Genomic DNA, 57,671 nt, shown 5'->3' on the forward strand with positions numbered 1-57,671 from the left:
ACCGCGGCCTCACGCTGGACCTCAGACAAAGAACTATTAGCACGCATGAAACTGCTCCCCGGAAGTCGAAAACTGAATTTCTCAGTCCAACTTCAGGGGAGCAGTTCACTTGATGTGGGTTTTTCTGAAACCCTCTCGCAGTTGATGGTGGTTTATCTCGAACGCTCTCGCAGTTGATGCTGAGACTAGCCTTTAGGGGGAAGGTGAGCGTACGACGGCGGCCGTGGGCCGCCGTCGTACGCTCACCTACCTCACGGCGTAGGCAGCAGAAAAGCCCCTACCTACCTCACGGCGTCGGCAGCAGAAAAGCCCCGTATCTGGTTTCTATTCTTTCGGGACTAAACATCGTAAGTTTGACCGTGGCTCACGCGGGCTGGTTTGGCCACGTCACGGCCCACGCCCTAGCCAAAAGCCTCCAAGCATCAAAGGCTAATAGGTAGGCTCGAAGTGCATTTCATTGAAGGTGAAAGTTATCGCTAAACTCTCCCTTTGGGGGTCAGCTTGTGGTTCCCACAGTTGCGCCCTCGCCCTACTGCGTGGCGCCATCCTAGGAATGGCAGAGCATGTCTTCATACACTCTTGGCCGGTTGCTTGCACCGGTTGGGATCGCTGCAGTTTCAGCTTTAGTAATTGGGGGAGTAACCGCTCTTCCCGCCCGCGCAGATAGCGACAAGATCAGGCCCGTTGCTCCGAATTCTTTGGCTGCTGCCGTGGAAGTGGCCACCGACCAGTTCATCGTGGGAATCAAGGATATGGCGGGCCCGGCGGCGGCCGCAGCCAGTGGCGCCGCATCGAAGGCTGCAGCGAGAACAGGCGTACCTGCTGAGCGTCTTCGCCAAACTGCAACCGGAGCACAGGTGGTCAAAACAGACCGTGCTCTCGCCGGTTCTGACGCGGAGGGATTCCTCGCGGCACTCCGAGCGGACGCAGACGTGGCATACGCAGAACCTGATGCCGTAATGCAACCAGCAGCCGTTGAGCCGAACGACGGCTTGTACTCCCTGCAGTGGGACCTGTGGGAGGAACAGGCCGGACTTCGTGCACCCGGAGCCTGGACAGTGAGCCGCGGGGAGGGCGTAGTAGTTGCGGTCGTGGATACCGGCATTCTTTCCCACAGCGAGCTTGACGCTAACGTGCTCCCTGGCTATGACATGTTGTCCAATGCTCGTGCAGCTCGCGACGGTGACGGCCGTGACCCGGACCCGACGGACGAAGGTGACTGGGTAGCTGCAGGCCAATGCGACGCCACCAACGGGGAAGGTATCTCGTCGTGGCACGGCACGCACGTCGCCGGGACCATTGCTGCGATAGGCAACAACGGAACCGGGGTGACGGGCGTTGCTCCGGAAGCAAAGATCTTACCGATGAGGGCTCTTGGGCCCTGCGGCGGCTATACGTCTGACATTGCCGACTCGATCGTTTGGGCAGCTGGAGGCGTGGTGGCGGGAGTCCCGGCCAACGCGAATCCTGCCCGGGTCATCAATCTGAGCCTCGGAGGTATCAGCGCCTGCTCGGCCACCTCCCAGAACGCAATCAATTTTGCCTATAACTCCGGTGCAGCCGTTGTCGTCGCCGCCGGCAACTCGAACCGCCCGGCAGCCGATTCCAGTCCCGCGAACTGCCAGAATGTCATCACCGTTGGCGCCAGCAGCAGGACAGGTTCCCGGGCCCCGTACTCTAACTACGGTTCTGTGGTCGATGTAACAGCACCTGGCGGTGACATGTCCGTCGATACGTGGGATGGAATCCTTTCCACGTCAAACTTTGGAACCACTTCTGCTGCGGAAGAGGCTTACGAGTTTCAGCAGGGTACTTCCATGGCCGCTCCCCATGTCGCAGGCGTTGCAGCACTCATAATGTCCGAACTAGGGGGCATGACGACGCCAAGAAATGTTGAAGACCGGCTGAAGGAGACCGCAAGGCCGTTGGCTTCTACCTGTTGGTATGGCTGTGGTTCAGGCCTTGTTGATGCTGCAGCTGCACTTGATTTTGTTGTAGGCGAGCTACCTGTCGCCAAAATGACCCCGGCGGCAGTGACGTTCAAAGATGTGGACGGAGCGGCTAACGATACTTATACGGTGCCCTTGTCCGAGGGCTTTCAGTACCGGCTGAACGACAATGTCGTGCCGGTAGGTACCTACTCCGGCACTGGAACAGTAACCGTTAAAGCCGAGATGCTCCCTGGTTATACATTGGCTGATGGGGCCGTGACCGAGTGGACCCATGCTTTTGACGCAACCGTAGCCCCCGCGGATGTTTCCGGTCCGGTGTTGGTGAGTTCGTCCGTCACTCCGACAACTTTCAATCTTGATAATGGGCCCGCGGTGATGAAGGTCAGCGTGCGAGTTCAGGACCAGGCGGGGGTAGATGCTCCGTTTATTACCGTGGGCCATGACGGCACGGGGCAGTCTCACGGCTTCGGTTCCATGGCTCTTGCTTCCGGTGATGCCCGGGATGGTGTCTGGGAACGTACGGTGACAATCCCTCAGGGAGCCGCAACGGGGCGGTGGGGAGTGACGCTTTATCCACTCCGGGATTCCCTTGGCAACTCATCGGGTGGTTTCCAAGGAATTGGGACTGTGGAGCTTTCCGGATCTCCATCCGATGTCTCAGGCCCAGTCTTAGTGAGTTCGTCGGTCACTCCGGCGAGTTTCAATCTCAACGATGGTCCTGCCGTAATCAAGGTCAGTGTGGGGCTTCAGGACCAGACGGGCGTGAATGCACCGTATATCACGGTGGGCCATGGCCACACAGGGCAGTCCTATGGCTTCGGTTCCATGACACTGGTTTCAGGTGACACCCGGAATGGCGTCTGGGAGCGTATTGTGACAATCCCGCAAGAAGCTGCAACCGGGCAATGGGGGGTCACGCTCTATCCACTGAGGGACTCCCTTGGAAATTCGTCGGGTGGTTTCCAGGGCATCGGCACAGTGAGTCTAAGCAAGGGCGTGCGGGTAACGCCTGAGCCAGTGGTGTTTACGGATAGGGATGGGGGGAGCCAGGACACCTTCCAAATCCCAGCCGTTACGGGTGTTGACTACCTTGTTGATGGTTCCGTTTTGTCGCCGGGTACGCATGCCGGTTCCGCTGTGGTCACTGTATTTGCTCACGCCCAATCCGGTTTTGTTTTGAGTGACGGCGCAACCGCTGAGTGGTCTCATGTGTTCAAGACGACGCCGTATCCCGTGACGCCGGCCGCCGTCGTCTTCACTGATGAGGACGGTACTGCCGAGGACACTTACACCGTGCCGGCCTCGGAAGGTGTCGAGTACTTGGTCGGGGACGTCCTCAAGGCGGCGGGGACGTACCCGGGTTCGGGAACAGTGTCGGTGAAAGCCCGGGCCATGACGGACCATGTTGTGGCACCGGGCGCTACCGCTGAGTGGACCCACGCGTTCAAGGCGACGCCGTACCAGGTGACGCCGGCCGCCGTCATCTTCACTGATGAGGACGGTACTGCCGAGGACTCTTACACCGTGCCGGCCATGGAAGGCATCGAGTACTTGGTCGGGGACGCCGTCAAGGCGGCGGGGACGTATCCGGGTTCCGGAACGGTGACGGTGAAAGCCCGCGCCATGACGGACCATGTTGTGGCACCGGGCGCTACCGCTGAGTGGTCCCACGAATTCAAGGCAACGCCGTACCAAGTGGCCCCTGCCGCCGTCGTCTTCACTGATAAGGACGGCACTGCCGAGGACACCTACACTGTGCCCGCGATAAACGGCATTGCGTACCTGGTAGGCGACGTCGTCAAGGCGGCGGGGACGTATCGGGGTTCCCGAACGGTAACGGTGAAAGCACGCGCCACGACGGACCATGTCTTGGCCCCAGGCGCTACGGCTGAGTGGACCCACGCGTTCAAGGCAACGCCGTACACGGCCGTGCCTGCCGCCGTCGTCTTCACGGATAAGGACGGCACCGCCGAGGACACCTACACAGTCCCCGCGACTGAAGGCGTTGAATACCTGGCTGGCGATAAATTCATTGCCGCAGGAAGTCATCCCGGCTCCGGAACGGTGACAGTCAAGGCGCGTGCCACGGCTGACTATGTCCTGGCAGCGGGAGCAGCAACAGAGTGGTCGCACTCGTTCTCCGCCAAGCACCCCGCGGTGCCTGGTTCCATGATGCCGGTGACGCCGTTCCGTGCCCTCGATACGCGCAACGGTGCTATGGTCGCCCCCGATTCCACCGTCTCTTTCCAGGTGGCCGGCGTGGGCGGAGTGCCGAAGGGCGTTTCCGCCGTGGTGTTCAACATGACGGTTGCGGAGGCGAAGTCGTACGGCTTTGTGACTGCCTACGCGTCCGGCTCGCAGCGTCCTGACGCATCCAACCTGAACTTTGACGCCGGCCAGATTGTCGCCAACTCGGTGACTGTACCTGTGGGCCCGGACGGCAAGGTGACACTGTTCAACCGGTCTGCGGGGGCCACACACCTGCTCGCTGACGTCTCGGGCTACTACCTTCAGGGGACGCCGGCGGCGGCAGGTGCCTTCGCCTCCATGGCACCGACGCGTTTCCTCGACACGAGGAACAGCGCGGCTGTCAACCCGGACGGGGAAGTTTCGTTCCAGGTGGCCGGAGTCAACGGCATACCGTCCAAGGTCTCGGCCGTGGTCCTGAACCTGACCGTGGCGGAGGCCAGGTCCTTCGGCTTCATCACCGCCTACCCGTCACGAACTGCCCGCCCCAACGCCTCGAACGTAAACTTCGACAAGGGACAGATCATTCCCAACGCGGTCACTGTTCCGGTGGGGGAGGACGGAAAGGTGACGCTGTTCAACCGTTCAGCGGGTGCCACGCACCTGCTGGCGGACGTAGCGGGCTACTACCTGGCGGGGACGCCGACGGCGGCCGGAACCTTCAAGGCTGTGGCACCCACACGCTTCCTTGACACGCGCGGTTCTGCGCCGGCCCGGGCTGATAATTCGGTGTCGTTCCAGGTAGGCGGCGCATATGGTGTTGCGGCGGATGCTTCCGCTGTCGTTTTCAACCTCACAGTGGCCGACGCCGGATCCTTCGGCTTCATCACCGCCCACGCGTCGGGCACGGACCGGCCGAACGCTTCGAACGTCAACTTCGATGCCCGGCAGATCGTGCCGAACCTGGTGACTGTGCCCGTGGGCAGCGACGGCAGGGTCAGCCTGTTCAACAGGTCATCAGGCGCAACCCACCTGCTGGCGGACGTTTCCGGCTACTTCCTCGCCGGCTAGGTGCTGCCTCGCAGTCAATTAGGACGACGGCGGCGAGGGGTTTGTAGGGGTCGTTGCAACACCGTTGGTGGCTAGGTGTTACTACTAGTAAGTCACGCAGGCGCTCGGCTGGGTTCCCAACCGAGCGTTTTGCGTGGACGGCGACGTGCTTGAGGTCTACTGGTCCGTAAACGGAGAGGTCGGTGCCCTGGGGAAGTATTGGCGCAGGAGCCCGTTGGTGATTTCGTTTCCCCGACGATCCTTGGTTAAGGACGGCACGGTTGTTGCAACTCTCCAGCGGCGGGTGCTGCAACGGTCGCTAGAACCCAAGCCGCGCGCCGTCGTACGCCCCCTCAGGAGTCAATGCCGAAAGGCGGCAATTCCAGCTTCGCGGACGACCGCCCGATAGTATCCCTTGGCGTACCCGGTTTCATTCGGGTGAAAGCTGACGTTGCTGCCGTCGAAGATGATCCAGGGTGCGGGCGAGCCGATTCCGTGCCCGTAGAACTCGTCGGTGACATCCACATACACAGTTCCGGGGACGTGCTTGGCCGCGTTCCTGATGATCTTGTTCAATTTGTCCGTGCCCCTGTTCAAGACCTTGGCCGCTTCGTCCGTGATGTAGGGCTGGTCGCCGAATTCAGGGGAGAACAGGTACGGGTATCCCAGCGCGACGATGGTGGCGTTGGGTGCCTTGGCGCGGATGGCCGCGTACGCATTGGCCAGGTCGGGGAGGACCTTAGCCTTGGCCGTGGCTTCGCCGATCTTGACGGCGGTTTTGCAGTCGTTCAATGTACTGGGGAGCAGGCACGCCCGGAGTACGTCGGCGTATCCGACGTCGTTACCGCCGGCGGTAATGGTCACCAGGTCTGTTTCTGCATTCAGCAGCCCTGCGGCCGATGCCACTTTCACCTGGAGGGGCACCATGGCGGCAGTCCAGCCCGAGCAGGCGGCGTTGGCCATCAGTTGAACGTCATCCCGCGCGTCCAACACATCCACGTAGCCCGGCGATGCCTGGTAGCACGCCTTGTCAGCAGACTCGGCGGGGTAGAGCGGAGACACTCTGACATTGGGCGCGCCGATGCCGGCAGTGTAGGAATCCCCAAAGGCTACGTAATCCAGTGGTTCCCAATTGTGCGCGGTTGCCGCCGTCGTCGTCGGGCCCGCAAGCAGCCCGACGACGACGGCGGCCAGTGCACTAAGGCGCCTGGCAGGAAAGCCCCCACAGTTGCGCGAAACGCTTGGTGTACTTCCTGTCCCTTCACGAGACGGCTTCCTCATCTTTCCTACCCTTTCCCTTCCGCTGCGCCGCGGCAGGGGGCCCGACGCTGACACTCCTAGCCCACCCCGACGGCGTTACTCTGGCGTTACAGGTTTCATACGAGTACCCGCGCGCCGAACTACGGCAAGGAACAACCGCGGCTGCGTACCGTCGTCGTACGCTTGACTTGGCGGCTGATTCCGGTACACCCGTTGGGAGAAGGTGTCCAAGTGGCTACTCCGGAACAGTTCTACGACGGACTCGCGCCTGAGTACCACCTGTTGTTCGGGGACTGGTGGTCGGCAGCGCAATGGCACGGGCGGGTGATCGCGGATGTCCTGGCCGAGCGGGGAACCACGGAGGGGCGCCTCCTTGACTGCACTTGTGGCATAGGAACCCAAGCCCTGCCGCTGGCGAAGTTGGGATACCGCGTCACAGCCACCGACGTGAGTAAGGCAGCGGTTGGCCGGGCCCGGACTGAAGCGGCTGCGAGGGGAATCGACGTCGATTTTGCCTGCTGCGATGTGCGAGCCGTGCGAGACCACGTCGGCGGGTCCTTTGATGTGGTCATCTCCTGCGACAACGCCCTGCCGCACCTGCTCACCGACGAGGACTTGCTGCGTGCCCTGCACAATGTCCATGCATGCCTGCGGCCCGGCGGGCTGCTGCTCGTTTCCCTCCGCGACTACGACGCGTTGCGCCTCACGTCGCCCGGGGGTGTGCCAATCTCCGTTCACGGAACTGCCGGGTCCCGGCACGGGTCCGGTCAGGTGTGGACGTGGTCCGAGGACACGGAGTACGTGGACATCGAGGCGTTCACCTTCATGGAAGAGGGTGCCGGATCATGGACGGCGCACTCCGGTACCACCCGCTACCGCGCGCTGCGCCGTGCAAAACTCGGAAGCCTGCTGGCCTCGGCCGCGTTTACCGCAATCGAGTGGCTGATGCCGGACGCGAGCGGCTACTACCAGCCAATGGTGCTCGCTAAGGCGTGATTTATTTTTGGGCCGCGGCACAAAGAGTGGCAGCCTGCAGGTTTGGCAACGCGTGAGGTGATGGTGCTGGGGACATCAGGGCCCAGCATGCCGGGAAGGGCCCTGTGGCACATGTGGCCCGCCGTCCGCGCTACGGATACAGTCCGCGCTACGGATACAACAAGCAGTGCTCCTATATTGGGGCCGCCCACGTCGGTAGGTTCACGAGTGCGGCGACCCCAAACGTCATGTTCGAGGGCGCCGAGTAACCTCCCGCTGAGCTTCATCATCCCGCCGGCTACTTGTGAATAAGGACGTGGCAGCAGCCTCGCCACAAGACTGCTGGACTGCCCTCATTGCCCTACTGGCTCGGAGGAAGTCGTCTGCGATATAACACTTCAGGTTTGACATGTGACCCACAGCACCTTACCTTGGACGCAAGGGAAAGCGCATTCCAAGGTTTGCGGGCGCGTTTTCCGACGTACCTTTTCCAGCAATGATGCGGAGCCAGAATGACAGTCGCAGCAAGCGAGACGAAGGCGAGCAGGGGGCCATCCGGCAGCCCCACCCGGCATAGACGCCCCGGCCGCAGTTCAAGGGCCACCGTGGGAAAATGGTTGTCCGAGTTGTGGCGTCCCGTGGTTTTTGTGATCGTATTGATCGCCGCCTGGTGGTTCGTGACAGCCCAGGAACTCGTGCCGCCTTTTATTTTGCCCAGCCCGCAGGACACGGTTAATACCGCCGTGGAAAACTCCTCCTACCTTCTCCAGCACACCGGAGTAACAACGCTTGAGACAGTGCTCGGCTTTATTATTGCCTTCGTTGTTGGTGAGCTGGTGGCCGTCCTGATGATTTACTCCAAGTCCCTGGAAAAGACCATGTACCCGCTGATTCTCTTCGCGCAGGTCATTCCGAAGATCGCAATCGCTCCGCTCTTCGTTGTGTGGCTGGGCTTCGGGCTGGAGCCGAAGATTTTCGTCGCCGTTCTGATGGCGTTCTTTCCCATTGTGATTTCCGGCATGGCGGGGCTGAGATCCGTTGATCCCGAGATCCTCGAGCTGACCTCAACCATGGGTGCCAACCCGTTGAAAACCTTCTGGAAGATCCGGCTTCCTGCTTCCCTCCCCCAACTCCTATCCGGATTGAAGGTGGCCGCAACCCTCGCCGTCACCGGTGCAGTGGTGGGCGAGTTCGTGGGAGCAAACGAAGGCTTGGGCTACGTCATCCTGCAGGCCAACGGCAACATCGACACAGCCATGCTCTTTGCCGCGTTGATCATCATGTCGCTTCTCGGCGTCCTCCTCTTCGCGATCATCCAGGTGGCGGAGTGGTTTCTCATCCCGTGGCACGCCTCACGCCGTTCGCTTGGCTCCGCGACCGTCACCTCTTAGTAATCCCATCGTCCTCTTGCTTCGAGTAACTAAGGAACTGAAATGAACATCGCACGCCGATCAATTCTGACTGCCGGCATCGCCGCAGCAGCAGTAGCATTGTCCGCTTGCGGGGGTGGGGCGGGTTCCAGTGCCGGAGGCGCAGAATCCTCCTCAGCTGCCGGGGAAATCAAACCCGTTACCCTCATGCTGAACTGGTATCCCTACGGCGAACATGCACCCTTCTACTACGGCGTGGAGCAGGGCATCTTCAAGAAGCACGGCATCGACCTGACCATCAAGGCCGGCCAAGGCTCCACCAAGACGGTCCAGGCCGCTGGGCAGGGGCAGGTGGACTTCGGATGGGCAGACACCCCCGCCGTATTGGCCAACATTGACAAGGGAGTCAAGGTCAAGAGCTTGGGCGTCTACCTGCAGACCACCCCCTCAGCAGTGCAGGTCTTCACCGAATCCGGCATCAAGACGCCCGCGGATCTTAAAGGCAAGACGATCGCTGTCTCAGCCGGCGACGCCCCGACTGTCACCTTTCCAATCTTCCTCAAGGCGGCTGGGCTGACTCCGGATGACGTGAAACAGCAGAACCTTGATGCTGCTGGCAAAGTCGCCGCGGTTCTTTCAAACAAGGTGGACGGGCTGATTGGCTTTGCCCACGACCAGGGCCCCACTATCGCCGACAAGAGCGGCAAGGAGATGACCTACCTGAAATACGCCGACGCGGGCGTGAACTTCTACTCCAACGGTTTAATTTCTTCAGAATCTTACCTCTCGAAAAACACCGACCTGGCAACTCGGATGATGGCTGCAGTTTCAGAGTCATTTGAAGCTGCGGTAGAGAATCCGGAGGCAGCAGCGAAGTCCATGGAGGGCAAGGATCCCCAGATTCCGCCGGCCGCCGTAGTGCAGTCACAGTGGACGGAGACCATCAAGCTGCTCCACACACCAGCAACCGCAGACAGGAAGCCGGGCGTCAATGATCCGGCGGACTGGACAGCGACCATCGAAACACTCAGCGGGGCTGGACTGCTTGAATCTGCCGGTGACGCCTCTAAGTATTTCGACGCGCAGTACCAGCCGAAGTAGGAGCGGGTAATATGGCTGCCACCCTTCCGGAGACTCCCATTACGAGAACTTCGCCTGTCGTCGAAATTGAAAATCTGGACGTCACCTTTTCCTCAAAACGGGGAACACTCACTGCACTTGAGGGAATTAACCTGTCGGTTGCGCCGGGGGAGTTCCTGTCGATCGCCGGCCCCTCCGGCTGCGGTAAATCCACCCTTCTGAAGGTGGTCGCCGGCCTGACCCGGGCCAGTAGCGGCTCGGTCGAATTGCGGGGCCAGCAGGTTAAGGGACCTCGGAGGGACATCGGCTACGTCTTCCAGCGTGCTGCGCTGTTGGAATGGCGTAACGTTCGCGGAAACATTTTGCTTCAGTCCGAGATGCGGGGGATGGACAGGGCCAAGGCTAACCGGCGCGTTGAGGAACTGATCGAAATGACAGGCCTGACCGGTTTTGAGAATGCCATGCCGCATGAACTCTCCGGCGGCATGCAGCAGCGCGTCTCACTTTGCCGAGCCCTTCTTCACGAGCCGGATGTGCTGCTCATGGACGAACCGTTCGGCGCCCTGGACGCATTGACGCGTGAGCGGATGAACATCGAGCTGCACCGGATCTGGCGTGAAACCGGCACCACTGTCATCCTGGTGACCCACTCGGTGGCCGAAGCCGTGTTCCTGGCCAACCGCGTGGTGGTGATGAGCCCTCGCCCAGGCCGCATCCTCGAAACCCTGGATGTGCCATTGGGCAACAACCGCGACTACGGCGAAACGATGGAGGACCCGGAATTCGTCAGTACTTCTGCACGGATCCGGGACCTCCTCGGAGCAACCCACGCTGCGGACTGAGCAGCGAGGACGACGGCATTGACCGTACACGTCCCCTCCAGCCGCAGGAAGGGCTGATAAGGGTGAGTGATAGAGGCGGAGGGGATCACGCTGTGCCCTCCGCCTCCATTGCTGCGCCAGGCCCCCATCGGTACGTAAGCTGCGACCTCCCTCTCAGTTTCCCAAGGGTGCGCACATCCGCCGGCGTCCCCTGGGCCGCCGTCGTTCTCGTTCTCCCTCCCGGGGTTTCGTCAGGCCCAACCACCGGGCCGGTGGGTACAATCGACGACTAAACGAACGAACACTGCTTTGCCGGAGGTACGGAGAAACAATGTCGGAATGGCTCGAAGTCGGGACGAACAACTACGTGCTGGTTACCGAAGGGTCCCTGCTGAACACCGGACTGATCGTGGGCTCCGAACGTGCCATGGTGATCGATACCGGCTGCGGCCCCCGGCAGGGGCGGGAGATCCTGGATGCGGTGCGGGTGAAGACCCAGCTGCCCCTCGTCGTCGTCAACACCCACGCCCACTACGACCATTTCTTTGGCAATGCCGTGTTTGCGGAAGCGGGTGTCACCGAGTTCTGGGCGCACCAGAACTGCGCCACGGAGATTGACGAACACGGGGACCTGCAGCGCCGCTTCGTGGGGACGATTGAACCGGAGATGTCAACGGGTGAGGGCCGGAACGTGGAGATCGTGGTTCCCAACGCCATCGTGAAGGACCAACCAGTGATGGTTGACCTCGGCGGGCTGACCGCCACCCTCTTCTACCTGGGCCGCGGACATACCGACGGCGACCTGCTGGTGGGTACCCCGACCACGCTCTATGTCGGCGACCTGGTGGAGCAGGGCGCGCATCCGTCCTTCGAAGACTCGTACCCGGAGGAGTGGGCGGACGCGCTTCGGCACATCTCGGCTCTCCGCCACCGCTACGAGTTCCTGATCCCGGGACACGGGGAGCCGTGCAGCGACCAGTTCGTCAAGACCATGGCGAGAACCATGATCACTGCGGTCCGCCAGGCACAGCGTTCCATCCGCGAAGCTCCCTCTGATGCCACCAAGGCCATCCCCGTCCTGCCTTACGGGCCGGAGCAGTCGCGCTGGTTCATCAAGCGGCTGCAGGAGACCCGCCGGGAGCACTAGCTCTGCGGAGGTTGATGAGGGCGGCGCCGCAGGCCAGCGAACGCCGTCAGCTGCCCAGGCAGAAATACGCGCGGGTAAAGTAAGGCGGGAGACGATAACCGGGGGCCCAGCATGACCAAAAACGAGTGGATCAAGTACGGTGCACTCTTTGTGCTGGCAGTAGCCGCCTTCGGAGTGGCAGCCATCGCCCTAATGGGTCCGCGGGATACGGGCGAATCCGCCGCTGTCCGGGTCAGCCCGACCACCATCACTGCGACAACTGCCGCGCCGCCGGCCCCCACACCCACACCTACAGCTACCGCAACGGCTGAACAGCCCGGTATCCGGCTGCCCGCCGAGCCGGTCCTCCTAATCATCGGGGACTCGTACACCGCCGGTGTTGGTGCAGATCAGCCGGACCAGGGGTGGGCGTCCCTTGTCGCCCAAGAACTCGGATACCCCACCAACATCGACGGAGTGTCCGGAACCGGCTTTGCCTGGGGCGGGGGACGCCAGGACGAGCGGGGCGGCGAGTACGAAGTCCGGTTGCGGAATACCGCTGCGAACCCCGCCTTCGTGCCCAACCTGCTCATACTTCAAGGCGGCCAGAACGACTCGCTGGTTGCAGACGCTGATGAAGTTGAAGCCGCCACGGCGCAGACCGTTGAGGCAGCCCGCAGGTTTTGGCCCGGCGTCCAGGTGGTGGTGCTGGGGCCATCAGCACCCCAGCCCGTAGCCGAGGAACTGCGCGGCGCGAACAGCGCCGTCCGCGCTGGAGCCGCAGCTGCCGGCGCTCCCTTTATTGACGCCGTCGAGGGCGGTTGGTTTACGAGTGCCAACAGTCCGCGATTCAATTTCGACGGCGTCCACCCCAACAGCGCCGGCCACGCGTTCATTGCTGAGCGGTTCCTGGAGTCCTGGGCAGGGTTGATCCGGTAGGAGTGCCGGCTCGGAAGAGCTTAATGCCGCGCCGGCTAGGGCCGCGGTGCGGTCTGCAGCTCAGCTGCGGTGCGTTCTGCAGCTCAGCTGCGGTGCGGATAAATTCGCAGTCTTCGGTGGAAAGGATGCTTTCGCCGTGCCGGTCCTGTTCGAGCTGCGTTCCGGTGGCTTTGTTGATGGCTGCCACTACAGTTCGGGGAAGGGTTCTGCACCCGGGGTTATTGACCAGCCACTGCTGCGTTTCCGGCGCGAGTTGGTCCCACAACTTGTCAATGCTCATTACGGTTGCCTCCACTCTTGTCATTCCTGATAACCGACCAGCTCGTGGGGGGATCGCGCCGAATTCCGCGTCCCTGTAACCAGCAGAAGGGGGAGGGGGTTGGTGATTCAGGGGCGGAGGGGACGTCATTGTCCCCTCCGCGTCTGCCCCGCACCAGGAGCCCCCAAATCAAGGTATATCCCTTCCCCTGGTGCGGTGTCCTCTCCCAGGAAAAGGAGAAGAAGCCCGAACCTTTGACGAATAGACGTTTCGGTCAATTCGACAGTACGAGTGTGTGGCCTACTGGAAGGTAGGTCAAGGGTTGTGAAACAAGAAGGACACCAGGAGACACGCAGGTCTTCAGAGCGTGTGACCGGCGCCGGCGTTAGCCGTAGCGCCCTTCGGAACCATCGCGAAGTTCGTCGCGGGCAGCTTCCAACACAGTGCAGTTTCCGGTGCGGGCTGTCATGAGAAGCCGCCCGGCAGCTTCCTCCGTGGTGCAACCCGTTCGTGCCGCCAGCGCCCGGCAGGCATCTATTATCACCGAACGCGATACGAGTGAGCCCTCCAAGGCTGAGTACTCGTCCCAAAGTGCAGTTGATCCCAGATCCTGCGGAACCGGGCCAGGGCTAAGGGAGCCAAGGGCGGCCGCTGTCCGGGCGTGAAGCACGGATTGGACAGCGGTAAGCAGTTGAGTGGCTTCGGGGTAGGCCAGCCGATAGACAAGATGTCCGCCGGACCGTAGGCACCGGATCAGGTCCTGCCCCCGCATCTGCGTGAGGTGCCGGGACAGGTGGGTTGCCTTCACCCCCGTGCCCTCGCACAACTCCGGGATGGTGGACTCGCCCTGGGAAAGCAGCACCAGGACCTGCGCCCGCACCGGGTGGGCCAAGGCCTTGAAAAGCTCGGCTGCAGCAGACATTGACGGTCCGCTGCCGTCAGCGTGAACCGGCCTGCCTGCCAGAACGTGGTGGCCGTCCATGCCTGCCTCCCTTGGCTGCTTTGCTCGCGGGGTATGCATGCCATTATCCTCCGCCGGCTCGAGGAGCATCATTGGATGCCGCGTCCCACGGAAGATTTTTTTGGCAGAACCCTTTACGAGCCGGAGCTCGTTTACTAAAGTCTCTTCTTGTCAAAGTCCGGATGGGCGCTAGGGGGCGTCCGGGAAGGGGGAGTGCATCACCGCTGACCTATACCAGAAGACAATTGACCATTACGTAGAAAGCCCCTCCTAGGAGGGGCTTTCCCTTGTCCGGGCCGACCTTTGTCCGCCGGGCATCCGGCAGGTCCTCAGCTGTTGCCGATGTGGACGATGCTGTCGCGGTCCTGCTCGCTGGCGGGTGCGTCAGCGAGGCCGGCGGGTGTGAGGTCGAGGTCTTCCAGGCTGGCCACGCGGGCAGTTCCGTCATCGGAAGTGGAAGGCTTGCTGGTGATAGTCATCGGGATGTTCCTTAGGTCCGTTTTGGGTTCGGGAAAGAGCCGGGGAAGGGCTGCAACGTGATCCGCGGTGGTGTCCACCACCCGGGAGAAGCAGCACTGCGAACAACGGAGGGCGACGGCGACTGTACCGTGTTTCCTGCCCCTTACCGCCGGAAATTCCACAACCAGGTGGATGTCAGTATCGCAGGCAGCGCACCAGGGGTGTTTACCGCGAGGCTGCTGGGTGTCACAGGGAATGTAAGTGTTCGTTGTCGCAATCAATCTGTTCAGACCACGGCCGGGTAGCTGGTCAGGATGTAGTCGGCAGCAGCCGGGCCTGTCATGCGCAGTTGGTGTGCCGGGTTTACGAGGTTTGCCATGGCGTCCCAAAAGACGTGTTCCGGCTGTGGTGCTTCCTGGGAGAGGTTGCACCAGCTGGTGTACAGCCCGTAAAGGGCGTCCCCGCTGAGAGTGGAGCTGGTCTCCAACGGGTCTTCGTAGGTGGCTTCAGTGAGGAATTGGTTGAACTGTGATTGCGCCATGTCGGCTCTTCTCAGCAGGGTGCAGTAATCCGCCGTTGGGCTACAGCAGCCAAGCCCGATGTCCTGCACAGGACAACAAGCGAACTACCAGCTTATCAGCGCCTGAAACTTCTTCAGGACCAAAAGCGACCTTGGACCCGTTAGAAAACGTCAAGGTGCGGCCGCAGGGTTCTCCCAGCGTCCACTCCGTACCGTCCAACCATGATCACTTCCACCAACTCAGCCCGCGCTGCGAGTGGGTCCAAACCTGGCGTTACCTCACCCTGGATAACCGCCGGAGGGTCGCACCGTCCGCTCCTTGACCATGAAGTCTTGGACAGGCTGCGCGAGGACCTCCGTGAGTACGACGTGTGGCGTGTATTTGTGCAGAACTTCATAGCCGCCCTGCCTGTGCGGATTGAAAAGTTGCGCGCGGCTTTGACCACCGGGGACGCCGCTGGTGCCAGGGACGCCGTCCTTAGCCTTAAGACCGCCAGCCAGATGGTGGGCGCCGAGCGCCTCGCTGCCCTAGCCATGGACCTGGAGGCGGCCCAGCGTGAAGCTGCCCGGAGCGCTGATCCGAGCGGTGCCCTGCCCGGGCTCGCGGTGAGCCACCTAACCCGGATCAGGCAACGTGCCGAACAAACGTCCGACGCCCTCCAGGCGCACCTGGCTACAGCCAGGCCGCCCCGGATGATTACCAGCCAGGTTCAGGCCTGATGCAACACTCCAGTCCGGGTGACTCAGACCACGAACCGGGTCCCGGGCGCGCCGCTGGGCAGGTTCTTCAAAATCCCTTCCGCCACCTCCCGTACCCGCATGCCCCGGCGGGTTGAGGCCTCGGCAAGCATTCGAAAAGCCTCCGGATAGGAACAGCGGTTCTTGCCCATGATCACACCGCACGCCACGTCGATGGAGGTGCGGCTTTCCAGGACGGCCTTCAGATTGTCCCCGGCCGCACGGACGCTGCGGACCTCCAGGGCCAGGCGCAGGCCCTTCCCCGCCATGCCGGAGAACCAGGCGGCATGGCTGACCGCCTCGGAAGCAAACTGGACCTCCCGGGGCGCGAAAAAAGCCAGTACGCAGGACATTCCGGCGTCCAGCCGGACCGGTACAACGAGGACCTCACCGTAGCCGGCGTCGAGGAACCGCCGCCGGTAAGCTTCCCACCGCAGTGAGGGGCCGCCGTCGGCCTCCACTATCACGGGACTGCCTGCCTCCACAGCTGCGGCCAGCGGTCCGTCGTCGAGATCCTTTTCCAACGCGGCAAGGGCAGCCGCCCGGCCGTTGTTGGCCGCCAGGGCTGGAAGGGCTTGCGGCGAGGTGAGCGTTGCGGCGCAGTCGATCTGGACCCCGGCAGTACCGCTGAGGGCCAGCGCGGCAGCCTCAGCCAGCCTGCGCAGGGAATCGACGTCGGACCCTGAGTCCGTTACCAGGTCCAGCAGGAGCCCGGACGGTTCCCGCCATGGCTCGGGCCGGAGGAGCCCTCCGCTGCCAGCCTTCCGCCGTCGGCCTTCAGCACCCTGTTCCTGATCCCCGCCACCTGTAGTGTCACCGTCATGCCCTCGTTCGATCCGCCCGCGCAGCGTTATCCGCGGACTTCTCTCCGAATCTAGGGCGGCACCTAATGGATGGGCACGAGTAGCCGGTACTCGAATTCCTAAGCTCCTCCGGGGGACTACTTGTTTTGCTGCGTTTCCAGCCATTCCTGGAACGTTTGGCGTCCGACGGCGGCACCCGCTTTGGGAATCAGCTTCCCCTTGCGCATGGCCTTGCCCATGGAGCCGGGGGCATTCACCTGCACCACCCGCTTCCGCTTGCCCGTCTTCTGCAGGTAGGCGCGGACCAGGTCCGCGAGCCTTTCGGCCCGGGGACCGCCAAGATCCGGCAGGCGCCCCTTCGGCCCTGCCTCAGCGGCGTTAACCAAAGCCCCGGCCACTTCCCGGGCCGCCACCGGCTGGGTGAACATCTTCGGGACCAGAACCAGCGGACCGGCCGAGGCAACTCTTACCGTCATGGGCACGAACTCATGGAACTGGGTGGACCGCAGGAGGGACCAGGGGATGCCGCCGTGCCGAACTTCGTCCTCCTGCACCAGCTTTCCCGCGTACAGCCCCGAGGTTGCTTTGTCGATGCCCACGATGGAGAGCGCCACGTGGTGCCGCACGCCGGCCGTCTTCTCCGCCGCCAGCAGGTTCTGCGTGGCGTTGGTGAAGAAGTCCACCGCCTTTTTGGTGGACATCGTCTCGATACCGGAAACGTCGATGACCGCCTCAACGCCCTGGAGCGCCTGGTTCAGGCCCCGGCCATTCACCAGGTCCACGCCCTCCGAACGGCTCAGGCTGACCACATCGTGGCCGCGCTCTTTCGCTACCTCGACGACGTGGCGCCCGACGGTACCGGTTCCCCCTGCAACGGCAATCCTCATAAGCAAATCTTAGAAGCAGCTAGGACAAAGCGGTTCCCGACGCCCGTGACAGTTTTCGAAACGTGATGCCGGTGCCTTTCCCGCGTGCGGGGTAGCCCCGAGACGAATTGCTAAGTAGGCTTAGTAATATGTTTTGCTGCAACTTCGAAAGCCTCGGTTTCAGGACGCGCGCGCTGGTTGGAGGTGAACGGCGTGGATAAAGAGGAGGAGCGGCGTCGTGAACTCGCTGCCGCTATCGGTGTAGACCCCCGGAAGCTCCTGCCAGCCACAGCAGGGCGGTCCCGGTGGTCGAAGTTCGAGTTGGAGGCTTACCTTCATGGTGCGACTGCCTGGCGCACGCGCGAAGCCGGCCACGGGACAGACAAGGCGGGAAGCCCGGGAAAAGCGCGGGAGCACGCGTTCTCGGCGCTGGGAGCCGCGGGCCGTTCCCTGCTTACTCCCGAGCGGGCCGAGGCGGAACGCCTGAGGTCCTTGAACGAGACGGACCTGCTCCACAGCGGTACTGAGGAAACCTTCGACCGGATTGTGGCTGCCACCAGGAAGTTTTTTCAAGTGGGTGCTGCGTCAATGTCCCTGATCGCCGAAGACGCCCAGTACTTCAAATCCGTCTTCGGGCCGCTCCGCGATGAGACTCCACGGCAGATCGCGCTTTGTACAGCCACAGTGGAACGCAACTCGATGCTGATCATCAATGACACCTTTACCGATGAGCGGTTCGCGTCCAATCCACTCGTGGTGGGGGAGCCGCACATTCGCTTTTACGCGGGCTACCCCTTGCATGGGCCGCGCGGCTGGAACATAGGCACTTTGTGCATCATCGACCAACAGCCCAGGGCCTTCCCGCCATCCGAGCAGCAGGTACTCCGGACGCTCGCTGCGATCGTCCAGGGCCACGTGGACGCGCGCACCTAGTCGCCTTTGACGCTGGCCCGCCTCCTAGGGATTTTCTTGGTGGTGGCCTGGCGTGGATCCATAGGATTTCCGCAAGGCTGAGCCGTCAAGGTGTAGGTATCTGGCCGGGGAGCGAAGCCCCCATCGTTCATTCCGGTCAGTGCCGGGCCTGGCGTCGCACCCCAGAAGCGATTCCAGGCCCGGCTGCCAGGTCTCCCGCTCCAAGACGTGAATAGCCCACCCGCGCCGCGCGTCGTTGTAGCGCGTCACGGATTGGATCGCGGAAATGCCCATCACCAGCAACGTCGCTTGGGACGGACGACTCGAGGCCTTCAAGGGCAGGGACTCAGCCCGATACGTCGAGTTTGTGAAGGCCTCGGCCAGCCGGTGCGCCGCTTGCCGGCTACCTCTTGGCCCGGGCGCAGCCCTGTCCCTGATGGTGTTTGTCACCGAGAGCTTGGATTCCAAAGGCAATTCGTCGTTGGACTTCGACCCTGTGGTCTGTCATCGGCAATGCCAGGAACCTGGACTGAGCGTGCGTGAAGCACTTGAAGTGGTGGAAGGCGTTATCTCAATAGGTGCCCGGCTGGTCCTTGGCGGGGGCAGCTCGGGGACGGCTGCGGTTCCTGTGCTGGCCTACACCCTGGTGCCGAACGTTGTCATTGGGGAACCGGGCGGGGAAATGACCTCCGCGCTGGTCTCGGTCCTGCTGAACCACGGATTTAGGTTGTCTGCCACTGCCAGTTATGGGGACATCCTGCAGCGGGCTGTCCCTACCCGCGACACCTGCAGCTGCACCTTGGCCAGGAGAGGCGAAGTCCAGTTGCATGTCGACGGGCTCCTGATGTGCTCGCAACAGCTGGACAGATGGAACCGTCACGACGCCGTCTGGCTGCGAGCCGCACGGGAAGGGCGTGTCCTGGTAATCAGCGGCGATAACCTGACCCTTGCCCAAACTGGCCTGGAGCTGACAACAGCTGCCCGTCTCGGGACGCTGGTCACCGGTTTCGTTTCGGCGTCCTGATCAGCGGGGGATCCGGCGTCCCCTGAACCTGTTCAGGAGCAGAAGGAGGATGGCCACCACCAGCAGTACCGGAGCCACGCCGAGAAAAAAGCCTAGTGTTTCCACAGCCAGCCCCACAACGAGAAGGACAATGGCGACGGCGACAATTGCCACGACTAACGCTTTCATCAGTTACACCTTTCAGTCATCAAAGTGGGTGACGGTTTCCTTGGCGCCGGACAGCCGCCGGATGATTTGCTCGGCGACCGTATGGAGCTTCATGTTGCGGTGGTTGGAGGCCCGGAGGAGGAACTGGTACGCCTCCTCCTGGGTGCAGCGGTTCTGGGTCATGATCATGCCGCAGGCGAGGTCTATGTCCGTCCTGCTTTTCATTGCGGCTTTCAGGTCCTCAGCAAGCAGCTCTGCAGTGATAATGCGCAGGGCCAGCCGCAGCGCCCGCCCGGCGGTGTGCGTGAACACGGTCGCGTCCTGGATGGCTTCCTCGGTGAACAGTCCGGCCGCGGGGGCGAAGAAATTCAGGGACGCGGACGCGCTTTTTCCTAAGTCGACGGGTACCCCCAGGACGCTTCTATAACCTGCAGCTTCCAATCCCCGGGAATACAGGGGCCACCGCTGGTCGTTCCGGGTGTCCGTCAGCAACACAGTTGTGGACGTATGCACTGCTTCCAGGCATGGGCCGAACCCGAGGTCCTGTTCAATGCGGTCCAGGGCTACGGCGGTCTCACTGCTGCCGGAGACAGTAGCTGTCCGTTTGTGCCGGTGCAGGGTGACGGCGCAGGCGACGGCTGCACGCGTGGTTCTGCTGAGGGTTGAAGCAGCGTGCTGGACGACGCCGTCGAGGAAGCCCTTGATGTCCTCGCTTTCCACAATGAGCTCGTGGAGTTGCTGAAAGTCCTCATACTGCCTGTCTGTTTCCACAACTCCCATGCTAAAAGCACGGTTTGCGGAACAACAGGGACGCCGGCGTGCCTGCCACTAGTGTGCGCCCCGTTCGCCCTCGTCTGCCTTGGGTTGGATAGTCTGGCTGTAGCTGGCACGCAGCCCGTCGACGCCGAGGGTGTTAAGGGTTTCGTTCAACGCGTGTGCCAGGATGTCGCGCTCAATCGCCGGAAGGCTTAAGGCGCCGTAAACGTACGCCTGGACCTCAATCAGGCCTGCCTTTCCTCCAATTCCAAAGTATTTGATCCAGATCTGCTCAAGAGTCAGTGGTGCAGCCTCAAATGCTAACCGGAAACCTTGGCGCTGTTCGTCCTCGTCCCCAGGGACGGCCATAGTTCACCCCCGGTCAAGATCGAGTCCCGGCGTGGACTCGATGATTTTTTCTGCCACTTCCTGCAGCGGACGGTTCTCGTTGAGGGCTCTGGTCATCAGGTGGAGCATCGCGTGGTGGTTGTCAACGCCGCGGCTGGCCATGACGATGCCCTTGGCGGTGTTGATGATGTCGCGCTGCGTCAGGGTCGACTTGAGTTGCTCGCTCAGCATCTTGCCCCGTTCCCTGGCCTGAACGTTGGCGAGGAAGATCGAGGCCTGGGCTGCGAACAATTCCAGCAGCCGGATTAGTTTGTGCGACGCCGCCTTCGGGTTTGCCCAGTAAATCTTGATGGCCCCGAAAGCCAGGTCCCCGGAAAGGAGTGGAACACTGATGCACGACCGCAACCCCAGTTCGTCCGCTGCCAGGCCCCATTCCGGCCACCGGAGATCGGTGCGCACGTCCGCAATATCGACAGGGTGCCCGGACGCCCAGGCACTAAGGCAGGGACCCTGCTCAAGCTCGTATTGGAGGGTGTCCGCCTGTTCCACCAGCTGGTTCGTGGAAGCTGCGCTGCTGCGGCGGCCGCTGGAGTCGATCAGGGAAACACCGGCGCCGGCGGCGTCGCCGACTGCCAGAACGGCTGCCTCGGTGATGAGCTTCAGGGCATTGTCGACCGTTTCCTCGGTAAGGAGCACGTTGGAAAACCGCGCATAGACGGCGGCCAGTTCGTCAGCCAGCGGCAATTCAGTGTCCATGACCGCTCCATTCCCAGCGCTTTGGCCCTTGATGAACCAACTGCTCTCCTCCCCACATCACAGCACACATAGCCTCCACAATCCACTCATCGCCGGGCCCAGATGGTACGAGATGCCGTGGCCGGGGTTGGTGGACTCCGGCCGTGCCGTAGGAGCGTTCGACGGCGTCCATCACCATGGCGGCGAGGCTCCGGCTGCTGGCCATCCAGCCGGCCGGCCGCAGTTTCGCGGCCGACAGCCCTGGCGCCGTGACGAGCGTCGAAGTACACCAGAATTCTGTGGGGCGGCTTGTAATACAGCCTGCGCTTTGGCCTGGACTACGGCCCCACCTTTTACAATGGTGGTCAGGTTGCAGGTCATGCTGGGGGGTAGTGCGCGAATGCCGGATGAGATCAGCAAAGATGAGGGCCCGAAGGGCAATTCGGGGACACGCCGCGTCGTCGTTCTCGTAGGGCTTGCCGCGGCGATCGCAGCAGGAATCGGTGGGGCAGGACTATATGGCGGCCTTGCCGGCGGTCAGGACAGGCAGAGCCAGGTCGCGGAACCAGAGCCCACGGCGCCGGTCTGTCAGGTCCAGGACCGGGCGTCGCTGGTGCCCGTAAGCGGTGCCCTGTTCGGCGTCAACCTCGACTGGCAAACCAAGTCCCTCGAACGTTACGCATTCGACTTGGGACACAAGCCCGCGGTCAGCGTCTACTTCACCCCGTTCCCCTACAGTGCGGATGAAAAAACGGACCTGGAGCGCGCCGTCGTGCAGATCCGCGCCAACGGCCAAATGCTGCTGCTGACCTTGGAACCGTCCAACGGACTGGCCGGGGTCACCCCTGAATCCGCTGAGGCGCTCGCGAAGGACCTCGCCGAGTTCAACAACGACGGCGTCCCTGTCCTTTTGCGGTTTGGCCACGAGATGAACGGCTCCTGGTACCCATGGGCCCAGCAGCCGGCGCAATACATCGAAGCGTTCCGGACGATTGCTGCCGCGGTCCACACCCATGCCCCTGGTTCAGCAATGATGTGGGCACCGAGCTACGGCGGGGGCTACCCGTTCGCCGGCGGCCAATACGAAGCCAAAGCCGGGTCGCCCGAGTACGCGGCCTTGGATACGGATACGGACGGTTCCCTGACCACGAACGACGACTCCTATGCTCCTTACTATCCGGGCGATGACGCCGTTGACTGGGTGGGCATGTCCCTCTATCACTGGGGTGGCGAGTTCCCGTGGGGCGAAAACGAGTTGCCGGAGCCGAACAAGTTCGCAAATCAGCTCACCGGCAATTACTCCGGAGCCAACGGTGATGACAGCGCGTTGCCGGACTTCTACCAGGTATACGGGGAGGCGCACGGCAAGCCGGTGGCCATCACGGAAACTGCCGCGCTTTTCAATCCGGCAGGCGGCGGGGAGGCGGAGTTGGCCATCAAGCAGTCCTGGTGGGGCCAACTCTTCGATCCGGCCACAGCGGCACGGTTCCCACAGTTGAAAATGATCAACTGGTTCGAGTGGGACAGGGACGAGGAAGAGATCAAGGGCCGGGTGGACTGGACGGTGACTAATACTCCTGCGGTACGCGACGCGTTTGTTGCGGCGCTGCCTGACTGGCTACGTTACGGCCCGGCGGAGTCCTGCCGCCCCCGCAGCTAAACCCTATCGGGGGACCGCAGCAGGTGCCTTTTCAAAAAATAGCTCGTCTGCTGGGCGCATTGCCTGATCCCGATCAAATGGAGTGCTGCCATCCGGGGCAGGAGGACCCCCGGGTCGCCGTTCGTGGGCGCCGACCGCAGCGCGCCTTCCAGGTCAAGGGCGAGGCCCGCCAGACGTTCCGCGCCCACCATTTGGCTCGAGGTTTTCAGGCTGAGCACTGCGTCTTTGGCGGTGATGGCATCACCGGTAGTCAATGCCAGCCGGAGCCTTTCCGTCCTGGCCGGCAGATGCGCAACGAAATCCTGGACGAAGACCTTCCAAACGCTTTCGTCGTAGTCCAGTTCAGAACGCAACCTGTCCAGCACAGAGCAGTCGAGCAGGGGCAGGGTGTGGCCGTCGTACTGGGTCACGGCTGTCCTCTTCGCCAACGGGTCCACCGCCTAGGACTTGAAGTGGGTGGTAGGTGTTCCGCCGGGCAGGTCGCTGAGGATGGTTTCGGCCACCACCCGGGCTTTGACGTTTCTGTGGCTTGAGGCCTTGGCGAGGATGTTGAAGGCTTCCTGGTAAGAGCACCGGTTTTGGCCCATGATGACACCACACGCAACGTCGATGGAGGTTCTGCCCTGCATTGCGCTGCGTAGGTGGTCCGCCGTTGCCTGGGCAGCCCTCAGGTCCCTGGCCATCATGTAACTGCTGGCCGCCACCTCACTGAAGGCCGTGAGTCGCGAGACGACCGGGGGAGTGAAAACGTCATCCCTGTCCGCCAGGAGGGTCAATGCTCCGAAATTGCCTGGCTCGAGGGGTAGTGGAACCGCTACCAGGGAGCGGTGGCCGGCCTCCGCCAGGAGCTGCCAGTAGGCGGGCCAGCGGGGCGTCTTGGAGTAGCTGTTGAGGATAAGGGCCAATTGCCCGGTGAGTGCCTGGGCGACCGGACCGTCACCGTTTTCCTGGTCGGCACGGGCGAGGCCGACAGCGCGGTCCGCGGTGCCGGACGTCAAAAAGGCTTGCCGGGGTTGCGGCAGGGACACCACGCAGTCCAGCTGGCAGCCGGCGTCCGACAGCACCGCTGCGCCGGCAAGGACAAGCAGGTCCAGTGATTCCCGGTCATTTTCCGCCCGGAAATCCAGCAGTGGTGCGGACGTCGTAGGGACCGATGACTCTTTGCGGAACCACGCTGTCCCGCCGCCTCCGTCATCGGCCCCGGTCTGATGGTGCAGCTTCCGCACCCCAAGATTGATCCCCATGATCTGTCCCCCCTGAACAGTTGAATCGTTGAAGAAGTCTTCTGCGACGTCTTCTGGACGTTACGGGGCGGGGGTGGGGAGCACACGAGTAGTGAGTACTCGCTTTTAATTTTCGACTACTTGATTCCGGCCGTTCTGCCGGGTTGCGGCGACGGGGGAATCAATGGAAGTTGCTTTGCTTGACGGTGCCGGCTTCTCGACACCGCCAAGCGCTAAGACCTCTGCTGTTCCCCCAAAAGACCTTGGCTACTGGACCCAGATCCCAGTTAGTGCTTTGCGCTTCGGGCCTTACACGGACAACTGTGCACCGCCTGGCTCAAGGGCCCCCGCAGATGGGGTCAAGGATGAATCAAGGTTGGCTCAAGTTTTACTGTCGGGGCGCATCCCGGCTGCCTGGAAACCATCCGGCCTCCTAGGGATTCCCTAGCACGGCTGGGGAGACTGCAGGTATGGCACCAACAGCACCGCTGAAGCGCACCGGGTCGATATCGAAGGGACACGGCAAGCGCCGGCCCGCGGCCCACCCACTGCCGGCCATGCCAAGGAAAGCTTCGGCTCAAGGCCGCTGGCGCCGCCCTCTGGCGACGGTGCTGATTCCCGCCCTGGCAGTCCTTGCCGTACGCGCGTGGGTGCTGGAACCATTCACCGTGTCCTCGGACAGCATGGAACCTACTATTGATTCGGGCTCTGTGGTGCTCCTGTATAAGCCGGCTGCCGCCTCCGGGTTGATCCAGAACGGCGTAGTGGTCGCTTTCACCAACCCCATGGACGGCCATCCGGCCATCAAGCGGGTGGTGGCCAAGGAGGGGCAGACCGTTGCCATCCTCGACTCCGAGCTGTATGTGGACGACGTGGCCGTGCCTGAGCCGTTCATTGACCACAGCCGCATCGACGGGACGTACTTCGGGCCGGAGACTGTGCCCGCGGGAAGCGTTTTTGTGCTCGGTGACAACCGGGGCGTGTCCATTGATTCCAGGGACTTCGGGGCTGTGCCGTTGACGGCGATCCAAGGCACCCTGCTGGCGGGGCAAAAGTAGTTCGACTTAGCGCAATTCCAACCCCCGTGTCATAGGGGAGCATGCTGGGACCAACGTCAAAAGGTGGCCTACCCCCTGACTGGGGGTAGGCCACCTTTGGCTTTGGTGGTACGACTGTGGTTACGCCGGTTACTTGGCCCCGGTGAGTTCCTTGGCCGGTGCTTTCCTGGCGTTGGCCCGGGAGCGGTACAGCTTGTACGCCAGGAGGGCGCAGGCTGCCAGCAGGCCCCCCGTGGTGACTGCCAGGGTGGCAGTGCCTGGATCCGTCACCAGGTACTCGGCCAGCGCCGCCAGGGAAATGGCTGCGGCGGTACCGAGGGCGCCACCGAACGGTGCTACTCCGGGTACCTGTGCCGGCTGTTCCGTGCCGGGCCCTGCGCTGAACGGGTTCGGGAGGCCTTGATCAAAGATGCCGCGTTCCTTCTCTGTTGTACCGGGAACAACAACTTCGCTCAGGTCGGAGAACTTTGGAGCGCTGCTGCCGTCGGCCGGGGCAATCTGGAACCGGTAAGCGGCACCGTTCTCCAGGTCCCGGACCACGATGCGTGTGGCACCTGGCTCGGCAGTCAGGATTTCTCCCACCTGGGTGCCCTGGGAATCAACGGTCCTGAGCAGGAATCCTCCGCTGAAATCCGTCGTATCCACGGGTGCCTGGTTTACGGGTGCGGTGTCGGACGGTGTCTGGTTCACCGGCGCGACGGGTGCGGTGTCGACGGGTGCGGTGTCGACCGGTCCCTGGTCCACAGGTGCCGGGTCGACGGGGGTCTGGTCCACCGGGCCCTGGTCCACAGGTGCCGGGTCCACAGGTGCTGGATCGACCGGTGCGGTTCCGGGCGCGGGCCCGGTGCCCGGTGCCGGCGTGACAATCACAACCACCTCGCCATCGCCGGGGATGACGCCGATCCCGTCATTGATCCCACCCTCGGTGCCTTCGCCGGCTCCTTCGTCCACCTCGTCCTCGGTGCCTTCGCCAGCACCGTCGTCGGCTCCTTCATCCACCTCATCGGCGCCATCCTCCACCTCGTTCTCCCCATCGTCATCCACTCCGTCGGTTCCATCGCCGAAGAGCAGTTGTTCGATGTTGTGAAGGGTGTCCGTGCCGTGCTCACCGCTGTTGTGCTGCACAGTGGTGACCGAGCCGGGGGAGCCCAAGGTGCCGTCACCGCCGGTTGTGGTGATGGTGTAGTTGGCCGCGACGTCGGAGAAGAAGGCAGTGTCGGTTCCTTCCGCGGAGGTGAGGAGCTCCCGGACAACAATGATGTTGGCGGGGTCCACGGTCCCGGCGAACACGGCCTGCTGGAGCGTCGGGCCGGTCAGGGTACCGTCGGCACTGCGCTGGTACTGGGCGTTCATTCCGGTGGCGCTGCCGATTTCACTGGCCGCGTTGTTGGTATCAGTGCGGACGCTGAGCCGGACGCTGAGGTAACGGTCGCCGTCGAGAATGTCATCGGCGCCGCGGCCCTCAAGGAGGTCGCTGCCGCCGCCGCCCAGGAGGATGTTGCCTTCGCCCCAGACATGCGATCCGGTAAGCACAGGGCATTCCTTGGAGGCGGATGCGTTGATGACGTCGGCGAGGGGAGTGGGCAGGGAGGGAATCAGCTGGTTGAGTCCGTTGATGCGGTCCACGCCGGCCTGGTCCAGTGCGTCGCAGCCGATGAAGCCTGCGCCGCCCATCGTCTTGGGGATCCGGTCATCGCCCCGGAGTTTGTCGTCGAGGGGACCGCCGGAAAGGGCTTCCACCTCGTTGTACCTGTCCCGGACGCCTACCTGGAGGATGTCCAGCGGTTCGATGGGGAGGTCAAGATCGGCGTCCTGCGGCTGCGGATCGTAGAGCCCGGTTTCCCAGTCGTAGCCGGAGGCGCCGGCCACTTTTTCCACGCCGGGTCCGGCGATGCCGATGTCGTCCCCGCCTTCCATGTCGTAGTCGTCGTCGCCGCCCTGGCCGATCAGGACATCGTTGCCGGGCTTTTGCGAGTCGTCCAGGAAGAAGAGGTTGCTGGAGTCCCCGATCAGCAGGTCGGGTCCGTCGCCGCCTTCAGCCCAGTCGTTCCCGCCTCCGCCGAACACTGCGTCCAGGCCTTCCCCGGCGATCACAAAGTCGTCGTCTTCACCGGAGAAGGTCTCGTTTGAGTTCGCTCCGCCGTTGATGAAGTCCTTTCCGTCCCCGCCGAGCAGCAGGTCCAGGCCGGGGCCGCCGTCGATCGCGTCGTTGTCCGGCCCGCCCTTCAGGATGTCGTCGCCGGCGAGGTCGGTAATGATGTCGTTTCCGTCGCCGCCCAGAACGGTGTCAGCGCCGTCGCCTCCTTCGATGACGTCGTTGCCCTGGCCGCCCCACATGGTGTCATTGTCCACGCCGCCGTAAATGCGGTCAGTTTTGGCGGAGCCGTTGTAGACGGCCTGGCCGTTGATGCCGGCCGGATCCACGGAGTTGGAGGCCCGGTACTTGATGGTGCCGTCCGGCATCCTGATCAGCAGCGCCGATTCGTTGCACTCGGAGGCCGGGTCATCCGCGACGGCGTTGCCGGCGGCCTTGAAGCCCTCGGCCGTTCCGTTGAGGTTCTTCAGCTCAAACTTGCAGTCAGCCGTGGCGAACGCGTCCGCCTTCAGTGCCTGTGCGTTGGTGTTGCGCATCATCATCTCAGCGAAGGAGTTTCCTTCAAGCTGCGCCATCAGGTTCATGCCAGGGGTGCGTGCCAGGTAGTACAGCCGGTCACCGTTCTGCAGATCGGTCATCTGGCTCTCGAAGACGTAGTTGAAGGTGCTGCCGAGAAGGCCGCCGAACAGGTTGGTCCGTTCTGCCAGGCCGCCCATCCACAGGTCCACGTCGTCGAGTCCGGTGATTGATGAGTTTCCGTTGTTGGCCCAGGCGTCCGTGCTGTTCATGAAGGCAACTGCGTCCTCGGGGGCCACCTCGCCGGCCAGGGCGTCAGGGGTGACGATCAGCCGTGCTGCGGTGCGCTTGGCCTCCAGGGTGGTTGCGCTGACGATCGAGGGGTGCTTGCCGTAGGCGGCCACAAAATTGACCAGCGACTTCGGGTGCTTGATGTTTTCGCCGAAGTCGATCCAGTTGGTGTACGGCTTGAGCTGGCTGTCGTTGGTGGCGCCGTGAATCTCCCGGCGCAGCCCGTTCAGGGTAGGCAGCCCTTCTGACCGGGCGCGGGTCAGGTTGATCGCCGCGAGGTCCATGGGGAGCCCCAGCAGCTTGTTGCGGAGGGTATCAGTAACGAACTCGTCCAGTTCGCTGCCCACCTGGTCCGACATGCCCATGATGATGCTTCCGGCGGCTTCCTCGGAGGTGAGCGTGCCGGCGGGGCCGCCGTCAGTGTAGGCGGGCGGGTTCAGGAACCCCTCGAGCAGGGACAGGTCGTTCTGGGAGCCCCTGACGTCGTCGGAAGTGCCAAACATGTTGTCCGCTCCCGGGCTGTCCTCGTTGCGGCGGGAAATGGTCTCCGTGAGCATCGAGTGGCCAAAGCGGTACACCGCGTGTGCGAATTCTGCGCTGACGGCGGGATTGATGTCCGTCTGGGCAAAAGCGAAAGGCTCGAAGATGTTGATCGCCGGCTGGATCTTCCGGGCAAACTCTTCAAACACGAGGTGTTGGTATTCCATCTCCGTGATGAACCGCGCGGCTTGGAAAAGGCGCTCGCCGTTCCAGCCGTCTGCTCCTTCTGCCAGCTTCCACTCGGCCAGTGCGGCGACGCCCCGAGCCGAGGTGTCGTTGCCGAGGACCCGCTTGATGTCTGCCACCATGCGGCCGTGCTCGGAGTGGAAGACCTGGTGGATGGCGGTCAGCCCGATGTTCTCGTTGACCCTGCCGTCTCCGGCGATGAAGTGCACGTTCAGCATTTCGTCGTCGTAGGTGCCGGGGGCCTGGCTCATGAAATCGGCGGAAGCGGCGGCGTCGGCGTCCGGGGCGGGAGCAGTCCGGGGTGTGGCGGGGTTGTGGTCGATGTCCTGCGGTGACGGATCGGCGTTGTGGGCGATGTCTGTCAGGAAAGGAGTGTTGAAGTACAGCACGTCCTGGGGCACAAGGGTTCCCTGCCCCCCGTTTGCGGCGCGGTCTGCCTCCACCAGGCCGGACTTGGTGACGAACTGCGGAAGCCCGTTCTTGGGGCCGGGGATGAACTTTCCGTAGGCGTCCGCGGCCAGCATGGGAACGTTGAGGACGTCCTTGTCCAGCAGCTGTATGCCGAGCAGCTCCCGTGCCTGCTTCTTGGTGTCGGCCCAGGTGGCCATGCCCCCGGCGGTGGGCGTTCCTTCCGGACCACCCAGCATCGCGCCCGTTGACACAGGCCGGCCTGCGGGGTTGTTGGTGTACTCGCGCAGGAACACTTGGTGAGAGGAGTGGGAGGAGTAGGTCTGGCTCTGGTCCACCCACGGTGAATTGGTGTTCAGGGCATCCTGGACATCGTCCGCGGTGCCCAGCTTGCCATCCTCACCCGGCTGGTTCTGGCCGCGGGTCAGGACCATAAAGCGCATGCGCGGGTTAAGGTCGTCGGCGTTGCCGAACACATGGTCCGGGCCTGCGATCAGCGGGTCATCTGCCTTCAGCGGTACGTAGACCGTGCCGCCGCCCTTCACCGTCTGATCGATGCCGTGGTCAAAGAACTGCCCAAAGAGGGTGAACAGGGAGTTGTAGGGCGGTGAAAGTCCGACGTCGGTAGTCACGTTGGGGATGAACAGCGTGTTGTGCGAGGGCACGCAACCGTCCGGGGCGGCTGCCACGGGGGGAGTCGCCTCAGGGTCCGGGTCTGTGGTGCAGGGCACCACGCCCTCGTTGCCTTGGGTCCGGGCCGGGAAGCCCGCGGCGGCAACAGCTGCCGGGTTGGTGGACGTCTGGTCCGCAATCAGGTTGCTGATGGTGCGGGGGCGCGAATCGAAAACGTTGCCTGACTTCTGCGTGTAGCTCGTGGCTGCCGGGGGCCCGCCAAAGGAGCCGCTCTCGGCGGGCCCAAACGACTTGGACCCCAGCCGCGGGAACACTTGGTCCGATGCGCCATAGGTTTCCTGGCCCGGCTGAAGGTTGTTGCAGCTTCCGTCGACGGTGCGCAGGCCGTGGGACAGCAGGGGGCTGGCAAGCTGGTTGGGTCCGGTTCCCACCAGAGCCCCGCATGGCCCGGTCTCCGACGTGGTGTTGGCCACGTGGGCCTCCGCGATTTTGATCTGCTTCAGGATGAAGGACAAGTCCGCGGGCGTCACGGTGAATCCCGCGCCTACCGGAGCTTGCACTGCGTTTGCTGCCACAGGCGGCAGGCCCATGGACGCGGCCATGGCGACTGCCCCGGCAGCGGCCAGGAACCGCAGGCGTGGGCGGGTGCTGTTTTTTTGTGTTGGTTTACGCGATGAAGCCTTCATCCTGCAATCTGCTCCCCTGTGGGGCCAACTCCCCAGTAGAGTCGGCGAAACAAGGCCATGCTGCAGGGGTGTCCTAGGGAAAACCTTGGTGGGGTTGGTCAGGTGCTAACGCCTGCCACCTTTATCGTCGCCGGGGGCGTCGTCCGAACTGTTGTCGTCCCTGAGTCCACCTTTGTCGTCGCCCGGGTGGTCGTCTGAGACGCCGGGGCCCCTGAGGCCGCCTTTATCGTCACCGGCCTTGTGCGCGGCGCTGGCCGTCGGAACGGGTGTGTAGGTCTGCTGTTTTGCGGGGACGAGTTGCGTTCCAAGAGCTGCATGCGCAGGGGTGGCGGTGATGGTGGCCGTGGGGGTCGGTGGAGGAACCAGGGCCGCGGGGTGCTGCGTTTTACCTGTGCCGGCAGTCACCGCCACCCCGGGGGTAACTTCAGATGGCGGCCCGGCATTTGCCTGTCCCCAGACCCCCAGGCTTGCAGCACCCACTGCAGCTGCTACGGAGAAATACCAAAACTTCTTCATCGAAACGGCCTTCCTTGCTACTGCCCGGACACCGTGCCAGCACTGGTTCAGTGGGACGGGGTTTTGCTTGTGCTCCAAAATTAGGGGTACCGGGTTGGGGAAAGCTTTGGCGGCAAAGTGAATACTTACACCGCGCTACCTAGGCTTTTCCCAAAGTTCGGCCGAGGCGCCCGCGTTCCGGGTGTCACCAGCGCAAACGCTCCCACAAACACCGGCTCACCGGAGCTGCTGTTGCCTTCCGGGGACTTGCATTCTGTGTATTGAGTTCCAAAACCAAGTACTCCCTGGAAAAGCTCAAGTGACAAAGCGAGTACCGAGCACTGTGGTTGGTGAGTATGCCCCCGGTTTCAATGAGAACCACGCACCACCGGACTACTTTGGGGGAACCTTCGTGATTACTTTGGAACTGGCCGACAACACCGAGCAGGCAGGCCTTGTCAGCGATGTAACGCCGCAGGCACCGATCCTTCAGATTTCGGTTTTCGGTCCGTTGACGATTCGCCGCGGTGACGTGGAGCTGAGTGCCAACCACCTGGGTGGACCGAAACCCCGCCAGGTGCTGGAGATTCTCCTGATGAATTTTGGTTCGGCGGTCTCCAAGGCCCGGCTGATGGACCTGCTGTGGGGCGGCAACCACCCCGCCGTGGCGTTGCCGACTCTGGAAAGCTATGTCAGCGTGCTCCGGCGCCACCTGCAGCCCGGAAGCGGCCGGACGGGTCCCTTGAAAACAGTCACCGGCGGCTATGCCATTGACCGGTCCCTGGTGGAACTGGATCTGGACCGGTTCGAGACGCTGACCAAAATGGCCGGCCAGGCGGAGCCGCGCGTCGCGCTCTCAATGCTGACTGAGGCCCTTGACCTCGCGTCCGACCCGTTGCTCGGGGATGAGCTGCTGCCGGCCTGGGCGGAGGAGGAGCGGGCCGCCCACGCAGCGCAGGTGGGCCTTGCCCGTGTCATGGCCGCAGAAACCGCTCTCTCCGTGGGGGAAGCAGGAAAGGCGATCGCCTGGAGCGGTGCCGCCGTCAAGGAAGACCCCCTCAACGAGCGGGCATGGACAGCGCTGATTCTGGGTCTTGAGCAGAATGGCGAAACTACTGAGGCCCTGCGGGCCTACGACCGTTGCCGCAGGATCATCGATATGGAACTGGGCTGCGCCCCGGGCCCTGTGCTAAGGGAAGCGCAAACCAGGCTCCTGAGGAGCACCGGCGCACCGTCCGGGCAGGCGGCGTCCCCTCGCCCCAACCGTGGGGTCACGGAGAGCGGTTCGGCGATAACCAAGCAGGATGTTTTGGCCCGGCAGGAAACAGGGCGCCTGCGGATCATGATTGTTGATGACCACACCACATTTTCGGATTTATTGGCCGGTGCCCTGGACCGCGAGCCGGACCTGGAAAGTGTGGGAGCGGCGAAGTCCGTGGCATCAGCGGTGACCATGTTCCGGGACCTCGCGCCCGACGTCGTCATCATGGATCTGTACCTTCCCGACGGTTCCGGGCTCGGTGCTGCCGAGCGCATCCTTTCCGAGGCACCGGGTACCCGGATCGTGATGCTCACGGGCAACCCGTCACAGGATGCGCTGCGCGATGCCGCCCGCATGGGCATCTGCGGGTTCCTTCCGAAAGACGGCGCCCTGGGAGTAGTGCTGAACACCTTGCGGCATGCCCACGCCGGCAACATGATCGTGAATCCATCCCTGGTGGCCAGGTGGGGCAGCACCGCCCTTTCCGCCCCGGAGCCTTCGGGAAAGTAACCAGGCAGACCAGCCGTGCTCAATTTTCATGCGGCAGAGCCCGCTAATGGCGCCAACATTGGCCGTGATGCCGCTGAACGGCGCGAGGTCCGGGCTGCTGTTGCCCGGTTTCTCACTGCCGGCTTTGCGGCCCTCGTCCTGATTGCCGTCCCCGTTTCGTTCTGGGTTGGTGCCGAGGCGGAAAGGCACGCCTTGGCTAATGCCAGGGACATCACCCAGCGCCTGGCCGACAACGTGGTTGGGCCCTTGATAACAGACCAGCTCCTTGCCCGCGACCCCGCCGCGCTGGAGCTGCTGGACCAGAGGCTGGCTCCGTGGCTGGCGGAAAGCGGCGTCACCAGGATTAAGGTTTGGGACGAGCGCGGGCGCGTCGTCTACTCTGATGCCGAATCGCTCATTGGGCAGGATTTCGCACAGGAAGAGTGGGCGCGCGAGCTCCTCGAAGGCGGGCCGGCGACGGCAACCTTTGAATCCCAGACAGGGGAAGAAAACGAGTTTGAGGCAAACTCCGGCGAACTCGTGGAAGTCTATGCCCGCTCCATCTCGCAAAGCGGAGCTCCGATGATCTTCGAAACGTACACTTCAGGCGACGGGGTCCGCCGCGAGCAACAAGCAGTCCTGATGGGAATGGTCCCGCCGTTGGCGCTTTCATTGGCGGTCCTCCAGCTGACGCAACTTGTTCCCGCCGTCCGCCTGGCACGGCGGATGCAGGTCCACCAGGCCGCGCGCAACGCCATGCTGCGCTGTGCCATCGAGGCATCGGACCAGGAGCGCCGCCAGATAGCCGCTGAACTCCATGACGAGGTCATCCAGGACCTGTCCGGGCTGGCCTACGCCCTGGAATCCGAGGAGCGCCGCGGCCCGGAGGAGCTCCAGCCCGTATTTCTGAATGCCCGCACAATACTGCAGGACAATATCCGCACCCTGCGGGCCATGACCAGCGAACTCTATCCGCCCGACCTTGAGGAGTTGGGGCTCAAGGTTTCCCTCACGAGGCTGGAAGCACCCCTGGTGGAGCGCGGTATCAACCTCATCGTTGACATTCCCGACAAGCTCGTGGTCGACCGGGACCGGGCGGTTCTGCTTTATCGGGTGGCGCGTGAAGCCCTGGTCAATGTCAGCAAGCATTCCTCCGCCCAATCGGTGGGGATCCGGATCTGGCAGGCCGGCCAGCGAACGCAGCTCACCGTTTCCGATGATGGTGTGGGCTTCGACCCAACTGAACCGCGGGTGGAAGGCCACTTTGGCCTGCGGATCCTTGCGGACACCATCCGCCAGGCCGGGGGCACCTTCGAGGTCCGGTCAGCCCCGGGGGCCGGGACTTCGGTCACCGCAACGTTCGGCGGGGCAGCTCCCGCCCTCCGCTTCGCCAGCCGGCACTTTCCTGCGCCCTCTTCCAGCCAGGACTCGGCAGTTTCAAGGGTTCGCTAGGCCGTATATGTGGCTCTATCGGATCAGTACTCGCCGGCGCCGGCAATGCTTGGCCCTTAGCTCTTCCTGGTACGGCCAGCACGGAGGAACGCGGCAATGCCTGCGGCGAGTCCGAACAGGCCAGCCACCATCGCTACCCAGACCTGTCCGGGGGTTCCCGCGTCTGGGCTCACTGAAGCCACTGTTTCGGTGGCCTGGGTAGCCGCAGCCGCAGCAGTGCCAGGGTGGCCGTGTTCGGCCCGCGTAGCGGTAGTGGTGGTGAAGGCTGGGGCAGGGTGTTCTGGTTCGCCTTGGTCCTCGACGACGGGGTCATCCCAGTTCCGCACGCTGCCGTCGGAGTAGGACTGCGCCACTGGGAGCATCACCGTGGTGCCGGACTTCGGAAGCTTTCCCACGTACACCGAGAACGTTTGGTATTGATCCATGGTCAGCTGGCTCGCTGCATCATTGGCAGTCCAGGACACAGACAACGGCGCCTCAGTGATGGTGGCACCGTTAACGGTTACCGGCTGGGGCAATGCTCCTCTGACCACTTCCGCGGTCCAACCCGGAACGGGCTTCACCCGGACTGACGTGAACGGGGTATCCGTTGGCAGGTCCACCTCAATTTTCGTGGTGGTGGCGGTCTTCGATTCGCTGGGAACCCTGAAGGTCACCTGGGTCGAGGCGCCTTCGGCGGGGGCGTCCGGTGTCACGGTCACGTGGGCAGAGGCGGCACCGAGGCCGAAGGTCATGAGAGTGGCAGTGGCTGCCCCCACGGCAGCTGCCTTCAGCGGACGCGGGGTTTTGGTGGTGCTCAAGGGACAGTCCTTTGCTTGAAGCCGCGCACGAGGGCAGGCGGCTGATGGGATTTTCGGCAGCTGCTTCCTCTGCCGGCCATGGCGTTGTGCCAGCCAGCCTGGCGTTGCCCGCTTGGGAAATCCTTGGCATGGCCCAGCCCCAGATTTCCCCAACTTTTTCGCACTGTGGTCCGCACATGCTTTGGACATGTCCATTTCACGCCGGCAGGCAATGCAAATAGGTGGTATCGGAATCATCGGCGCCTTTGGGCTGGCCGTGCCACTGAGATCGGTTGAGGCCAAGTCTGCAAGCCAGCTGGATCCTCGTAACATGCCCAGGCTTTACCAGCGGACCCTGACTGTCCCTGAAGTGCTGAGGCACACACACAAAACCGTGGACCCGGATGGCCACACCAGGTACCACTACCGCATTCAGCAAAAACTGGGTTCAGCGAACATTGTGCCCGGTATGACCACGCCTATTCTTGGCTATAACGGAACCTTTCCGGGCCCCACCATCAAGGTAAACCAGGGGGACCGTACCACCCTCATGATGGACAACGTGCTGCCGCTGCTCCATCCGCAGTGGGGGTATCGGCTCGATACGTCCACCCACCTGCACGGTTCGGCTTCCCTGCCTCAGTTCGACGGCTACGCGAACGATTTGACCGGGCTTGGCTACTGCAAGGATTACGAGTACCCCAACTTCCAGCCGGCGCGAACTCTTTGGTATCACGACCATGCCGTGCACAACACGTCACAAAGTGTCTATTCCGGTCTCGCCGGCCACTACCACCTGCACGATGACGTTGAGCGGAACCTGCTTCCGCAGGGCAAGTTCGACGTTCCGTTGACTGTTTCGGATGCCATGTTCGCTGCCAACGGTCAACTGGCATACGACGACAACACCCACTCCGGGCTCTGGGGTGACGTGATTTTGGTAAATGGCGCCCCATGGCCAGTGATGAAGGTCCAGCGGAGAATCTACCGCTTTCGTATCCTCAATGCCTCCATCTCCCGCTCCTACCGGTTCTCCCTCAGCACAGGGGACCCGGTGACCATGGTGGCAACGGATGGCGGCCTGATGCCCACGGCACAGCAGGTGACATCATGGCGGCACAGCGGTGCCGAGCGCTACGAAGTCCTCATTGACTTCTCCAAGTACCCGGCAGGCAAACGAGTGGAATTGCGCAACCTGTCCAACAAGAACAACGTGGACTACGACAACACCGGCAAGGTCATGGCGTTTGATGTGACGGATGAACCGGTGGATACGTCCGGGCCTGCGGCAAAGGTCCTGCCGACTCTGCTTACGTCAAGCACCACTATGGACCTCAAGCCGTCCCAATCCGTGAAAACCCGGCACATGCGGGTAAAGCGGGACAACGACATCTGGACGTTCGGTGGCATGACCTGGGACGAAGTGGTGGCGAGCGGCTACAAAAAAGTCCTGGCCGACCCGGACCTGGATGATGTGGAAATCTGGGACATCGAGAACAGCTCAGGTGGTTGGTTCCACCCTGTCCATATCCATCTGGTGGATTTCCAGATCCTCAGCCGCAACGGGCGGGCGCCCTTCAACTACGAGCGCGGGCCAAAGGATGTTGTCTACGTAGGCGAGGGCGAAACAGTCCGGCTGCTGATGAAGTTCGAACACCATCGCGGCAGGTACATGATCCACTGCCACAACCTCCCGCACGAAGACCACGACATGATGGCCCAATTCAGTGTGGGTATGAACCCGAACGACCCGGACCCCAACGATCCCATCGAGGCGTCGAGGCCGCACCCCATCACACCAGAAGGAGTGGGGGAACCGGCCAAAGAGCCAACGCCGGCAACGACTGAGTCGACCGTTGGCGACAGTTCAACCGGAACAGCTGAGCCAACAGCTGCTGCAACCCCGACCCCAACCCAAACCACAACCCAGCCGGCGGCTGAACCCCCGACTGCCCAAACCGATGTTCTTAGCATCACCACCGCCAGGCACCGTCTCCGGAAGGACTTGACGATTTCAGGCACTGCCAGGGTCGCGGGCGCCGTCCCGGCCGGTTCGGCATCGGTCACCATCTACGACGTCTCTCCCAACCGCGCACCGAGCAAACTTGGAACCGTCACGGTCAACTCCCTTGGCAGCTGGACCTTGGAGGCGAAGCCGGGCCCGAGCCAGCAGGTGACAGTGGTGAAGGCCGAATCCACGCGCGGCGGATCTGCTACGAGCGCTGTCCGCACCGACTGACAGTTCCCCTTTCCGCCGTCGAAAAAGCCCCTCCGGTTCGTCAAGAGTCGGAGGGGAAGGCGACCCCATCCGGCAGCACAAAAAGCACGGCCCGTCCTCCGGAAGGACGGGCCGTGTAAGGCGAGGTCTACTTGCCCCTCACCCTGGCTTAGCGGTGGTCGGTACGTGCGGTGTTGCGCGAGAGCAGGATGGCCAGGGCGATCATGGCGATGCCGAGGACGAAGTGGAGCCAGTTGTCCGCGTTGTTGACGGGCACGAAGTTGGCCGGGGTGTCATGACCGATAACGAGGCCGTAGAGCCAGAGGACCAGGTAGACGACTCCGCCGTAGAGGAGGAAGTTGCGCGCCTGACCGTGAGTGCGGGACATCAGGATGCCGGCCACGCCGAACAACAGGTGGACGATGTTGTGCAGGACCGAGACCTGGAAGATGCCCAGGAGAAGTGCCTCCGAGCCATGTCCGGCAAATGAGAGTGCCCCGTAATTGCTGGTGATGCCCGGGATGAACCCGAGGATTCCTACCAGCAGGAAGACTGCACCTACTGCCTGCGCTGCTTTCTGGAGGGTTGTTTTGGGTCCGGTTGTCCGGTTTGTTGTAGCCATGGGTGTGCTCCTGGTTCATTGAGGTTTGTGCTTGTGATGTCCGGCGGCGGCAGGGCCGATGCGCCTGGATGGCGGCTTCGGGCTGTGCCCCGGGAAAGGGGAGTGTGCTCGGTGTTCCTGAGCTGGATGATGTGTTGTTCGAGTTGGCGGCGGAACTCAACCTCGGCTTCGGCTTCCGGTGATGCCTGAACCAGGTCCTCAGCCGTGGAAAGGGCCGCCCGTCCAGCTTCCGTAAGTTGGATGTTCGCGCTTCGGCCGTCCCTTCCCGGTTCTTTAGCAAGGAACCCGAGCTCGTGCAGGCGCCGCAGAACCTTGCCCAGGCTTTGCTTGCTTACACAAAGCAGCGCGGCCACGTCAGAGGCTGTGGTGGGTTCAAGTTCCGCCACTGCCTCCAGCGCGTCGAGTGCGCCTTTGGTAAGTCGGAGGCGGGAAAGTTTGCGGTTGAGCTGGCGTTCCGTGAGCCGGGCGGCGATGCTGACAAGCCGGTGAGTGGCCCACTGCTCCGGCTCCCACCGCGGAAGAGCGTTCATATGCCGCGGGCCACCGGCTGGCAACTGCTGGTCCGGTTCCGGTTGCCGTCCCGCAGGATCGCGGGGCGGCTTCCGGACCCTGTCCTGGCCGCTCACGCGTTCGCGACGTTGTCCTTGGCGTCGGTGGCGCGGTCTTTGACGTCGGTGACGGCGCTTTGGCCTTCGTTTTTGACGTTTTGGGCGGCGTCAGTGGCGGTGGCCTTGACGCTTTGGATGGCTTCCTGGGCGGGTTCCTTCAGGTCCTGGACGACGTCTTTGGCGGCGTCGGTGACCTTTCCGGCCAGGGGTTCGGCAGCGGTTTTGAGCTGCTGGGCCGCTTCGCGTTCTTTCTGGCTGGCCGGGATCAGGGAGGAGATGAGCATCCCGGCGCCGAACGCGATCAGCCCGGCGGCCAGCGGGTTGCCCTGGGCCTGGGCTTTGACCTGTGCCGGTGCGTGGGAGATCGCGGTTCCGGCGTCGGAGAGTTTAGCGCTGACGTTGTCCTTGGCCCCGTGCAGGGTATCGCCGGTGCTGTGCAGGGCGTTCCCGGTGTGCCCGGTCCCGGAGGAGACCTTGTCCTGGACCGTGGAGGTGGCCGAGGAGACCTTGTCCTGGACGGTGGAGGTGGCCGAGTCTGCTGCTCCCATGATTTTCTCCTTAGCCCCGCTGACCGCGTCCTTCACGGTGTCTTTGACTTTGTCGGTCTGGCGCTGGACAACGTTGGCCGGGGTGACCTTGTCCGCGACCGCGTCCACGTTGGTGCCAAGGCGCGCACGGGTTTCTTCGATTTCCTGACGGATTGCATCCGGGTTATCGCTCATCGGTTTACCTCACCTGGTTTTAGGGTTGGGGGAATTTCAGAAAGTGTTTCGCCCGTCTGGGGCAGGCCCTGGATCTGTTTGAGTTCCTTGCGGCCGATCGAGGCCAGGACCGCGGCGATGATGCCCCAGATCACGGCGACGATCACAGCGGCCCAGCCCAGCGGCATCAGCGCGCCCAGGGCGAACATCAGCCCCAGGGACAGGAACACCAGGACGAAGTGCCCGGCCACGCCGGCGCCGGCGAGCATCCCGCCGCCCTTGCCTGCCTTCGTGGCGGACTGCTTCAGCTCGGCCTTGGCGAGGGCGACTTCCTGGCGCATCAGGGTGGACAGGTCCCGGGTGACATCACCGAGCAACTCACCCAGGGACGTGTTGTCCGCCTTCACATGCGCCTCACTCGGAGCAGGCTCCGGAATTTGGCTACTCACAGGTGGCGTCCTTCCCTCGTCTGGAAATCGTTATACGGCTCATCCACGTCCGCCAGCGGTACGCCGCCTGCCTCGGTGTCCGAGAAAACAGGCTGTCCCGGTTCCCCGTAAATGGTGTCACCGTAGGTGGCCGGGACAACCGCCTCTCCGGGGAATGGCTCATCGATTCCCGCTGTCACCAGCGGCGCAGCAGCCAACGGGGGCTGTGCGGGCTGGGGCGGGATGGCTGCCGTTCCTGCAGCCGGAGCTCCGGCGGTGAGCCCACGGGTGAGGCGGCCTGCGAGGATGCCGGCGCCTGCGGCCAGCAGCAGGAAAGTGCCGGGCTTGTTGCGGGCGAAGGTCTGAACCTCGCTCAACAGCGAGGCCGCATCCTTGTTCTCAACCCAGGAAGCAATAGAGGAGGTACGGTCAGCGGCCTGGCGGATCAGGTCACTGGCAATGCCCGGCTGATCCGGGGCATCAGCCATGCTCTGCAGCTGGCTGGAAATGGTGCGGATCCCCTCGGCAGCCTTCTGCTGCTGGGTGCCGGCCTGGCTGGAAAGCCCTGACTTGGCCTGCGACAGCAGATCCTGCGCACTGGACTTCGCCTCGGAAGCGACGTTGGCCACTTCTTCCTTCGCGGTCTGCGCTACACCCTGCGCCGCCGATGCTGCCTGGCCGGCCACATTCGACGCCTCTTCCTTGGCGGCCTGCTTCTTGGAGCTGGTGCCGTCCTGGCCTGTTGGGGGAACGGTCGGTGCTGCATTCCCGTACTGGTCAAGGGTGCCCGGGGCAGAAGCCGAGGGCCACTGGTTCTCCGTCATCATCACTCGCTTTCGTAGAAGGCAACTAATTAGTAAGCATGTTTACTATCTACATACTAAGCACACTTGTTATTTCCAGCGCAAGACAGCCCTCTGCCGTGGACATCGCTGCGATCGCACTTGACCAGCGATAACTCCCGTGGGTCCCAGGCTTCCCGGCGACCCCGCACTAGTATCTGAGGCAGGATAAGGTCACTCGATATCGGGTCATTGAAGAATGCCCGTAGCGGCAACGGCAGCCGATTCAACAGTGATTTGCCGGAACAACGTCACGGTTTCCGGTCGGCTCGGATCCACGCTGCAGTCCTAATGCCGGTGGGTGACCAAAATCTGTATTCCACCCACTGCATACCGCAGTCTGGCATCGCGGGCGCGGTGTCCGAGATAGCGGTTGAAATTACCGCTGGAGACGATCAGCGCCGGGCCGCGCTGATCCCGGCGTCGCGGTCCCCGGTCTCGACAGGGGACCCCGTCGTCGTCCGCGTCATCATCTTCAGCGCCCACGAACGCCGGTTATACGAGAAGGAACTGGTGACAGCTCTCCGGGCAGCAGAGGAATCCGAGGTCCGCCGTGCCGAGGGAGAGAAGAAGCTGCAGCGGCTCGCCCTGCAGGATGCCCTCACCGGGCTCCCTGACAGGACAGGCCTGAAGGCGGAGCTGGACCAGCGGCACTCCGGCGGCCTGGCGGAAGGAGACAGCAGGCTGGCGGCGCTCTTTATCGACCTGGACCATGTCGAGGCCGTCAATGACAGCCTGGGGCACGGCTTCGGTGCAGACTCGGGAGATTCAGCGATCGTGGGCAGCTGCATCAACCTGGCTGCATGGCTGGACGCCAATGACGCGGCAAACCGGCCCGCGCTTGACGACCTTTTCCCTCAAACTATGAGTGCAGCTACCCGTCTATTCGGATACAGCTGCACTCAAAGTTTGTGGAAAATCTGGAAGAAGAAGAAAGTTTGTGGCGGCATCCTGGCCCGATGAGTGGGCGCTGCGGGTGCCTTGCCTGTATTGCTTTAGGCCGCGATCAGAGCGCGCCGGGCCGGAGCGTGCTCCCGGCGCGGCGCCAGCACACTGATGGTGCAAGGCGCCTGCTGCGGATCGATCCTGGCCGGCAGGTGGTGGGTTTCCGAAGCGGTATAAAGCATTTCCAGCGCTTCTTCATCCACCCGTGCGTGGCTGATGTCCAGCTTCAGGTCCAGGCCTTCCCGTAAGGAGTTAGCCCGCTTAGCTACTACATAAAGTGCGTTTACGCTGTGGACGGTGATATGCCCCTTTGCAATCACCAGAGCCTTGGCGTGGTCGAGATCTACACGGACAACGATGTTGAGCTTGGAGTTCAAGTTGTAAAGCCTTCCCCGGCATTTGGCTGCGACGCTGCAGCTTCTTGCTATGGCCTGTTTCTTAAGCCTTATCCAGAGTAATGGGCGAATGTGACCCACGCAACAGTTACGTATTTATTACACCAATTGGGGATGCTTGTGTTGTGACAGAGGCCCCGGGCAGTTCCGCCCGAGGCCTCGAATTTCCGGACCGGCTAGACCACCGCCTCGGGAAGACTTCCGGTCAGTACCGTCACCGGAGCGGATGACCAGCGCCCGCGCTCGGGCTCATAGGAGATGACCACGGAGGCGTCGCTGTTCCGTACCTCATCTATGGCGAGCAGGAGGGCGTCCTCAAGATGCCGCGCATATTCCAGCCGCTCAGCCAACGTTCCCCGAAGTTCGCTGTCATCGATCAACGCGTGGCTCTTGCCGTCCACGATGACCTTCAGCAAATACCCCTGGTCCTCGTGAAGGGATCCGCGGGTTGATGTAATCTCGGTGACTTTGTCTGCCCGGACCAGCCCGTTGCCGAGCGTACGGATCCACACTTCACCCATGAAATAAACCTCCCCTTCGGCCGTGGGCGCGAATCAGCACCCATAAGGCAAACGGTAGTCCTTCACAAGGGTTTTGTGACCCCCACACTTCGGCTTTTCTATCTCCTGCAGACGGCCCCCCTAGGATAAATCTGATGACTTCCCCGGACGCCCCCGAGCCCTTCAGCCTTCGCAGCATCGCGGTGGCGGCTTTTGGGCCCACGCTGCTCTTCGGGGTGGGGCAGGGGGCCATTCTTCCGGTGGTGGCGCTGACTGCGCGCGACCTGGGCGCCACCGTTGCCGCGGCGGCCCTGATCGTCACGCTGATGGGGCTCGGCTCCTGGATTTTCAACCTTCCCGCCTCCCTGGTAACCCTGAAATTCGGTGAGCGCTGGGCGATTGTGGGCGCGGCCATCGCTGCCGGCCTGGCCCTTGCCGCGGCCGGGGTGTCCTCCCTGGTCCCCAACGGGCTGTGGCTGCTCGCCGTGGCGATGGCCGTCGTCGGCATGTCCGGGGCAGTGTTCGGCCTGGCGCGGCAGAAATACCTCACGGAAGCCGTTCCTGTGGCGTTCCGTGCGCGGGCGCTGTCCACGCTGGGCGGCGTCAACAGGATCGGTGTGTTCATCGGCCCCTTTTTGGGTGCGGCCGTAATGCAGTTTTTCGGGATCGGTGGTGCCTACTGGGTGGGCGTGGTGGCGATGGCCGCCGCGGCGGTGTTGTCCCTCACCATTCCCGACCTCAAGCCGGCGGAAACGCACGACGGCGGAACACCAGGGCCGGGGCCGACCCTCCGCAGCGTTGCGGTCTCCCACGCCGGCGTGTTCCTCAGCGTTGGCGTGGGAATCCTCCTGCTGAGCGCCCTGCGCTCCTCACGGCAGGTGGTCATCCCGCTGTGGGCAGACCACCTGGGAATGGACGCCACTTCTGCCTCCCTGGTCTATGGGCTGTCCGGGGCTATCGACATGCTGGTGTTCTATCCCGCCGGCAAGCTCATGGACCGGAAAGGCCGCCAGTTTGTGGCCGTCCCATCCACGCTGATCATGGGCACTGCGCTGCTGCTGATACCGCTGACCGGGTCTTTTGTGGGGCTGCTGCTGGCCGCACTGCTCATAGGGTTCGGCAACGGCATCAGTTCCGGGCTGGTCATGACCCTGGGCGCTGACTTTTCCCCGGACCGGGGCCGCGGCCAGTTCCTGGGCCTGTGGCGTTTTATGGCCGACGCCGGTTCCACCGCCGGGCCTGTCCTTCTTTCCGGGGTGACGGCCCTGGCGTCCCTGGGCGCGGGGATCTCAGCCACAGCCGTCCTGGGGTTCGCGGCGGCGGCCGTGTTCGCCGTCGTGATTCCCCGGCTCAGGCACCGGCGCAACTACTGACAGGGTTCTGGCACAGCTGCCTGTTTCGGCCGGGGATTGCTGGGTAACGGCCTCGGCGCGGTTATCCTCAACAGATGAGTGAAACGGGCACGCCCACTCGAACCAGCCCCCTGCAAAAGGGTCTGTGGTGGTTGCAGGACTATTTATATGCCGGCGCGTGGCAGGTCCGTGGCATGTTCTCCCGGGTGCAGCCCGGCTCGTTCCACCAGGGCCACCGCACTCCAGTGGTGATCATTCCCGGGGTTTACGAAAACTGGCAGTTCATGCTGCCCCTCATCCAGTGCATCCACGACGCCGGCCATCCCGTGCACGTGGTGACGGTGCTGCAGCGAAACAGCCTGGACGTCCCCGCAGCCGCCCGGCTCGTTGCCCAGCACCTGGAGGAGGCCGGGCTGCGGGACGCAGCCATCGTGGCGCACAGCAAAGGCGGGCTCATCGGCAAGTACGCCATGCTGAACCTGGACCCGGAGCACCGGATCCACCGGATGATCGCCGTGTGCACGCCCTTTTCAGGATCGCGCTATGCCAAGTACATGCTGCTTCCCAGCCTGCGGATCTTTTCGCCGCGCAACGCCCTGACCCTCCAGCTGGCACGCGAAGAGACCATCAACACCAGGATCACGTCCATCTACGGGCCGTTTGATCCGCACATACCGGAGGGCAGCGTCCTGCCGGGGGGCACCAACATTGAGCTGCCCACGGCCGGCCACTTCCGGATCCTGGGGGATCCCGAAACCTCGCGGATCATCGTGGAACAGCTGAACCTTCCTGCGTGAGCGGGAGCGCCTCCTGTCCGCCGGGTGCCGTGCTTGCAGGGTCGGGGCTGCAGGCATCCTCCTGAACCTCTTAGGCTGGTCAAGGATTGGCGACCGAAAGGGGAAACACTGTGACGTCCACCGGCGGGAAGCGGGCTGTTCCGGAAGAGCCGGACCACTCGCGGTCCAGCAGCGCGGTGGTGCGGCGGCAAAGCAGGTGGGCCACCGTGCTGGCGGTCCTGCAGCGGCTGCTGTATCTGGTGGTGACCATCGCCGTCGGCTGGGCGGTGTACTACTTCCTCCTCGCCAGGCTGTCGCGCGGGCTTGAGCAGGCATGGGTCTTCCTGCCGGTGTGGCTGATCCTGGCGTACGCCCTGCTGCCGCGCATCCACAAAATCCTGAGCAGCCTGTACATTCCGGACTACTTCATCGGGCGGACAAGAACGGGCGACGGCGTACTGGGCGATCCCGTGAACCTCGCCGTGGTAGGCCCCAAGGAGGAGCTGCGGCAGGCGATGCAGACGGCAGGGTGGGTGGAAGCCGACCCCATCACCCCCAGCACCGCGTGGCGCACCCTGACGTCGACTGTCCTTGCGCGCAGCTACCCGCACGCCCCGGTCAGCTCGCTCTACGTTTTCGGTAACAAGCAGGACCTCGCGTTCCAACGCGAAATCGAGGGCAACCCGCGTAAACGGCACCACGTGCGGTTCTGGAAATGCCCGGAAGGCTGGATGCTGCCCGGCGGGCTGGCCGTGGACTGGGTAGGGGCCGGCACCTATGACCGGAGCGTGGGACTCTCCCTGTTCACCTTCCAAATCACGCACAAGATTGCTGACCGCACGGACGAGGAACGCGACTTCATCATCGAAACCCTCCGCTCGGCCAACGCTGTTGAGTCCGTGCACGTGATCCGCAACTACTACAGCGGCTACCACCACCGCAACGGCGGCGGCGATGCCATCCGGACCGATGGCCACCTGCCCATCATCGACCTTCACCCGCCAGACCGGCTGCGGAAGGCAAAGTAAGCCTGCGCGGCTCCGAGGGGGAGGGGCCGGGGAGGGCTGTTGACTCAACCGGGGGTATGGGAACCTTATTGGAGGGTCCGTTTCGCGGTGGCAGGAGGACTGTAGTGAGAATCGCCTCCGGGCAGTTCAGCGCCGGCAGGGACCCTCGCCGGAACCTGCTGCACATCGGGCAACTGATGGAAACCGCAGCCCTGGGCAACGCGGACTTGTTGGTGCTCCCCGAGTCCAGCCTCTACGCCAGCACCGAGCCCCCGAGCGTCCTGGCCAATGTGGCAGAGCCCCTGGACGGGCCGTTCGTGGGAGGCATCGCCGCGCTCGCAAAGGGCCTGCACTTGCCAGTGGTGGTGGGAACTACCGAGGCCAACCCCACAGGTCTGCCATACAACACCCTGGTGGCCCTTGACGCTGAGGGGGCCATCCAGGGCACCTACCGCAAAGCCCACCTCTATGACGCCTTCGGTTACAGCGAAAGCGCCGGAATCAGCCAGGGAACCATCGGCCCACCTGACCTGCTCTCCTACGGCCAGCTGCGCCTCGGCATGCTCACCTGCTACGACCTTCGATTCCCGGAGAGCGCCCGCTTCCTGATCGACGCCGGAGCGAACGTCCTGCTGCTGCCGGCCATGTGGATTGCCGGTCCGGGCAAAGAGGACCACTGGAGCACCCTGGTCCGTGCCCGCGCAATCGAAAACACCTCCTATGTGGTGACGGCCAACCAGTCAGGACCCCTTGCCACCGCATATTCGATCATGGTTGACCCTTTCGGGGTGGTCATTGCCAACGCGGGCGAAGCGCCCAAAGTTGTCTTCGCGGAGCTTGAACCTGAACGGATCGCGGCAGTTCGGACCCGCGTGCCGTCCCTGCTGAACCGCCGCTTCAGCGTCATCCCCCGCACAACGGGTGAGCCCGCGGGCAGAGCCTGAAAAATGTGATCCTCTCGACACCTCGAATTGACCGCGACGAAACATTCCGGGCCCTTTGCCGCCATAGCATTAATGCAGAGAATTTCCCCGGAAGGACCACAGTGCAAACAACCGACGCCGCGATGAAACCCATCATCGGACTCACCACGTACCTCGAGCAGGCCGGTACCGATGGATGCGGCACGGTCAGGGCGGCATTCCTGCCCGAGACATACCTGAACCCCATCATCGCAGCGGGCGGTGTCCCCATCCTCCTGCCACCCCAGCCGGTGGTGGCAGGAATGATTGAACAGCTCGTGAACAGGCTCGATGGTTTGGTGGTTCCAGGCGGATGGGACGTGGATCCGGCACTGTACGGCCAGGCAGCCCACCCTGAAACTGACGAGCCCCGCCCGGAGCGTGATGCCTGGGAGCAAGCCCTGATCCAGGAAGCGATCCGGCAGGACGTTCCACTGCTCTGCATCTGCCGGGGGGAGCAGCTGCTTAACGTGACACTTGGCGGCAGCCTCCACCAGCACCTGCCCGACGTCATCGGAAACGGGCAGTACCAGCTCGGCGGTTACAACTTCAACCAAATCGCCGTCGAAATCAGGTCCGGCTCCCGCCTTGAAGAACTGATTGGTGCCAACCCCGGACCCGTCCCTGTGTCCCACCATCAGGCTGTGGACAGGCTCGGTGAGGGCCTCGTGGCTGCTGCCTGGAGCGAGGATCAGGTGGTGGAGGCTGTTGAATATCCGGCCAGTACCTTCACGATGGGTATCCAGTGGCACCCGGAAGAGCTTCCCGAGGACTTCGGCATTTTCCGGGGGTTCGTTGAAGCAGCCCGCGGTAAGTTCCTGTCCCGGCTCCTGCCGGCCACCCCGCCGTCGTCGGTCTCCGCAGAGTCGGTGGTGACAAGCCCGGCCACGGACGCCATCTCCATACAGCCTGGCGCCTTCTAGGGAGCGTGCCCCGGCACGAAGTCCCGCCCGGACCCCTGCCAAGCAGCCACGTGACAAGGCTGTGGGCCACCTGTCTTGCGGGCAGGAACTAAGCCTGCTTACTATGTGAGGGTTATGGGAGGTTGAGCAAACGCCCTGGGATCCATACAAGGAGCATCGTGGCTTACCTTATCCAATACGGCTGTGCACCCGCAGGCGGGCGGTTGCCGGTTGTGACACCCTGCGGGGTGGTCCGATGACGCGTAGGGTCGGGGTTGAGGAAGAGTTCCTTATTGTCGACGCCGGCGGGAACCCTGTGCCACTGGGCGAGGTCCTCGAACAGCTGAGCGACTTTCCCCGCCTCACCAGCGAGATGAAGCAGGAGCAGATCGAAACCTGCACCCTTCCCCGGACCAGCCTTTTTGACGTGGCGCAGGACCTTACAACAGGGCGGGCGAGTGCCGACGCTGCAGCCCGGCGGGTGGGAGCACGAGCCGTAGCTTTGGCAACCTCGCCGATGCCCGTACAGTCCACCATCGCGCCCGGCGAGCGGTGCGCGGCCCTGATGGAACGGTTCGGTCTTACTGCCGCAGAGCAGCTGACCGGCGGCTGCCACGTGCACGTGGAGATTGAGTCGGACGAGGAAGGCGTCGCCATCCTTGACCGAATCAGGATTTGGATGCCCGTCCTGCAGGCGCTCAGCAGCAACTCGCCGTACTGGAACGGTGTGGACTCGAGCTTCGCGAGTTACCGTGCCCAGGCCTGGAACCGGTGGCCAACCACGGGACCGGCGGAAATCTACGGTTCAGCCGCCGCCTACCACCATGAGATGCAGCAGATGCTCAGCTCAGGGGTACCACTTGATCAAGCAAACCTTTACCTGGACGCCCGGCTGAGCCACAAACATCCCACCGTTGAGGTCAGGGTGGCCGACGTCTGCCTGTTCGCCGACGACACCGTCCTCATCGCCGCCCTGGTGCGCGCCCTGGCTGAGACGGCGGCACGGCAGTGGCGTGACGGCGTTGGCCCCGTTCCGGCGTCGGCTACCCGGCTGCGGCTTGCCGCGTGGCAGGCGAGCCGTTATGGACTGGACGGTGAGCTGGCCGATCCATTGACGGGTACTCTGCGCGGCGCCTTCGAGGTTGCACTTGCGCTGCTGGACCACCTGCGCCCGGTGCTCGAGGAGCAGGGTGAGTACAGCACTGTGGAGTTCCTCCTGTTCCAGGTTCTGGACCGGGGGACCGGCGCTGCAGTTCAGCGCAGCTCTTATGCCGAATCGGCCAGCCTCAGGGACGTGGTGGCCGACGCCGTCCACATCACTGCGCTGCCCGCCACTCCGCTGCAGGAGGTGGAGAACCGGCTTTTGCAGAACCAACTGACGTAGAGCTTGGAAAGTGGAGGGCTGGGGCTCCTCACGTGCTGCACAGGTTGCAGTCAACGCAGGAACGAGGACACCAGCATGTGCGGTATAGCCGGCGAGATCGCCTTCAACGGGAGAGCGCCTTCCCTGGAGCCGGTTTTGAAGATGATGGGGGCCATGACATCCCGGGGGCCCGACGGGGAGGGGACCTGGGAATCGGGCTGGGTAGCCTTGGGACACCAACGGCTCAGCATTATCGACCTGTCCGAAGCAGGGGCGCAGCCAATGCTCGACGACAGCGGCCTCGCCATCGCGTTCAACGGCTGCATCTACAACTACAAGGATTTGCGCCGGGAACTGGAGCCTGAGTTCACCTTCCGTTCCACCAGCGACACCGAAGTCATCCTGAAGGCCTACCGCAAGTGGGGCGATGACTTTGTGCACCACCTCGTGGGGATGTTCGCGGTTGCCCTTTATGATCCGCAGCGGGAGGAGGTCCTGCTGGTCCGGGACCGGTTGGGCATCAAGCCGGTGTACCTTTCCCACCTGCCGGGCAGGTTGCGGTTCGCGTCCAGCCTGCCGGCGCTCGTCGCCTCTGGCGGGGTAGACACCTCCATTGACGAAGTAGCCCTCCACCACTACCTGAGCTGGCACTCGATAGTTCCGGCACCACGAACCATCCTTCGCGGCATCCAGAAGCTGCCGGCCGCCACCATCCGGACCATCCGTGCGGACGGGACCTGGCACGACCGCGAGTACTGGAAGCCCAGCTACACCCGCCGCCCCGAGCACGAAGGCTGGTCCGCCCGGGAGTGGCAGGACGCTGTCCGCGAATCCCTCAAGACGGCAATACGACGGCGGATGGTGGCCGACGTGCCAGTGGGCGTCCTTCTGTCCGGCGGGCTGGATTCGAGCCTCCTGGTTGCGCTGCTTGCCGAGGAGGGCCAGCAGGGGCTGTCCACCTTCAGCATCGGCTTTGACGGCGCGGGCGGGGACTCCGGGAATGAGTTTGCGTATTCGGACCTGGTGGCGCGGGAGTTCGGCACACGGCACGAGCGCCTCCACATCAGCACCGCCGACTTTGCGCCGTCGGTTGATGCCGCGGTGGGTGCCATGTCCGAACCCATGGCCAGCCATGACGTGACGGCATTCCACCTGCTCTCGAAAACTGTTGCTCAACACCTGAAGGTGGTGCAGTGCGGCCAGGGCGCAGATGAGGTGTTCGGCGGGTACGCCTACCATCAGCCGCTGGCGGGGGCAGGCCGTTCCGAAGCACACCAGGTGTTCACCTCAAGCTTCGTCGACCATAGTCACGGGGAGCTCCTGAACATTGTGGAGCCCGAGTGGTACTGCGGATCCGATGCCAGCAGCCAGGTCCTGGCTGCAAACCTTGAAGCTTCGGGGGCGGACACCGCCCTGGACGCAGTGCTTCGGCTGGACACGCACCTGCTGATGGTGGACGACCCGGTAAAGCGCCTGGACAACATGACCATGGCCTGGGGCATCGAAGCGCGGGTTCCGTTCCTGGACCACGAACTGGTGGAACTCGCCGCGGCCTGCCCACCTGAGCTCAAGGCGTCCCAGGGCGGGAAAAGCATCCTGAAGGACCTGGGCCGGCAGCTGCTTCCCAGGGCTGTGGTGGACCGTCCCAAGGGTTATTTCCCTGTCCCTGCACTTCAGCACCTGGAGGAACCGTACATGTCCATCGTGCGGGAGGCCCTTCACTCGCCTGAGGCAAAGCAGCGCGGACTGTTCCAACCCACCTTCATCGACGGACTTTTGGCGGACCCCAACACCCGGCGGACCCCGGTCAACAGCAATGTTCTCTGGCAGTTGGCGCTGCTGGAAATGTGGCTCCAGCACCACGGGGTGGGCTAAAGCCGGGGTGACCGTCAGCGCCGAGGCGAGTCCCGGCGTCGTGCGGCGTACGCGAACAGGGCGGTGGTGGCTACCGTGGCCAGGTACCCGGCGATAACAATGAGCGAGATCCCGGCCCAAAAATAGTTGGTGGTGCTCACTTCCTGCCAAGGGGTGGGTGCAATCCGGGCCAGCGAGAACATTGCCACCGCAGCCGAGGCCAGCCCGATCAGCACCGGCAGCGTCAGCCAGATCCGCGCCGAGCCCACATGCGCGCCAAAGCCGTCCCACACGTTCCAGACTCCGCGGCGGATAATGAGCCAGCCCGCAGGAACCATAAAGGCGCCTACCAGCAGGAACGCGGCCACCACGTCGGCGGGGCGGTGCCACTGATTGATCAGCGTGGACACCCCGGAGGCGATGGCGAACGTTCCGCCCACGAACCCGGCCATCGGGCGCCAGCGCGGGGAAGCCATCAGGAACACGGCAGCCGCCGCCGATGCCGCCAGCGTCGTGTGCCCGGACGGCAGCGAATTCAACTCCAGTGTCACCACGCCTTTGTCAGGCCTGGCCGGCAGCACATCCTTGAGGACCTGCGTGGCGATGTTCGCGGCGATACACGCTGCCACCGCGATGCCGGCTTCGGTCCACCGCTTCCGGATCACCGTGACAAACAGCACCACGACGGCGGCCATCACCAGAGAGATGGTGGGCAGCAGGTCCAGGAACCTGGTGCTCGCCTTGCCTGCCGGCCCGTGGATATCGACGGCTTCCACGAGCGCGGACTCGTCAATGAACTGGCCCGTGGTGGTCTGGACGAAGTAGTAATAGGTGGCCATCAGCCCGGCGACGCACGCCAGGGTGGCAAGCACAAACAGGAAGCCCGACCCGGGAGCGGGGCGTGCTGGGGTCCTGGTCTGTGCCTGCCGTTGAAAAGCCATCACTTCAAGGTTGTCACAAAAAGCTGGGATCCTGCCGCATGCTCCCTGACCGCGGGGCGCCCCGCCAAGGTATCTCTGTCACCGCTTGTACAGTGGGTCCATGCCTACCGCGCCAGTGCCCGATCTCGAGGAACTGCTGGCCGGCGCGCACGTGGTGAACCTGCCCATGCGGGTAAAGTTCCGCGGCATCATGGAGCGGGAGTCACTGCTCCTGCAGGGCCCGGCGGGCTGGGGGGAGTTCTGCCCCTTCCCGGAGTACGGCGATGCCGAAGCGTCCCGGTGGCTGGCTTCTGCTGTTGAGGCAGCGTGGCAGGGTTTTCCTGCTCCGTTGCGTGGCGTAATCCCCGTCAACGCCACCGTTCCTGCTGTTGCTGCCGGGCGGGTGCCCGAGGTCCTTGCCCGCTTCGGCCGGGTGGACGCGGTGAAGGTCAAGGTTGCCGAGCAGGGCCAGACGCTCGACGACGACGCCGCCCGGCTCACCGCCGTCCGTTCCGCCCTGCCTGATGCCGCCATCAGGGTGGATGCCAACGGCGGCTGGGATGTTCCCGCCGCCGTCGAGGCACTCACCCGGCTGGCCGGCGTCGGCCTTGAGTACGCGGAGCAGCCGGTTCCAACCATTGACGGGCTGGCGGAGGTGCGGTCCCGGCTGCGGACTGCCGGAACGCCCGTGCTGATCGCGGCTGATGAAAGCGTCCGCAAGGAAAGCGACCCCCTGCGCGTGGCCCGTGCAGGTGCCGCCGATCTCATCGTGGTTAAGGTGGCGCCGCTCGGGGGAGTGCGGCGCGCGCTGGACCTTGTGGCCCAGGCCGGACTTCCCGCCGTCGTCAGTTCAGCGCTGGACACCTCGGTGGGGATCCGTGCGGGCTTGGCCTTGGCCGCGGCGCTGCCGGAACTGCCGTACGCGTGCGGGCTGGGTACCGTGTCCCTGTTCGAATCGGACATTACCTCGGATCCGCTGGTGGCCGACGACGGCGCCATCCGCCTCCGCGACGTCGCCGCCGACGCCGGGCTGCTGGAGCAGTATGCCGCAACACCTGCGCGCCGGGATTGGTGGCTGGCCCGGCTCCGCCGCGTCCACGCCCTCCTTCCGGCCTGACGCTCTCTCACTTTCCGCACGAATTCTCCTGACGCTCTATCACTTAATGCACCCTTTTCCGCGACCCTCTCGCGTGTTCCCGCAGGTCACGCGCGGTTAACCGGAACTTCACCTCGGGGACTACTGCGCGTAGAAACCGCCTGACAGGGTGGGCGAACCGCATCAAATTTTTGGAAGGCACCCATGTCTGAAACGACTGCCCGCAAGTTCACCCTGCTGCCGATGCTCGGCCACACGAAGGGCAAGCGCAGCGCCGTCACCTGCGCGCTGAAGTGTGACAACGCGTGCGCCGGCGACGTCTGCAACACCAGCTCCAACAGCTACTTCCGCGACATCGCCTCCGCCACCATGTCCCGCCGCGCCGCCCTGGGGTTCGGGGCCGCCGGTGCGCTCGCCGTCGTACTGGGCAGCGCCGTCACTTCACCCGATTCCGCCAACGCCGCGGGCCTGTCCAAGGCCGCCAAGGAAGGCTTCGGCAAGTCCAAGCTGCAGTTCACCGCGATCCCTTCGATCGATGCCTCCGTGGACGCCGTCACCGTTCCTGAAGGTTTCACCTGGCGGCCGGTCATCCGCTGGGGCGACCCGATCTTCAACGACGCGCCGGAGTTCGATGTGCACAACCAGACAGCAGCCGCCCAGGAGAAACAGTTCGGCTACAACAACGACTACACGGACATCCTGGAGATCCCGGGCAGCAAGGGCCGCCGCGCGGTGCTGTTCGCCAACCACGAGTACACCAACGAGAACATCATGTTCCCGGCCACCATGCCCGCGGATCAGATGCGCGCTGTGGGGGCAGCCGCCCACGGCCTCAGCGTGGTGGAGCTCGAGCGGCAGAACAAGAACAAGCCGTGGAGCTACGTCAAAGGCGCGGAACGGAACCGCCGGTTCCTGAACAACACGAAGTATGAACTGACGGGTCCGGCCGCCGGCTCCTCCCTGGTCAAGACAGTGGACGACCCTTCAGGCCGCTTCATCAAGGGCACCCTGGGCAACTGCGCCGGCGGCACCACCCCGTGGGGCACCATCCTCTCCGGCGAGGAAAACTTCCAGGGCTATTTCGTTGGCAACGGCACCTCAGCAGGTGACAAGCGGTACGGCATCACCAACAAGCCCACCGCACGCGGCTGGGAACAGGACGAGCCGCGCTGGGATACCCGTAAGTCCGGCTACGAAAACGAAGCCAACCGCTTCGGCTGGATTGTCGAAGTCGACCCGTTCGACCCCACCTCCATGCCTAAGAAGCACTCCATGCTGGGCCGCTTCAAGCACGAGGGCGCGAACGTCATCATCGCCGAGTCCGGACACGTCGTTGCCTACTCGGGTGACGATGAGCGGTTCGACTACCTGTACAAGTTTGTTTCAAAGGACAAGTACATTGAGGGCAACCGCAAGCACAACATGACTCTCCTGTCCGCGGGCAGCCTCTACGTAGCCAAGTTCACCGGCAACTCGCCGGCAACGGAAATCACCGGCACCGGGGCTGTGCCCTCGGACGGCGCCTTTGACGGCACCGGCGAGTGGCTGCCGCTGGTGGTGGACGGCAGGTCAGCGGTGCCCGGCATGTCGGTGGAAGAAGTTCTGGTGTACACCCGGCTGGCTGCGGACAAGGTGGGCCCCACGAAGATGGACCGCTGCGAGGACGTGGAGCCGAGCCTCTTCACCGGCAAGGTGTACGTGGCCTGCACGAACAACTCCAACCGCGGCACGGGCACAAACGAAGGCGCCACAGAAGTGAACCCCCGCAACCAGAACCGCGACGGCCACATCGTGGAAATCACCGAAACCGGCGGCCAAACCTCCACCAAGTTCACTTGGAACCTGCTGATGGTCTGCGGCGATCCGGCGCAGGGCGACGTCACCTACTTCTCCGGCTTCCCCGTGGACAAGGTCTCGCCCATCTCCTGCCCCGACAACCTCGCCTTTGACTCGGTGGGCAACCTTTGGATCTCCACGGACGGTGCCCCCTCCGGTATCGGCCGCGCCGACGGCCTGTTCAAGGTCACCCTGGACGGCGCCGAACGCGGCAAGGTGGAGCAGTTCCTCGCCGTCCCCCGCGACGCCGAAACCTGCGGCCCCATCATCCACGACGACGAGCGCACGGTGTTCGTCGCCGTGCAGCACCCGGGCGAGGACGGCACGTTTGAGAAGCAGGTCTCCTTCTTCCCGGACTACGTTCCGGCAGGATCGACCCCCGCCCCCGGCCAGGCGCGCGCGCCACGCCCGTCCGTGATCCAGGTGTTCCGCGCCTAACTCCTGCCCGCGGACAAACGCTCTCTCACCTTCCGCACGTTTTAACGAAACGCTCTCTCACCACATGGCCCAATGGGGGCGTGTGGTGAGAGAGCGTTTCCCGTTTTGGTGCAGGTGGTGAGAGAGCGATTCCCGTTTTGGTGCAGGTGGTGAGAGAGCGTTGCGGATTTTCGTGCGGAAGGTGAGAGAGCGTTGGGGGTGGCAGACTGGTTTGGTGACTTCGTCCAACGACTCCGCCCCCGACGCTTCCCCGGACTCTTCCGGGATTCCCTCTTCCCGCGCAGGTTTCCCCGATGCCTGGCCGTCGCTGAGCGCGCTCGCCGCGGCACGGATCGCCGTCGGGGTACTGGTCGACGGCGGTGTGCAGCACGTGGTGGTATCGCCCGGTTCCCGGTCCGCGCCGATGGCATACGCGCTGGCTGAAGCTTCGGCACAGGGACACCTCGAGTTGCTGGTCCGCATTGACGAGCGCTCCGCCGGCTTCACGGCCCTTGGGCTGGCCCTCTCCACTGGTTCGCCGGCCGCGGTGCTGACGACCTCCGGGACCGCCGTTGGGAACCTGCTGCCGGCGGTGATGGAGGCCAACCACGCAGCCGTTCCGCTGATCGTCCTGTCCGCTGACCGGCCCGACGAGCTGCGCGGCACCGGGGCCAACCAGACCACCATCCAGCCTGACATCTTCGGCGAACAGGTGCGCTTCGCCGTCGACATTCCGGCAGGAACAGACCCTGAACGCGGCATCCGGACCGGCCTGTCCGCGGCCACCGGCGCGTTCCCCGATCTTCCCCCCGGACCCGTCCAGCTCAACCTGGCCTTCCGTGATCCGCTGGTCCCCGCACCCGAAGAGAAGCTGCCGGAGCCCACTGACCGCCCCCGATACCGGGTGGCCACCGAGCCCCTCGTGATGAACCTGCCCCCCGCATCGCCGGACCTGCCCGAACGGCGCACCGTCGTCCTGGCCGGACACGACGCCGGCCCGGTGGCCGAGGCCTTCGCCCGCGCCCACGGCCTGCCGCTGCTGGCCGAGCCCTCCTCCAACGCCCGCTTCGGGCCCAACGCCGTGGGGCCGTACCGGCTGCTGCTGGAGCATTTCGGGCCCGAGTCAGCAACGCCGATCGAGCGGGTTATCTTGTTCGGCCGCCCCACGCTGTCCCGCCCTGTTGCAGCCCTGCTTGCCCGCGCAGAGGTCCCATCCGCGCTCTACCAGCCGGTGCCCGTGGCGTGGTACGAACCCGGCCGGCGCACCGAACTGCCCCTGGAAAACCTCGCGGACCTGGCCGACTTCGCCGGCCGCGGCCCGTCAGCCTGGCTGGACACGTGGCTGCTCGCCGGTTCAGCCGCCCAGCACGCACTGGACCGGATCCTGGCCGAGGACGCAGCCGCCACCGGCCCGGGCGTCGGATCGCTGGTGTGGAAACATGCCAGCGGCCAGCTGCTGCTGGGCTCCTCCAACGGCATCCGCGATGTCGATCTTGCAGGCCTGCCCGCCCCCGAACCTGCCGCCACCATTTACGCCAACCGCGGCCTCGCCGGAATCGACGGCACCATCTCCACGGCCACCGGCATTGCGCTCGGCGGCAGGCAGGAAACCACAGTCCTGCTGGGCGATGTCACCTTCCTCCATGATGCCGGAGGGCTGCTCCTCAATTCCGGAGAGGAACTGCCGGACTTGCGGATCGTGGTACTCAACGACGCCGGCGGGGCCATCTTTGACCTGCTGGAACATGGTGCGGTGCGGGAAGCCGGGGACTATGGAGATACTGTCGAACGGCTTTTCGGCACCCCGCACGCAGTGGACCTCGCGGCCCTTGCCGCAGCGTACGGCGTCGGGCACTGCTCAGTAAGTACGACGGCGGCACTCGCCGAAGCGTTGAGCCAGCCCATCGCGGGCCGCAGCATCGTGGAAGTCCGCACGGACCGGCACGGGCTGCGCGACCTGCATGGGCGGATCAAGGATGCCGTTGCTGCAGCGGTCGGGGGAGTCCTGGCCGGGTAGCCCCGGTTACGAGCAGGTGCGCCGGTTCATCCTTCGCGGCCGTTCATGCTCTCCTTCATCACCGCTTCGAAGGCAGGCAGGCTGCGTTCGATCATGTCCTCGTTGGCAGTCAGGGACATACGGAAGAAGCCCGGCGTCTCGAAAAGCACGCCCGGAAAAACAAACACATTGTGGTGGACGAGCGACTCGGTGAAGGCCTCGTCATCCGGGATGGGGGTGGTGACGTAAAGGTAGAACGAGCCTTCCGGCGGGTGCAGACGGTAGCTCATACCGCCCAGTGCATCTACCAGACGGTCCCGGCGCCGTTGTAGCTGTCCCACGTCGATGGAGAACTTCTCCAGTTCGGGAAGCGCGTGCTGGAGCAGGGCATTGGGGTACACCCAGCCCATAGCCACCTGCAGGCCGGTGATGGCGGGCCGCATCGCGTCCCGGTCCGGCAGTGTGGGCGGCAGGGCCAGGTAACCCACCCGCTGGCCGGGGGAGAGGTGCGTTTTGCCATAGGAGTATGCCAGAAGCGTGTGGGCGTAGAACTCCACGGGACTATGGAAGCGCAGGCCGTCATACACGATCCGGTTATAGGCCTCGTCCGAGACCAGGTAGATCCGCCGGCCGATCCGGGCGGAAGCCGCCTCCAGCAGGTCCGCCAGCCGGAGCAGCAGGTCCGGAGGATAAATCCGTCCGGTGGGATTGTTGGGCGAGTTGACGATCACTACCCGGGTGCGCTCGGTAATGGCAGCTTCGATTGCGGCCAGATCCAGATCGAACGTGGAGATGTCCACCTTCACCTTCACGGGGACCAGTCCGGCTTCGAGGATCAGCGGCTCGTACAGGAACCATGGCGGCAGGCTGT

Annotated in this window: 50 protein-coding genes and 1 pseudogene (1 of these 51 running past the window's edge); 26 read left to right on the forward strand and 25 right to left on the reverse strand. The window is 63.6% G+C overall.

Translation table 11 applies throughout. The features are described 5' to 3' along the window. Positions 1-710 precede the first annotated feature (710 nt). Complete coding sequence (locus AC5RVN_RS00005; protein ID WP_494136704.1) at positions 711-5,210, forward strand: S8 family peptidase; 4,500 nt, start codon at positions 711-713, stop codon at positions 5,208-5,210. A 76-nt stretch (positions 5,211-5,286) separates the two neighbouring features. Here the strand turns inward: AC5RVN_RS00005 and AC5RVN_RS00010 are convergent. Further along, positions 5,287-5,447 (reverse strand): annotated as a pseudogene (locus AC5RVN_RS00010) (IS30 family transposase); the annotation flags it as partial. Positions 5,448-5,549: 102 nt separating this feature from the next. Further along, complete coding sequence (locus AC5RVN_RS00015) at positions 5,550-6,470, reverse strand: SGNH/GDSL hydrolase family protein (protein ID WP_494136705.1); 921 nt, start codon at positions 6,468-6,470, stop codon at positions 5,550-5,552. Between the two features lie 210 nt (positions 6,471-6,680). On the opposite strand from AC5RVN_RS00015, the gene AC5RVN_RS00020 reads away from it, so the two are divergent. From AC5RVN_RS00020 to AC5RVN_RS00045, 6 genes are all read left to right on the forward strand, one after another. Then, the gene (locus AC5RVN_RS00020; RefSeq protein WP_494136706.1) at positions 6,681-7,445 is read left to right on the forward strand and encodes a class I SAM-dependent methyltransferase; all 765 of its coding nucleotides are present in this window, start codon (positions 6,681-6,683) and stop codon (positions 7,443-7,445) included. Positions 7,446-8,029: 584 nt separating this feature from the next. Then, a complete protein-coding gene (locus AC5RVN_RS00025; RefSeq protein WP_494136707.1) occupies positions 8,030-8,815 on the forward strand; it encodes an ABC transporter permease in 786 nt (261 codons plus the stop codon). 42 nt (positions 8,816-8,857) lie between these two features. After that, positions 8,858-9,895: an ABC transporter substrate-binding protein gene (locus tag AC5RVN_RS00030; protein WP_494136708.1), complete on the forward strand. Its 1,038-nt coding sequence runs from the start codon at positions 8,858-8,860 to the stop codon at positions 9,893-9,895. A gap of 11 nt (positions 9,896-9,906) precedes the next feature. Next, positions 9,907-10,716, forward strand: a complete 810-nt coding sequence (locus AC5RVN_RS00035) for an ABC transporter ATP-binding protein (RefSeq protein ID WP_494136709.1) — start codon at positions 9,907-9,909, stop codon at positions 10,714-10,716. Between the two features lie 310 nt (positions 10,717-11,026). Next, positions 11,027-11,842, forward strand: coding sequence for an MBL fold metallo-hydrolase (locus AC5RVN_RS00040; RefSeq protein ID WP_494041639.1), 816 nt, complete (start codon positions 11,027-11,029; stop codon positions 11,840-11,842). Between the two features lie 111 nt (positions 11,843-11,953). After that, entirely contained in the window at positions 11,954-12,760 is an 807-nt protein-coding gene (locus AC5RVN_RS00045) for an SGNH/GDSL hydrolase family protein (protein WP_494136710.1), read from the forward strand. Positions 12,761-13,404: 644 nt separating this feature from the next. On the opposite strand, the gene AC5RVN_RS00050 is transcribed toward AC5RVN_RS00045, so the two are convergent. The 3 genes from AC5RVN_RS00050 to AC5RVN_RS00060 all read right to left on the reverse strand — a co-directional run bounded on the left by AC5RVN_RS00050 (position 13,405) and on the right by AC5RVN_RS00060 (position 14,980). After that, positions 13,405-14,040 (reverse strand): metalloregulator ArsR/SmtB family transcription factor, encoded by a 636-nt coding sequence (locus AC5RVN_RS00050; RefSeq protein ID WP_494136711.1) that lies wholly within the window; start codon positions 14,038-14,040, stop codon positions 13,405-13,407. A gap of 269 nt (positions 14,041-14,309) precedes the next feature. Beyond that, a complete protein-coding gene (locus AC5RVN_RS00055; RefSeq protein ID WP_494041643.1) occupies positions 14,310-14,459 on the reverse strand; it encodes a hypothetical protein in 150 nt (49 codons plus the stop codon). Positions 14,460-14,725: 266 nt separating this feature from the next. Further along, a complete protein-coding gene (locus AC5RVN_RS00060; RefSeq protein ID WP_494041644.1) occupies positions 14,726-14,980 on the reverse strand; it encodes a hypothetical protein in 255 nt (84 codons plus the stop codon). A gap of 201 nt (positions 14,981-15,181) precedes the next feature. On the opposite strand from AC5RVN_RS00060, the gene AC5RVN_RS00065 reads away from it, so the two are divergent. Continuing rightward, positions 15,182-15,679 carry an Hpt domain-containing protein gene (locus tag AC5RVN_RS00065; protein ID WP_494136712.1) on the forward strand — a complete coding sequence of 166 codons (498 nt, stop codon included), beginning with the start codon at positions 15,182-15,184 and terminating at the stop codon, positions 15,677-15,679. 23 nt (positions 15,680-15,702) lie between these two features. Here AC5RVN_RS00065 and AC5RVN_RS00070 read toward each other — a convergent pair whose 3' ends face one another. Together AC5RVN_RS00070 and AC5RVN_RS00075 are read right to left on the reverse strand one after the other, a co-directional pair. Beyond that, complete coding sequence (locus AC5RVN_RS00070; protein ID WP_494136713.1) at positions 15,703-16,665, reverse strand: ANTAR domain-containing protein; 963 nt, start codon at positions 16,663-16,665, stop codon at positions 15,703-15,705. Beyond that, positions 16,638-17,387 (reverse strand): SDR family oxidoreductase, encoded by a 750-nt coding sequence (locus AC5RVN_RS00075; RefSeq protein ID WP_494136714.1) that lies wholly within the window; start codon positions 17,385-17,387, stop codon positions 16,638-16,640. Before AC5RVN_RS00075 ends, AC5RVN_RS00070 begins: the two co-directional genes overlap by 28 nt. Before the next feature lie 192 nt (positions 17,388-17,579). On the opposite strand from AC5RVN_RS00075, the gene AC5RVN_RS00080 reads away from it, so the two are divergent. Together AC5RVN_RS00080 and AC5RVN_RS00085 are read left to right on the forward strand one after the other, a co-directional pair. Then, positions 17,580-18,299, forward strand: a complete 720-nt coding sequence (locus AC5RVN_RS00080) for a GAF domain-containing protein (RefSeq protein ID WP_494136715.1) — start codon at positions 17,580-17,582, stop codon at positions 18,297-18,299. Between the two features lie 265 nt (positions 18,300-18,564). Then, on the forward strand, positions 18,565-19,302 hold the full coding sequence (locus tag AC5RVN_RS00085; protein WP_494136716.1) for a hypothetical protein: 738 nt from the start codon (positions 18,565-18,567) through the stop codon (positions 19,300-19,302). Here the strand turns inward: AC5RVN_RS00085 and AC5RVN_RS00090 are convergent, their stop codons facing one another. The 4 genes from AC5RVN_RS00090 to AC5RVN_RS00105 are packed head-to-tail and all read right to left on the reverse strand — an operon-like array spanning position 19,303 to position 21,309. After that, complete coding sequence (locus tag AC5RVN_RS00090) at positions 19,303-19,470, reverse strand: hypothetical protein (protein WP_494041650.1); 168 nt, start codon at positions 19,468-19,470, stop codon at positions 19,303-19,305. A gap of 12 nt (positions 19,471-19,482) precedes the next feature. After that, the gene (locus tag AC5RVN_RS00095) at positions 19,483-20,229 is read right to left on the reverse strand and encodes a GAF and ANTAR domain-containing protein (protein ID WP_494136717.1); all 747 of its coding nucleotides are present in this window, start codon (positions 20,227-20,229) and stop codon (positions 19,483-19,485) included. 48 nt (positions 20,230-20,277) lie between these two features. Beyond that, positions 20,278-20,574, reverse strand: a complete 297-nt coding sequence (locus AC5RVN_RS00100) for a hypothetical protein (protein ID WP_494041652.1) — start codon at positions 20,572-20,574, stop codon at positions 20,278-20,280. Positions 20,575-20,577: 3 nt separating this feature from the next. After that, a complete protein-coding gene (locus tag AC5RVN_RS00105; RefSeq protein WP_494136718.1) occupies positions 20,578-21,309 on the reverse strand; it encodes a GAF domain-containing protein in 732 nt (243 codons plus the stop codon). A 379-nt stretch (positions 21,310-21,688) separates the two neighbouring features. Between AC5RVN_RS00105 and AC5RVN_RS00110 the strand changes: the two genes are divergently transcribed. Continuing rightward, positions 21,689-22,948 (forward strand): glycoside hydrolase family 26 protein, encoded by a 1,260-nt coding sequence (locus AC5RVN_RS00110; protein ID WP_494136719.1) that lies wholly within the window; start codon positions 21,689-21,691, stop codon positions 22,946-22,948. On the opposite strand, the gene AC5RVN_RS00115 is transcribed toward AC5RVN_RS00110, so the two are convergent. Continuing rightward, a complete protein-coding gene (locus AC5RVN_RS00115; protein WP_494136720.1) occupies positions 22,945-23,358 on the reverse strand; it encodes an Hpt domain-containing protein in 414 nt (137 codons plus the stop codon). The genes AC5RVN_RS00110 and AC5RVN_RS00115 overlap by 4 nt on opposite strands. A 30-nt stretch (positions 23,359-23,388) precedes the next feature. Further along, positions 23,389-24,192: a GAF and ANTAR domain-containing protein gene (locus AC5RVN_RS00120; RefSeq protein ID WP_494041656.1), complete on the reverse strand. Its 804-nt coding sequence runs from the start codon at positions 24,190-24,192 to the stop codon at positions 23,389-23,391. A 449-nt stretch (positions 24,193-24,641) separates the two neighbouring features. Here AC5RVN_RS00120 and lepB point away from each other — a divergent pair, with 449 nt between their 5' ends. Next, positions 24,642-25,229, forward strand: a complete 588-nt coding sequence (lepB, locus tag AC5RVN_RS00125) for a signal peptidase I (RefSeq protein ID WP_494136721.1) — start codon at positions 24,642-24,644, stop codon at positions 25,227-25,229. A gap of 129 nt (positions 25,230-25,358) precedes the next feature. On the opposite strand, the gene AC5RVN_RS00130 is transcribed toward lepB, so the two are convergent. Both AC5RVN_RS00130 and AC5RVN_RS00135 read right to left on the reverse strand, forming a co-directional pair. Further along, entirely contained in the window at positions 25,359-30,584 is a 5,226-nt protein-coding gene (locus AC5RVN_RS00130; protein WP_494136722.1) for a peroxidase family protein, read from the reverse strand. Between the two features lie 105 nt (positions 30,585-30,689). Further along, complete coding sequence (locus AC5RVN_RS00135) at positions 30,690-31,100, reverse strand: hypothetical protein (RefSeq protein WP_494136723.1); 411 nt, start codon at positions 31,098-31,100, stop codon at positions 30,690-30,692. Between the two features lie 298 nt (positions 31,101-31,398). On the opposite strand from AC5RVN_RS00135, the gene AC5RVN_RS00140 reads away from it, so the two are divergent. After that, positions 31,399-32,850 carry a BTAD domain-containing putative transcriptional regulator gene (locus AC5RVN_RS00140; RefSeq protein ID WP_494136724.1) on the forward strand — a complete coding sequence of 484 codons (1,452 nt, stop codon included), beginning with the start codon at positions 31,399-31,401 and terminating at the stop codon, positions 32,848-32,850. Positions 32,851-32,865: 15 nt separating this feature from the next. After that, entirely contained in the window at positions 32,866-34,281 is a 1,416-nt protein-coding gene (locus AC5RVN_RS00145; protein WP_494136725.1) for a sensor histidine kinase, read from the forward strand. A 56-nt stretch (positions 34,282-34,337) separates the two neighbouring features. Here the strand turns inward: AC5RVN_RS00145 and AC5RVN_RS00150 are convergent, their stop codons facing one another. Next, complete coding sequence (locus AC5RVN_RS00150; RefSeq protein WP_494136726.1) at positions 34,338-35,081, reverse strand: YcnI family copper-binding membrane protein; 744 nt, start codon at positions 35,079-35,081, stop codon at positions 34,338-34,340. Positions 35,082-35,268: 187 nt separating this feature from the next. Here AC5RVN_RS00150 and AC5RVN_RS00155 point away from each other — a divergent pair, with 187 nt between their 5' ends. Beyond that, positions 35,269-37,299: a multicopper oxidase family protein gene (locus tag AC5RVN_RS00155; RefSeq protein WP_494136727.1), complete on the forward strand. Its 2,031-nt coding sequence runs from the start codon at positions 35,269-35,271 to the stop codon at positions 37,297-37,299. A 148-nt stretch (positions 37,300-37,447) separates the two neighbouring features. Here AC5RVN_RS00155 and AC5RVN_RS00160 read toward each other — a convergent pair whose 3' ends face one another. The 5 genes from AC5RVN_RS00160 to AC5RVN_RS00180 form a co-directional block, all read right to left on the reverse strand. After that, complete coding sequence (locus AC5RVN_RS00160; RefSeq protein WP_494041663.1) at positions 37,448-37,900, reverse strand: DUF4383 domain-containing protein; 453 nt, start codon at positions 37,898-37,900, stop codon at positions 37,448-37,450. Beyond that, complete coding sequence (locus AC5RVN_RS00165) at positions 37,837-38,430, reverse strand: MarR family winged helix-turn-helix transcriptional regulator (RefSeq protein ID WP_494041664.1); 594 nt, start codon at positions 38,428-38,430, stop codon at positions 37,837-37,839. The genes AC5RVN_RS00160 and AC5RVN_RS00165 overlap by 64 nt, the downstream gene beginning before the upstream one ends. 92 nt (positions 38,431-38,522) lie before the next feature. After that, a complete protein-coding gene (locus AC5RVN_RS00170; protein ID WP_494136728.1) occupies positions 38,523-39,230 on the reverse strand; it encodes a DUF3618 domain-containing protein in 708 nt (235 codons plus the stop codon). Continuing rightward, complete coding sequence (locus AC5RVN_RS00175) at positions 39,227-39,658, reverse strand: phage holin family protein (protein ID WP_494041666.1); 432 nt, start codon at positions 39,656-39,658, stop codon at positions 39,227-39,229. Before AC5RVN_RS00175 ends, AC5RVN_RS00170 begins: the two co-directional genes overlap by 4 nt. Beyond that, positions 39,655-40,461: a hypothetical protein gene (locus AC5RVN_RS00180; protein ID WP_494041667.1), complete on the reverse strand. Its 807-nt coding sequence runs from the start codon at positions 40,459-40,461 to the stop codon at positions 39,655-39,657. The genes AC5RVN_RS00175 and AC5RVN_RS00180 overlap by 4 nt, the downstream gene beginning before the upstream one ends. A 375-nt stretch (positions 40,462-40,836) precedes the next feature. Between AC5RVN_RS00180 and AC5RVN_RS00185 the strand changes: the two genes are divergently transcribed. Further along, complete coding sequence (locus AC5RVN_RS00185) at positions 40,837-41,442, forward strand: diguanylate cyclase domain-containing protein (protein WP_494136729.1); 606 nt, start codon at positions 40,837-40,839, stop codon at positions 41,440-41,442. A gap of 32 nt (positions 41,443-41,474) precedes the next feature. On the opposite strand, the gene AC5RVN_RS00190 is transcribed toward AC5RVN_RS00185, so the two are convergent. Together AC5RVN_RS00190 and AC5RVN_RS00195 are read right to left on the reverse strand one after the other, a co-directional pair. Then, positions 41,475-41,801 (reverse strand): hypothetical protein, encoded by a 327-nt coding sequence (locus tag AC5RVN_RS00190; protein WP_494136730.1) that lies wholly within the window; start codon positions 41,799-41,801, stop codon positions 41,475-41,477. A gap of 194 nt (positions 41,802-41,995) precedes the next feature. Next, entirely contained in the window at positions 41,996-42,340 is a 345-nt protein-coding gene (locus tag AC5RVN_RS00195) for a hypothetical protein (RefSeq protein ID WP_494041670.1), read from the reverse strand. A 134-nt stretch (positions 42,341-42,474) separates the two neighbouring features. Between AC5RVN_RS00195 and AC5RVN_RS00200 the strand changes: the two genes are divergently transcribed. From AC5RVN_RS00200 to AC5RVN_RS00230, 7 genes are all read left to right on the forward strand, one after another. Further along, the gene (locus AC5RVN_RS00200; protein ID WP_494105202.1) at positions 42,475-43,692 is read left to right on the forward strand and encodes an MFS transporter; all 1,218 of its coding nucleotides are present in this window, start codon (positions 42,475-42,477) and stop codon (positions 43,690-43,692) included. Positions 43,693-43,766: 74 nt separating this feature from the next. Next, positions 43,767-44,468, forward strand: a complete 702-nt coding sequence (locus AC5RVN_RS00205) for an esterase/lipase family protein (RefSeq protein WP_494041672.1) — start codon at positions 43,767-43,769, stop codon at positions 44,466-44,468. 110 nt (positions 44,469-44,578) lie between these two features. Then, complete coding sequence (locus tag AC5RVN_RS00210; RefSeq protein WP_494136731.1) at positions 44,579-45,475, forward strand: LssY C-terminal domain-containing protein; 897 nt, start codon at positions 44,579-44,581, stop codon at positions 45,473-45,475. A gap of 104 nt (positions 45,476-45,579) precedes the next feature. After that, positions 45,580-46,398: a carbon-nitrogen hydrolase family protein gene (locus AC5RVN_RS00215; protein ID WP_494136732.1), complete on the forward strand. Its 819-nt coding sequence runs from the start codon at positions 45,580-45,582 to the stop codon at positions 46,396-46,398. 101 nt (positions 46,399-46,499) lie between these two features. After that, complete coding sequence (locus AC5RVN_RS00220; RefSeq protein WP_494136733.1) at positions 46,500-47,339, forward strand: gamma-glutamyl-gamma-aminobutyrate hydrolase family protein; 840 nt, start codon at positions 46,500-46,502, stop codon at positions 47,337-47,339. A gap of 235 nt (positions 47,340-47,574) precedes the next feature. Further along, positions 47,575-48,702, forward strand: coding sequence for a glutamate--cysteine ligase (locus AC5RVN_RS00225; protein WP_494136734.1), 1,128 nt, complete (start codon positions 47,575-47,577; stop codon positions 48,700-48,702). A 75-nt stretch (positions 48,703-48,777) separates the two neighbouring features. Next, positions 48,778-50,556, forward strand: a complete 1,779-nt coding sequence (locus tag AC5RVN_RS00230; RefSeq protein WP_494136735.1) for an N-acetylglutaminylglutamine amidotransferase — start codon at positions 48,778-48,780, stop codon at positions 50,554-50,556. 14 nt (positions 50,557-50,570) lie between these two features. On the opposite strand, the gene AC5RVN_RS00235 is transcribed toward AC5RVN_RS00230, so the two are convergent. Further along, positions 50,571-51,476: a phosphatase PAP2 family protein gene (locus tag AC5RVN_RS00235; RefSeq protein ID WP_494105197.1), complete on the reverse strand. Its 906-nt coding sequence runs from the start codon at positions 51,474-51,476 to the stop codon at positions 50,571-50,573. A 100-nt stretch (positions 51,477-51,576) separates the two neighbouring features. On the opposite strand from AC5RVN_RS00235, the gene AC5RVN_RS00240 reads away from it, so the two are divergent. The 3 genes from AC5RVN_RS00240 to menD all read left to right on the forward strand — a co-directional run bounded on the left by AC5RVN_RS00240 (position 51,577) and on the right by menD (position 56,821). After that, on the forward strand, positions 51,577-52,572 hold the full coding sequence (locus tag AC5RVN_RS00240) for an o-succinylbenzoate synthase (protein ID WP_494105196.1): 996 nt from the start codon (positions 51,577-51,579) through the stop codon (positions 52,570-52,572). Between the two features lie 183 nt (positions 52,573-52,755). Beyond that, a complete protein-coding gene (locus tag AC5RVN_RS00245) occupies positions 52,756-54,825 on the forward strand; it encodes a PhoX family protein (RefSeq protein WP_494136736.1) in 2,070 nt (689 codons plus the stop codon). 214 nt (positions 54,826-55,039) lie between these two features. Then, complete coding sequence (menD, locus tag AC5RVN_RS00250; RefSeq protein WP_494136737.1) at positions 55,040-56,821, forward strand: 2-succinyl-5-enolpyruvyl-6-hydroxy-3-cyclohexene-1-carboxylic-acid synthase; 1,782 nt, start codon at positions 55,040-55,042, stop codon at positions 56,819-56,821. 26 nt (positions 56,822-56,847) lie between these two features. On the opposite strand, the gene AC5RVN_RS00255 is transcribed toward menD, so the two are convergent. Next, a protein-coding gene (locus AC5RVN_RS00255) for an aminotransferase class I/II-fold pyridoxal phosphate-dependent enzyme (RefSeq protein WP_494136738.1) crosses the window boundary here: on the reverse strand, positions 56,848-57,671 show its 3' portion. The gene runs 403 nt beyond the window's last position; the window shows 824 of its 1,227 coding nt (coding positions 404-1,227); its start codon lies beyond the right edge, outside the window — the gene reads right to left on this strand; it ends in the stop codon at positions 56,848-56,850.

The sequence above is a fragment of the Arthrobacter sp. sptzw32 genome (genome assembly GCF_059089735.1).

Bases quoted from the DNA above. Each gene is read 5' to 3' on its own strand.
- AC5RVN_RS00095 (WP_494136717.1), bottom strand. From the start codon at position 20,229: ATGGGAGTTGTGGAAACAGACAGGCAGTATGAGGACTTTCAGCAACTC.
- AC5RVN_RS00045 (WP_494136710.1), top strand. From the start codon at position 11,954: ATGACCAAAAACGAGTGGATCAAGTACGGTGCACTCTTTGTGCTGGCA.
- AC5RVN_RS00030 (WP_494136708.1), top strand. From the start codon at position 8,858: ATGAACATCGCACGCCGATCAATTCTGACTGCCGGCATCGCCGCAGCA.
- AC5RVN_RS00245 (WP_494136736.1), top strand. From the start codon at position 52,756: ATGTCTGAAACGACTGCCCGCAAGTTCACCCTGCTGCCGATGCTCGGC.
- AC5RVN_RS00130 (WP_494136722.1), bottom strand. From the start codon at position 30,584: ATGAAGGCTTCATCGCGTAAACCAACACAAAAAAACAGCACCCGCCCA.
- AC5RVN_RS00105 (WP_494136718.1), bottom strand. From the start codon at position 21,309: ATGGACACTGAATTGCCGCTGGCTGACGAACTGGCCGCCGTCTATGCG.
- AC5RVN_RS00015 (WP_494136705.1), bottom strand. From the start codon at position 6,470: ATGAGGAAGCCGTCTCGTGAAGGGACAGGAAGTACACCAAGCGTTTCG.
- AC5RVN_RS00075 (WP_494136714.1), bottom strand. From the start codon at position 17,387: ATGAGGATTGCCGTTGCAGGGGGAACCGGTACCGTCGGGCGCCACGTC.
- AC5RVN_RS00055 (WP_494041643.1), bottom strand. From the start codon at position 14,459: ATGACTATCACCAGCAAGCCTTCCACTTCCGATGACGGAACTGCCCGC.
- AC5RVN_RS00155 (WP_494136727.1), top strand. From the start codon at position 35,269: ATGTCCATTTCACGCCGGCAGGCAATGCAAATAGGTGGTATCGGAATC.
- AC5RVN_RS00170 (WP_494136728.1), bottom strand. From the start codon at position 39,230: ATGAGCGATAACCCGGATGCAATCCGTCAGGAAATCGAAGAAACCCGT.
- AC5RVN_RS00200 (WP_494105202.1), top strand. From the start codon at position 42,475: ATGACTTCCCCGGACGCCCCCGAGCCCTTCAGCCTTCGCAGCATCGCG.
- AC5RVN_RS00205 (WP_494041672.1), top strand. From the start codon at position 43,767: ATGAGTGAAACGGGCACGCCCACTCGAACCAGCCCCCTGCAAAAGGGT.
- AC5RVN_RS00060 (WP_494041644.1), bottom strand. From the start codon at position 14,980: ATGGCGCAATCACAGTTCAACCAATTCCTCACTGAAGCCACCTACGAA.
- AC5RVN_RS00165 (WP_494041664.1), bottom strand. From the start codon at position 38,430: ATGAACGCTCTTCCGCGGTGGGAGCCGGAGCAGTGGGCCACTCACCGG.
- AC5RVN_RS00240 (WP_494105196.1), top strand. From the start codon at position 51,577: ATGCCTACCGCGCCAGTGCCCGATCTCGAGGAACTGCTGGCCGGCGCG.
- AC5RVN_RS00195 (WP_494041670.1), bottom strand. From the start codon at position 42,340: ATGGGTGAAGTGTGGATCCGTACGCTCGGCAACGGGCTGGTCCGGGCA.
- AC5RVN_RS00225 (WP_494136734.1), top strand. From the start codon at position 47,575: ATGACGCGTAGGGTCGGGGTTGAGGAAGAGTTCCTTATTGTCGACGCC.
- AC5RVN_RS00135 (WP_494136723.1), bottom strand. From the start codon at position 31,100: ATGAAGAAGTTTTGGTATTTCTCCGTAGCAGCTGCAGTGGGTGCTGCA.
- lepB (WP_494136721.1), top strand. From the start codon at position 24,642: ATGGCACCAACAGCACCGCTGAAGCGCACCGGGTCGATATCGAAGGGA.
- AC5RVN_RS00160 (WP_494041663.1), bottom strand. From the start codon at position 37,900: ATGGCTACAACAAACCGGACAACCGGACCCAAAACAACCCTCCAGAAA.
- AC5RVN_RS00230 (WP_494136735.1), top strand. From the start codon at position 48,778: ATGTGCGGTATAGCCGGCGAGATCGCCTTCAACGGGAGAGCGCCTTCC.
- AC5RVN_RS00040 (WP_494041639.1), top strand. From the start codon at position 11,027: ATGTCGGAATGGCTCGAAGTCGGGACGAACAACTACGTGCTGGTTACC.
- AC5RVN_RS00090 (WP_494041650.1), bottom strand. From the start codon at position 19,470: ATGAAAGCGTTAGTCGTGGCAATTGTCGCCGTCGCCATTGTCCTTCTC.
- AC5RVN_RS00235 (WP_494105197.1), bottom strand. From the start codon at position 51,476: ATGGCTTTTCAACGGCAGGCACAGACCAGGACCCCAGCACGCCCCGCT.
- AC5RVN_RS00180 (WP_494041667.1), bottom strand. From the start codon at position 40,461: ATGACGGAGAACCAGTGGCCCTCGGCTTCTGCCCCGGGCACCCTTGAC.
- AC5RVN_RS00035 (WP_494136709.1), top strand. From the start codon at position 9,907: ATGGCTGCCACCCTTCCGGAGACTCCCATTACGAGAACTTCGCCTGTC.
- AC5RVN_RS00120 (WP_494041656.1), bottom strand. From the start codon at position 24,192: ATGGGGATCAATCTTGGGGTGCGGAAGCTGCACCATCAGACCGGGGCC.
- AC5RVN_RS00085 (WP_494136716.1), top strand. From the start codon at position 18,565: ATGCCCATCACCAGCAACGTCGCTTGGGACGGACGACTCGAGGCCTTC.
- AC5RVN_RS00100 (WP_494041652.1), bottom strand. From the start codon at position 20,574: ATGGCCGTCCCTGGGGACGAGGACGAACAGCGCCAAGGTTTCCGGTTA.
- AC5RVN_RS00065 (WP_494136712.1), top strand. From the start codon at position 15,182: ATGATCACTTCCACCAACTCAGCCCGCGCTGCGAGTGGGTCCAAACCT.
- AC5RVN_RS00070 (WP_494136713.1), bottom strand. From the start codon at position 16,665: ATGGCTGGAAACGCAGCAAAACAAGTAGTCCCCCGGAGGAGCTTAGGA.
- AC5RVN_RS00050 (WP_494136711.1), bottom strand. From the start codon at position 14,040: ATGCATACCCCGCGAGCAAAGCAGCCAAGGGAGGCAGGCATGGACGGC.
- AC5RVN_RS00110 (WP_494136719.1), top strand. From the start codon at position 21,689: ATGCCGGATGAGATCAGCAAAGATGAGGGCCCGAAGGGCAATTCGGGG.